Genomic DNA, 57671 nt, shown 5'->3' with positions numbered 1-57671 from the left:
ATCGTGAGCGGCACCGAACCGGCCGCCTTCACGGCGCCCTCGACGATGTCGCGGAACAGGTCTTGCTTCCACGGGAGCGCCGCGCCGCCGCCCTTGCGGGTGACCTTGGGCACAGGGCATCCGAAGTTGAGGTCGATGTGGTCGGCGCGGTCTTCGGCGACCAGGATCGTGACGGCCTCGGAGACGGTCTTCGGGTCGACGCCGTAGAGCTGGATGCTGCGGGGCGTCTCGGACTCGTGGTGCTGGATGAGGCGCATGGTCTCGGGTGTGCGCTCGACGAGCGCGCGCGACGTGATCATCTCGCTGACGTAGAGACCCGCGCCAAATTCGCGGCACAGACGGCGGAAGGCCGTGTTGGTGATGCCAGCCATGGGCGCCAGCACGACCGGCGCCTCGAGCGAGAGGTTGCCGATGGTGAGGGCCGGGGCGGCGCTCTGGGGGTGGCTTATCGTGGATACGGCAGACATAACTTCTCAATTCTCCCAGATCGGGGCGCAGGGCATGGACGACGGGTCGAACTTCGGCGATATCGAGGGAACGGATCGCGTGCGGGCGCACGCCGCGCAGCTGGGGCTGGACGTGGAGATCGTCGAACGGCCCGAGGCGTCGAGCCTCGACGAGGCCGCGTCACTGCTCGGCATCGCACCCGGCGAGCTCGTGAAGACGCTCGTCGTGAAGCGCCACGACGGTTCGTTCCTCTTCGCCCTGGTGCCCGGCGGCCGCAAGATCTCGTGGGCGAAGCTGCGCGCCGTGGTGGGCGTGAACAAGCTGTCGCTGCCCGACAAGGAGCTGGCGCTCGAGGCAACGGGATACGAACGCGGCACCATCACGCCGCTCGGCAGCCGCACGGCGCTTCCCGTATATGCCGACAGCATGATCGGCCCGGGGCGCATCGCGCTCGGCGCCGGCGCACACGGCCACAGCCTCTTCGTCGACTCCGCAGCGTTCCTCGCGGCACTCGGCGCCCAGGTGGGCGACATCACCGATCCCGAATAGCCGACGGTCACGAGCCGGCGCGCGATGCGCAAACCGGTAAGCGGCTAGCGGCGAACGGCGAACGGCGAACGGCGAACGGCGAACGACTAGTTATCCGCCGATCCGCTGGCCGCGCCGGGGATGACACACGAATCACCCTCGCAATAGCCGACATCCGTGGCACCCAGCACCGTCAGGGGCGCCCGGGTCCCCCCGACGACAGTCGGCGTTCCAGGTGTGAGCGATACCCGTGCGGCGGTCACGACGGGCTGATCGACGGTCGATGGCTGCGACGCCGCGCCCGCTGCATCCATGGTCATGCTCCGGCCTTGTCGTCGGTTGCGGCACCCTCGGCACCTTCGGCACCCTCAGCATTCTCCGCCGCGAGTTCGGCGGCTGCAGCCATCCGCACCTGCAGCACCTGCTCGAGCACATCGGCGAACGTGTCGGCCTCCTGCGCCCCGGAGATGCCGTAGGCGCCGTCGAGCACGAAGAAGGGCACGCCCTGGATGCCGTACTGGCCGGCGATGGTCTGGTCTTCGCGCACGCGCGGAGTCATCTCGCCCGAACGCAGCGTGGCCTCGGTCGCGACGGGATCGAGCCCCACCTCGGCGCCGTAGGCCACGAGATCCTCGATGCGTCCGACGTGCCCGCCCTCGACGAAGTAGGCCTTGAAGAGGCGCTCCATGAGTTCGAGCTGCACGCCGTGGTCCTTCGCGATGTGCAGCAGCTCGTGCGCCTTGACCGTGTTGGTGTGGTGCAGCTTGCCGAAGTCGTAGTCGAGCCCGACGGATGCCGCGATCTCGGTCACGCGAGCAAGCATCTCCTGCACCTGCTCGCGCGGCATGCCCTTGTGGCGGGACAGGAAGTCCAGCTCGTCGCCCTCGAAGTCGACCGGCGTGTCGGGCGCCAGCTCGAAGGAGTGGTACTCGATGGCCACGGCGCGATCGTCACCGGCGGCCAGGTACTTTTGCATGCCGGCCTCGAACTTGCGCTTGCCGATGTAGCACCAGGGGCACGCGATGTCGGACCAGATGTCCACCGAGATCGTGCCGACGGCTTGCGCCACCGAGTGGACGGCGTCGGTCGTGGTGGTCTCGGGCTGCGATGTCGTTTCAGTCACGACAGGTGTCAACGGCCGGGGGCTCGCTCGCATTCCCGAGAACTGCGTCACGCCTGTGGGGTGTCGACCGCTCCCCCGAAGCGACGGTCGCGCCCGATGTAGAGGCCGATCGCCTCCCAGAGGTCGGTGCGGCTGAAGTCGGGCCACAGCCGGTCGAGGAAAACCATCTCGGCGTATGCGCTCTGCCACAGCAGGAAGTTGCTCGTGCGCTGCTCGCCCGACGACCGTACGAACAGGTCGACATCGGGCATCTCGGGCGTATAGAGCGCCTTTTGGATGGTCTTCTCGCTGATGCCCGAGGGTTTCAGCCGCCCGGCTTGCACGTCGGCGGCGATCTTGGCCACGGCATCCGCGATCTCGGTGCGGCCGCCGTAGTTGACGCACATGGTGAGCGTGAGCACATCGTTGCCCGCCGTGAGCTGCTCGGCGTATTGCAGCTCATTGATGACGGATGCCCAGAGCTTCGGTTTGCGGCCCGCCCAACGCACGCGCACGCCCCACTCGTTGAGCTGGTCTCGGCGCCGGTGCAGCACGTCGCGGTTGAAGCCCATGAGGAAGCGCACCTCGTCGGGCGACCGCCGCCAGTTCTCGGTGGAGAAGGCGTAGACCGACAGGTGCTTCACGCCGGCCTGGATGGCGCCCGCGACGACGTCGAGCAGCGCGGCCTCGCCGGCCTTGTGCCCCTCGACGCGCGAGAGGCCGCGCTTGTTGGCCCAGCGCCCGTTGCCGTCCATGACGATGGCCACGTGCTCGGGCACGCCCTTCTTCGGCAACTCGGGCGGGTAGACGCCGGTCCAGTCGAGTGCGCGGTATTCGACGGCGTCTCTATGTGTGTAGGGCTTCGGGCTCAACGCTGGCCCTCCTCTCGGGATACGTGCGAGAGCGACTTGAGGCCGCGCTCGAGGTGCCACTGCGTGTAGGCGGCCACGACGCCGCTCGCGCGGGAGGTGGCGGACGGGGAACTGGCCTCGACGACATCCCAGCTGCCCGTCAGGAGGGCCGCGAGGTGGTCGATGGTTTCGGCGTCGAGACGCGGGGCTCCGGGCGGGGCACAGTTGTCGCACACGACACCGCCCAGCTGCACGACCGCGTGGGTGTGGGGACCCTCGGCCTGGCAGCGCGCGCAGTCATAGAAGCTCGGGGCCCACCCGGCCAGCGACAGCGCGCGCAGAAGATAGGAGTCGAGGGTCTGGTTGGGCACGTGTTCGCGGCGCGACAACGAGCGCAGCGCGCCGACGAGCAGCAGGTATTGCTGCAGCGACGCCTCGGATTCGGTCAGCCGGTCGGCGGTCTCGACCATGGCGTTGGCCGATGTGTAGGCGTCGTAATCGCCCACGATCTGGGCGCCATAGGAGCCGAGCGATTCGGCCTGCGTGACGATGTCGAGGCTGCGCCCCTCATAGAACTGGATGTCGGCCACCATGAACGGCTCGAGCCGGGCCCCGAACTTGGATGCCGTGCGCCTGACGCCCTTGGCCACCGCCCGCACCTTGCCGTGCTGGCGCGTGAGCAGCGTGAGGATGCGGTCGGCTTCGCCCAGTTTGTGGGTGCGAAGCACCACGGCTTCGTCACGGTACAGGGGCATGTCCTCATTATCTCTCCTCCCCCTGACAGTGGCCGGTTACGCGCGCCGCCTCGGGCCGTGGTAGATGTAGGTGGTGACCCCCCTCTTCGTGATTCCGCTCTGGGCCGACCTGCTCGCCGTGGGCGTCGGTGCCGTGCAGGGGGCCATGTTCGCGTCGCGTTTTCGCGAGAGCCGGCTCGACATCCTGGGCGTGGCCATCATGGGCATCGTCACGGGTCTCGGCGGCGGTATCGTGCGCGACCTGCTGCTCAATCAGGTGCCCGCGGCCCTGCGCAGCGATTGGTACCTGCTGACCGCCGTCGGCGCGGCCCTGCTCGGCATGCTCTTGCTCGCGATCTTCACGCGCCTGAACCGCCTCATCATCGGCCTGGATGCTCTCACCATCGGTCTCTTCGGCGCGATCGGCACGACCAAGGCGCTGGCCGTCGGCATCCCGCCCGTTCCCGCCGTCTTCGTCGGCATGTTGTCGGCCGTGGGCGGGTCGGTGCTGCGCGACGTGATGCTCAACATCCCGATCGCCCTGATGCACGTGGGGTCGCTCTATGCCGTCGCGGCGCTGGCGGGATGCGCGGCCCTCGGTGTGCTTTTCGTCCTCGACGTGCCCATCGAGGTCGGCGCCATCGTGTGCGTGATCGTGACGACCCTGCTGCGCATTCTCGCGGTGCGCTTCGGCTGGAGCCTGCCCGAGCAACGGGCGCTCAGCAGTTGGCCACGCTGGCGGCGCGGGCGCGGCTGACCCCCCTCGCCCTGGCCGTCCTGCCGAGCGCGCGGCCGACCCCGTGGCGGAGTTCGGCTATCCATGAGCCGCTCGCGGCACACGAAAGCGGGGCCGGCCCTCTCGGACCGACCCCGCCTCTCGTTCGTCTGGACTAGGCGCTCTGCAGCTCGGGCTCGCGCACCTCGGCGCGGATGGCGCGGTTGGCGGCCGAGACCACGGCCTTGAGCGATGCCGTCGAGATGTCGCCGTCGATGCCGATGCCCCACAGGCGCGTGCCGTTCACGTCGAGCTCGACGTAGGCCGCGGCCTTGGCGTCGCCCGAGGCGCTCATGGTGTGCTCGACATAGTCGTAGAGCGAGATCTCGATGCCGCGGCCGCGCATGATCTCGATGAACGCGGCGATCGGGCCGTTGCCGGATGCCTGAGCGCGCGACACCTCGTCGCCGTCACGCAGATCGACCACGAGTTCGACCTCGCCCTGGAAATCGCTCGCCGTGCGCGTGGAGGTGAGCTCGAAGCGACCCCACTTGGCGTCGTCGTCGGCCGCGGGTAGGTACTCGTCCTGGAAGATGTTCCAGATCGCGTCGCTCGTGACCTCGCCGCCCTCGGCGTCGGTCTTGCGCTGCACGACGCCCGAGAATTCGATCTGCAGCTTGCGCGGCAGGTCGAGCGCGTGGTCGGTCTTCAGCAGGTAGGCGACGCCGCCCTTGCCCGATTGCGAGTTGACGCGGATGACCGCCTCATAGCTGCGGCCCAGGTCTTTCGGGTCGACCGGCAGATAGGGCACGGCCCACTCCAGCTCGTCGATCGTTTTACCCGTGCGTTCGGCCTCGGCGGCCATGGCCTCGAAGCCCTTCTTGATCGCATCCTGGTGCGAACCCGAGAAGGCCGTGAAGACGAGGTCTCCGGCCCAGGGGCTGCGCTCGGGGACGGGCAGCTGGTTGCAGTACTCGGCCGTGCGCTTGACGCCGTCGACGTCGCTGAAGTCGATCTGCGGGTCGATGCCCTGCGTGAACAGGTTGATGCCGAGCGCCACCAGGTCGACGTTGCCCGTGCGCTCACCGTTGCCGAAGAGGCATCCCTCGATGCGGTCGGCGCCGGCCAGGTAGCCCAGCTCGGCGGCGGCGATGGCCGTGCCGCGGTCGTTGTGCGGGTGCAGGGAGATGATGACGTTCTCGCGGTTGTCGAGGTGGCGACCCATCCACTCGATCGAGTCGGCGTAGACGTTGGGCGAGGCCATCTCGACCGTGGACGGCAGGTTGATGATGACCTTGCGCTCGGGCGTGGGCTCGAACACCGCCAGCACCTGGTTGCAGATGTCCGCGGCGAACTCGAGCTCGGTGCCCGTGTAGCTCTCGGGCGAGTACTCGTAGAAGACGGCCGTCTCGGGGATGGTCTTCTCCATCTCGCGACACTTGCGCGCACCGTGCAGGGCAATGTCGATGACACCCTGCTTGTCGGTGCGGAAGACGACCTCGCGCTGCAGGATGCTGGTCGAGTTGTAGAGGTGCACGATGGCCTGCTTGGCGCCCTTGATCGACTCGTACGTGCGCTCGATCAGGTGGTCGCGCGCCTGCGTCAACACCTGGATGGTGACATCTTCGGGGATGGCGTCCTCTTCGATCAGGCTGCGCACGAAGTCGAAGTCGGTCTGGCTCGCGCTCGGAAAGCCGACCTCGATCTCTTTGTAGCCCATGCCGACTAACAGGTCGAACATGATGCGCTTGCGCTCGGGGCTCATCGGGTCGATGAGCGCCTGGTTTCCGTCGCGCAGGTCGACGGCGCACCAGCGGGGCGCCTCGGTGATGCGCTTCGACGGCCACGTGCGATCGGGCAGGTCCACCCGGATCTGCTCGTGGAACGGGCGGTATTTGTGCACCGGCATGGCCGACGGCTTCTGAGTGTTCTTCATGGTCTTACAGCTCCTCGCGAATCGAATTCAGCCGATGACGAACTCCGCGACGAGGGAGGCCTGGAATTAGGACTCGTCGCGGCAGCTAAGGAGGAGCGCACCGAACAACACCCGCTCAGGCTACACCACCGCGCGCGGCTCGCGCATGTCTCGGACGAAGCGCGCGGCATCCGCGACCGAGAGGCCCGGGATATACGAGCGCACGAGGGCGACGCCGATGGCCGGCAGGTTCACGGCGTCGGGGTAGACCAGCCACAGTGGCACGAACGTGGGCTGGAACTTGCGCTTGAAGTTGAGGAGCGAGCGGAAACCGTAGACGGGCTCGAGCGAGGTGCCGATGTAGTCGAGCAGGCGCGCAATGGTGGATGCCTCGGCATCCGTGTGCCCGCCACCCCCCGATTTGGCGAGCGGCGCGCCCGACAGGCTCATGAACTGGATGCCCTCGGCCTGCATGGTGGTCGCCGACTTCGCGATCAGGAACTCCATGGTGCCGTTCATGCCATCGGCACGGCGGCGCATGAAGTCGAGCGTGTAGCCGATGACGCCGTCGGGGCCGTAGGACGGCAACCAGCTCGTGGCCGCCTCGATCTGGCCCTCGCCATCCACCGCGAGCATGATGCGCACGGCGGGGTCGGCCAGCTCGTCGAACCCGCCGAGCGTGAACTCCATCTCGGGCAGCTCCTTGTCGGCCACCCAGGCCTCGGACATGGCCTGCACCTGAGACCGCTTCGACAACGACATCTCGGGCCACGAGGTCCACTCGGCGACGATGCCCGCCCGCTCCGCGCGGTTGATCGACGTGCGGATGTCCTGCCACTTCTTGCCCGTGGTCGACCACTGCTGCGGCAGCACGATGGCCTCTTCGGCGATCTCGAGGCGATGCCATCCGAGATCGTCGAACGCCGACACCGAACGGTCGTCGATGCCGTAGAACGCGGGGGTCCAGCCGTTGTCCCCGCAGAAACGGATGAAGCGGCGCACGACGGCCGGGTCGTCGCAATCGGGGCCGAAGGGGCCGCCCGTGGTGACGGCGACCGCACCGCGCACACGGTAGGCGACGGCTGCCCGGGACTCGGCGTCGAACCAGAAGCTGTTGCCCGGCCACGTCGACATGAACGCCAGCGTGTCGCCGCCGCCCTGTTCGAGCAGGGCCCGCGCACGCAGGCGATCGTCCGAGCCGGGAACGGCGGAGGGAGAGAGCACGAGCCGGGCCACGGCCGCCACGAGCACGACGCCGAAGATGACCGACGGGCCGTACCAGAACAGGTCGGCCCACGGTGTGGTGGGGATGAAGCCGAGGCTGTCGGACACGACGAACGACGGCGGGGCGAGGCGGAGCGGTAATTCTCTGAGGATGTCGACAGCAGAGATCGCGGGCCGGAACTGCTCGCGCAGCATCCAGGTGCCGACGAAGGAGACGGCGGCCGCGGTGAGCGCCCCCGCCGCGATCGTCACGACGAATCGTTGCAGAACCGAGCGCGTCGACCGCACCGCGACGTGGCGTCGCATCACGATGAGGAAGACCGCCACCGCCAGTGGCAGCAGGGCACACACGATGAACGACACCAGGGCGCGACGGTCGACGGCCGTGTCGAGCTCGTTCATGGTCGGGAAGAGCTGCGGAAGCGAAGCGGGTGTGAGCCCGAAGTAGATCGAGATGGCGGTGCTGAGCAGCACGTTCGCGATCACGGCCAGCCACAACGCCACGCGGCGACCGAGGAAGACTCCCCAGGCGATGAACAACAGGGCAACCATCGGGAAGACCGAGATGAGCGCAACCGCCGAATGCGCGTCGAGCAGCGAATCCGCCGTCGATGAGCAGGGCGCGCTCGTCGAACCGAGTGCGCACAACACACCGTCGGCGCTCGACACGGGATCGAAGGACAGGGCACCGTAGAGCGACAGCAAACCGTCGCCCGTGCCGATCTGTCCCGCGAGGATCGGGCCGACGCCGCCGAGCGCGACGATGGATGCGAGCAGCACACGCGTCTCGTGATGCGAGCTGCGCACGAGCCGGAACCGGGAACGGCTGCCGCCGACGAGGAACCCGACGCCGAGACCGATGGGAACGGCGAGGAGCGCGAACAGGTCGCCCGCTCCCCCGGCATAGAGGAACAGGGTGACGGCGAACAGGGTGGCGAAGAGTCGGATGCGCCGACGCCACAGCGCGCCCGTGAACGCGCTCGCCGCCATCGCGGCGCACACGACGCCCGTCGCGGGGGAAAGCGTGTCGACCGAGGCGGCGCTCAACGGGACGTACTCGAGCACGGTGCGCTCGGCGTAGCTGATGGCGAAGCCGACGAGCGCGGCCGTGGCGCTTCCGCCGAGATAGGCGACGAGGACCCGCCAGGTGCCCATCAAACGTTCCGACTCGCCCACGACGACGAGCAGCAGGGGCACGACGGCGATCAGCGACGGCCAGCCGTCGGCCGCGAGGAACGCCGTGAAGATCCCCCACCAATGGTGTTCGACGAAGACGTCGTCCTGGCCCGTGGCGAGGATGTCCCATCCCCAGCCGTACGTCGACGAGGCGAAACCGGTCACGCTGAGCGCGGCAATCACGAGGGTGAGCGCGATGGTGGCCGGTCGTCGGCGGGCCCAGCGGCCGATAGCACTCGCGGTGCGGTCGAAGCGCGAGGCCGACTTCTTCTCGGCGGGCGCGGCCGGACGCGTCGCGGCGGGGTCGACCGAAGCGCCCGGAGCGCCCGGAGCGACTCGAGGTGACTCGGGAGACGAGGCCGATCGTGCGGTGTCGTCGCTCATTCTGTGTCCAATCCCAGTCGCTCAGCCAGCAGGGGGATGCCCTTGCCGAAGATGTACGTGACCGTGTTCCAGTCGTGTGCCGTGCCGGGCGACACGATCTCCGTCGTCGAGACGCCCGCGGCCTTCATAGCCGCCTCGACCGTCTGCGTCTCGGGTCCCAGCCGGGTGTCGAGCGATCCGTAGCCGACGATCGCCGCGACATCCTGATAGGGGGCGTTCCGGGCCAGGATGGCGGCCGGCTTCGCCGCGTCGTATGCCGCCTGTGAGCCGCCGAAACCATCCCGCACCGTGTTGTCGCCGATCGTCGGAGCCTGTTCGCCCGCGATATCGAACCACGTGCGATAGAGATCCGGATGCGCGGGGCCGAACTGTGTGGTGCACGTGGCGCCCTGCGAGAACCCGCCGATGCCCCAGTACCGGTGGTCGGTCGTGACCGGCAGGTTGGCCTGGATCCAGGCCGTCACGTCGTGGGTGATGTAGGTGGCCGAATTGCCGAGCGGCGAGTCGACGCACATCGGGTTCTTCTCCGGCGCACCCAGCTGGTCGGGCACGACGACGATGGGCGCGAGACCCTTGTGCGCCGCCGCGTAGGCGTCGAGCGTGTGGGCGAGGCCGCCCTTGACGAAGAGGTCGTCGGGTGCCCCCGGCTGGCCCGAGAGCATCACCATGACCGGTAACTTCGGGGGGTGTGCGGTGCGTGCGGCCGGGGGAAGGTAGACGACGGCGTTGCGGGCATCGAAATGCGACACGGTCGCGGGGATTTTGATCTCGCCCACCGAGCCGGTCGCGGGCATCTCGCCGGGAGGCGTCCAGGCGGCCGCGAAACCCGGGGTGGCGACATCCGCCGCATCGACCGGGGCCGGCCGAGGAAGGGAGAGGGCCGGCACCTCACGCGGCGTGAAGATGTCGCCGACGGTGCGGTACTCACCGAAGTCGGCGTTGATGAACAGGGCCGAGGTCACGGCTATCGACAGGATGGCCGCTGCTGCCACCAGCTTGCGCCAGAGCCTCGTATGACGAAAGCTCATGGCCGCGAAAGCACCCCCGGCCAGCAGGAGTGCGACCCACAGGCGGAACGTGGCCGTGAAGGTGTAGTCGAAGACATCCCACACATCGCCGACCAGCCAGACGATGAGGATGCCTGAGCCCGCCGCCACGACGGTCGACACGAGTGTGGGCACGATCCACCGACGCACGTGTCCGCGCACGGCCAGCACCACGAACAGGACGACCGTGACGCCGAGTGCCACGAAGAGCACCTTCGCGTGATCGATGCGAACCGCCTGTAACCACTCGATCATGGTCGTCCTTTCCGAAACCAGATCGAGTATGGCAGCACGCGGGCGCACCAGACTGGAGGCGGAATGGGAGCCGGATGGGAAGATGCCGGGGTGCTTGTGAGCTCACTCCGCGCGTTCCATCGCGAGCATGTAGCTCGAGATCTGCTCGGCGCTCGCGCCCGCCATCTCGTCGACGATCCGGCCGTCGGCGAGGAAGACGATGCGGTCGGCATAGCTCGCCGCGACCGGGTCGTGTGTGACCATGGCGATCGACTGCCCGTATTCGGCGCACGCGCGGGACAGGAGTTCGAGCACCTCGCGGCTCGTGCGGGTGTCGAGTGCCCCGGTGGGTTCGTCGGCGAAGATCAAGTCGGGGCGTGAGGCCAGCGCGCGGGCGATGGCGACGCGCTGTTGCTGGCCACCGCTCATCTCGTGCGGGCGATGCGTGAGGCGGCCCGTCAGGCCGAGCGAATCGGTCAGCGCGTCGATCCAGGCACGCTCGTCGGACGTGGGGGTGTGCTTGTCGAGGTCGAAGGGCAGCATGATGTTGGCACGGGCATCCAGGGTGGGCACCAGGTTGAACGATTGGAAGACGAAGCCGATGCGGCGGCGGCGCAGCACCGTGAGTTCGGAATCGCCGAGGCGCCCGATCTCGGTATCGCCGAGCCAGACGTCACCCGAGGTGGGCTGGTCGAGGCCGGCCATGATGTGCATGAGTGTCGACTTGCCGCTTCCCGACGGGCCCATGATGGCGGTGAACTGGCCCCGCCGCACACCGATCGAGACGTCGTCGAGCGCGAGCACCGCGCCGTCCCCCTGGCCGTATCGTTTCGAAACGTTGGTCACGCGGGCGGCGAGGCCCATGTCGAGAGTGCTGAAGGTCATGCTTCAACGCTAGGGAGAGCGGACGTTCGCCGCGTCGTCCGGGCGGTCCATCGGCTGTCCGCCCTCAGGACCATTCCCGCGCGCCGCTCTAGGCGATGAGGCCGTGCTCGTAGGCGAAGATGACGAGCTGCACACGGTCGCGCAGGCCGAGCTTGGCGAGCACGCGGGAGATGTGCGTTTTCACGGTCGATTCGCTGAGGAACTCGGTCGAGGCGATCTCGGCATTCGACAGGCCGCGGGCGGCGAGCAGGAAGATGTCGCGTTCACGGGCGGTGAGCTGGCCGAACTCCGCCGGCGGCTGTGGTTTCGGGGCGTCGCCCATGAGGTGCTTCATGAGCGCCTGGGTCTCGCCCGGCGCGATGACCGCGTTGCCCGCGTGCACCGTGCGGATGGCGGCGAGGAGGAACGGCGGCTGCGTGTCTTTCAGCAGGAAACCGCTCGCGCCCGAGCGCAGGGCGTGGGCTGCGCCCTCGTCGAGGTCGAAGGTCGTGAGCACGACGATCTTGGGCGCCTTCGAGCCGCTGCGGGCAGCGTCTTCGAGGGCTCGTACCGTGGCTTCGATGCCATCCATGACCGGCATACGCACGTCCATGAGAACCACGTCGGGGCGGGTCTCCGCGATGAGCGCCAAACCGGCTCGACCGTCGCCCGCCTCGCCGGCGAAGGCGAGGTCCGGCTGCGACTCGATGAGCATGCGGATGCCCGCACGGAACAGTGCCTGGTCGTCGACGAGGGCGACGCTGATGCGGCCGTCTCCGCGATCGGCGGCAGCGTCTCGAGCAGGGTCGTGGCGGTCGGGCGTATCGCCGAAGGGCGAGGCGGGTGGGGTGAGACTCATCGGGTTCCGTTCGGAGGGGTGTGGGCGGCGGCCGGGATGAACGCCGTGACTTGGTAGACGCCGGGGGCGACCTCACGGGCGTCGAGGCGCCCGCCCGCGAGTGTGGCGCGTTCGCGCATGCCGGGCACGCCGTGGCCCACCGAGGGCATCGAGCGCGGCGCGGTGGGCGACGTGGGCGGCGCGATGTGACCCGTGACCGTTGCCACGCTGCCGGTGCGGATGTCGTCGCGACCGGTGGGCGCTGACGGCACGGTCACAGCGTTTTGGATGTTGAGTAGGACGCCGTTCGACCGCCAATCGAAGCGGACCGAGACCGGGGTGCCGGGAGCTCCGTGGCGGAGCGCGTTGGTGAGCCCCTCCTGCGCGATGCGGTAGACGGCAATCTGGTGCCCGGTGACGACGCCGACGGGCGTTCCCACCGACTCGAGGCGCACGTCGAGGCCGGCGCTGCGCATCTGTTCGACGAGGTGCGGGATGTCGGCGATCATCGGTTGCGGCCCGTCGGTCTGCCGGTGCCGCAACTCGGCGAGGAGCACGCGCACGTCGCCGAGGGCCTCGCGGGCGGTGCTCGAGATCGTCTCGAGGGAGCGGTCGACGACGGTCGGGTCGGTCGCGCGGGCGTATCGTGCGCCATCCGCTTGGGCGATGACGACGGCGAGCGAGTGGGCGACGACGTCGTGCATGTCGCGCGCGATGCGGTTACGCTCCTGTTCGACGATGACCTCTTGCTGCGTCTGCACGTTGAGTTGCTGGGCGACGTAGCGCTCGTAGCCGGCGGCGCGCGCTTCGCGGCCCGTGCGCGCGAGGAGGCCGAGCACCCACGACAGGGTGAGCACGAAGATGCCGGCGGCCGAGCCGACCGCGGTGGTGAAGGTGTACTGGGCCTGCTGGTCGGGGTCGAAGAGCACGCTGACGAGACCGCCGGCGCCTGGCGTGGTCGTTGTGCCGATGATCAGCAGCGAGGTGTACGCGGCCGCGATGATGCCGCCGCCGAGAGCCGAGACGAGCCCCATCCATCGCACGCGGGGGCTGCCGAGTGACGCGGTCGAGTAGAGCACCACCAGAATGGCGATATTGCTGACTTGCGGGCTGACCATGCCGATCATCTGCACGGCGGCCGTGAGCCAGGCCAGGGCGAGGGCGAGGCCCGGGGATGCCCGGTGCAACGCCAGTGACACGGCCATGCCGAGCAGCACGACGTAGGCCAGCACGGGCTGGCCGATCAGGGCCGTGAACCCGAGCCCGAGAAGGAGGCAGAACAGCGCGATGATGCCGTCGACCCACTTCTGGGTGGTGGTCATGGGGCGAAACATGCCTCCCACGTTACGGGGTGCCGACGCCGGGCGGGGTGCCGGCGACCGAACATGGTCCTCGCGATGGATGGATGACATGCCCTGGTGCCGTGGCGCCGCGGTGCCCGGTGCCCGGTTCGCCCCGTGCCTCGCCTGGCCTAGAAGCCGAGTCGGCCGAGCAGTTTCGGGTCGCGCTGCCACTCCTTCGCCACCTTCACGCGCAGCGAGAGGAACACGCGCGTGCCCACGAGAGGCTCGATCTGGGCGCGGGCGCGCTCGCCCACATCGCGCAGTCGTGAGCCGCGGTCGCCGATGATGATGCCCTTCTGGCTGTCGCGCTCGACGAAGATGTTGGCGTAGATGTCGGTGAGGTCGGTGCCTTCGCGCGGAACGATGTCGTCGATCGTCACGGCGAGCGAGTGGGGCAGCTCGTCGCGCACACCCTCGAGTGCGGCTTCGCGGATGAACTCGGCGACCCGGTCTTCGGTCGACTCGTCGGTGACGGCTTCCTCGGGGTAGAGCGCCTCGGATACGGGCATGAGCGAGACGAGCTCTGCGGCGAGCACGTCGAGCTGAGTGCCTTCAACCGATGAGATGGGGATGATGCTGTCCCACTCGCGCAGCTCTTGCACCGCCAGCAGCTGGGCCGCCACGTTCTTCTTCGAGGACGCGTCGACCTTCGTGATGATGGCGACCTTCCTGGCCCGCGGGAATCCGTCGAGCTGCTCGTTGATGAAGCGGTCGCCGGGTCCGAGCTTCTCGGTGGCGGGGATGCAGAAGCCGATGACGTCCACGTCGCCCAGGGTCGACTGCACGAGGTCGTTGAGGCGCTGCCCGAGCAACGTGCGCGGGCGGTGGATGCCGGGGGTGTCGACCACGATCAGCTGGCCGTCTTCGCGGTGCACGATGCCTCGGATGGCGCGGCGCGTGGTCTGGGGCTTCGACGACGTGATGGCGACCTTCTGCCCGACGAGCGCGTTCGTGAGCGTCGACTTGCCGACGTTCGGTCGGCCGACGAACGACACGAAGCCGGCGCGGTAGTCGCCCTCGACCTCGTCGCGCTGTGGCTCGCTGGTGACGCCGCCGCGCGGCCTGCGAATTTTCCTGCCGTGGGGCTCGTCGGATGCCGCCTCGGGCTCCGTGCCGACTGCCTCGTCGGCGTCGGCCTCGACGTCGGCGGCGGCGTCGGCGTTTGCGGCGTGACCGGACGACGTGCTGGATGCCACGTCGTCGCGAACGACGTCGGTGGTGTTTTCGGCGGTATTTTCTGCTGCGCTGTCTGCGGTGCCGTTATCCACGGTCACTCCTTTGATTGGTCGAACGACGCTTGCACGTCGGCGAGGGCGTCGGTGCGTTCGACAATGACGGTTTTGAGGCGACCGCGTCGCCCCTCGGTGCGGTCTGCGGTGATGACGAGTCCCCCGACGGTGGCTTGCGAGCCCTGCACCGGGAGTCGGTCGAGTGTCTTGGTGAGCAACCCGCCGATGGAGTCGACGTCGTCGTCGTCGAGTTCGATGTCGAAGAGTTCGCCGACCTCGTCGGCGGCGAGACGAGCGTCGACCCGGTAGCGGCCGTCGCCGAGGTCGGTGACCTCGTCGGTGTTGGCATCGTATTCGTCGGAGATGTCACCCACGAGTTCTTCGATGAGGTCTTCGAGCGTGACGAGCCCTGCGACTCCGCCGTATTCGTCGATGACCATCGCGAGGTGGTTCGATTCGGCCTGCATCTGCTGCAGCATCGCGTCGGCCTTCTTGGACTCGGGGACGAAGAGCGGCGGGCGGGCGAGTTCGCTCGCGACGCGCTCCCCCGATGTCGGTCCGCCCTCGTGCAGGGCCCGGGCCAGGTCACGCAGGTAGAGGATTCCGGTGACGTCGTCAATCTCGTCGGCTCGAACGGGGGCCCGTGAGACACCCGTGCGCAGCAGAACGCCCATGGCTTGGTCGACGGTGAGATCGTCTTCGATCGTGATCATGTCGGTGCGCGGCACCATGACTTCGCGCACGACGGTCGAGTTGAACTCGAAGATCGAGTGGATGAGTTCGCGGTCGTCTTCTTCGAGCACGTCCTGTTCGGCCGCCTCGTCGACCATGCTGAGCAGCTGCTGCTCGCTGGAGAACGACCGGTTGCGCGACACACCCGGCGTGACGCGGTTGCCGAAGGCGACGAGGGCGTTGGGCAGCGGGCCGAGCACGACGCGCACGAAACGCACCACCGGGGCTGCGACGGTGAGGATGGCACCCGCGTGCGTGCGGCCGAAACCACGGGGGCTGGCGCCGACGAGGATGAACGACACGACCGTCATGACGAGGGCCGACACGACGAGCGCGATCCACAGCTCGTCGATGGTGAACGAGAACACCAGGGTGACGAGCACGGCGGCCGTCGTCTCGGCCGTGATGCGCACGAAGTTGACGGCGTTGAGGTGGGGGCCGGGGTCGTCGGCGATGGCGGTGAGCGACCTCTTCGCGCGCGAATGCAACGCCAGGTCGGCGATGTCGGCGCGCGATTGCACCGTGATGGCGGCGTCGACGGCGGCCATGAGGCCGGCGAACGCGACCAGGAGGAAAGCCGCCGTGATGAAGAGGGCTACGGGCATCTCAGCCGCGCCGCTCTTGCATGGCGAATCCGATGAGGATGTCGCGCTGGATGCCGAACATCTCGCGCTCTTCGTCGGGCTCGGCGTGATCGAAGCCCAACAAGTGCAGAATGCCGTGCGTGGTCAGCAGCACGAGCTCTTGCGTGGTGGAGTGACCCGCGTCGTCGGCCTGGGACTCCGCGACCTGCGGGCACAGAACGATGTCGCCGAGAAGACCGGCGGGCGTCGGGTTGTCTTCGGTGCCGGGGCGGAGCTCGTCCATGGGGAAGCTGAGCACATCGGTGGGGCCGGGCTCGTCCATCCACTGCACGTGCAGTTGTTCCATAGCCCCCGTGTCGACGAGGACGATGTTGAGATCGGCCTCGGCGTTGACGTGCATGGCCTGGAAGGCGTAGGTGGCGAGCCGGAGCAGCGCAGCCTCGTCGACGGGCATCTGTGACTCGTTATTGATCTCGATGCTCACGGACGGGGCCTTTCAGGAGTAAGGGGGTGTGATGGGCGGACGCCTCTCAAGAGGCGCTGCCGCGGCGGGGCTGCCGATCACGAGGTGCTCCCCGACGCTCGGCCCGGTTGGCGAACTCGGCCGCCTGCTCGCGCTCGAAACGCTGCGCCTGCTTCGTCTGATCATATTCGCTGTAGGCATCGACGATGCGGCCGACGAGCGTGTGCCGCACGACGTCGTCGCTCGTGAGCTCGGCGAAGTGGATGTCGTCGATCTCGCGCAGCACGCGCGTGACGAGTCGCAGGCCCGACGAACCGGTGGGCAGGTCGACCTGCGTGACGTCACCCGTGATGACCATCTTCGACCCGAAGCCGAGACGCGTCAGGAACATCTTCATCTGCTCGGGCGTGGTGTTCTGGGCTTCGTCGAGCACGATGAACGAATCATTGAGCGTGCGACCGCGCATGTAGGCCAGGGGCGCGACCTCGATCGTGCCGGCGGCCAGGAGCTTGGGAACGAGTTCGGGGTCCATCATCTCGTTGACCGCGTCGTAGAGCGGTCGGAGGTAGGGATCGATCTTGTCGGTCAGCGTGCCGGGCAGGAAGCCGAGGCGCTCACCGGCCTCGACCGCGGGGCGCGTGAGGATGATGCGCGTCACTTCTTTGCGCTGCAACGCCTGTACGGCCTTGGCCATGGCGAGGTAGGTCTTACCCGTTCCGGCCGGGCCGATGCCGAATGTGATGGTGTTCTCGTCGATGGCCTCGACATAGTCGCGCTGGCCGGATGTCTTCGGACGGATCGTCTTGCCGCGTGACGACAGGATGGCCTGGCTCATCACGCCCGAGGGGCTCTGGCCCTCGTCGAGCATCTTCGCGGACGTTCGCACACCCTCGGGATCGAGGTCGAGGCCGTTCTTCACGAGGGCGATGAGCTCGTCGACGAGCGCGGCCGCCTGATTCACCTCGGCGCGTTCACCGCTCAGCGTGACTTCGTTGCCACGGACGTGCACGGTGACACCGGGGAACTGCTTCTCGATCGTGGAGAGCAGGCGATCCTGTGGGCCGAGCAGGCGCACCATCGCGACGCCGTCGATCGTGAGATGGCGGTCGACGTGGGCTGCGGCAGCGTCGCCGGCCCCCGGGGCCGACACGAGCGATGGATCGACCGACGTGCCGGACGTGCCGGACGTGTTCGGCGCGGCCTGGGCCTCGGCCGAACGGGACGTATCGTCAGAATGTGGCAAGTGAGCCCTCCGAAAGGTCTCCCGCGAGGACGTGGGCGTGCACGTGGAAGACGGTTTGACCGGCGCTTTCGCCGGTGTTGAAGATGAGTCGATAGTCGCCGCCCGCTCGCTCGGCGGCAATGCGTGAGCCGACCGCGACGACTTCGGCCAGGAGGTCGGGCTCGGCCGCCGCCAGCTCGGTGACGTTGCGATATGCCTCGGTTTTGGGAACCACGAGGACGTGCACGGGCGCTTTAGGCGCGATGTCTTCGAACGCGATCACACGATCGGTTTCGGCCACGATCGTGGCCGGGATCTCGCGTGAAACGATGCGGGCGAAGATGGAGCGTTCGGAATCGGACATGGGTCCATTCTAAAGAAACACCGCCGCGCCGAGGCGGTTATCCACAGATCGGTTCGCTCTCAGCGTGGTGCGGCCGCAGGCCGAAGCGACGCCGACCGTCACCAGCGGCCGAGCCGCACATTCAAGACGGCGAGGGCGGCGGGACCGGCCGTCGACGTGCGCAGAACGGTCGACCCGAGACGCACGATGCGAGCACCCGCCGACGCCATCCGGTCGAGTTCCGCCGGCGATACCCCGCCTTCGGGGCCCACGACGATGACGATCTCGCCCTCGGACGGCAGCTCGGTCTCGGCGAGAGTCGTCTCGCCGCGGGGGTCGAGCACGAGCACGAGGGCCCGCGAGGCGCGTTCCGCCAGCTGGGCCGTCGACTGCAGCGCCTCGACCTCGGGCAGCCACGGGCGGATCGACTGCTTGGTCGCCTCGCGCGCGATGGTCTGCCAGCGCTGTCGCCCCTTCTCGGCCTTCTGCGCGTCCCAGCGGGAGATGCTGCGTTCGGCCGACCATGGGACGATCGCGTCGACACCCAGTTCGGTCGCGGCCTGGACGGCTCGCTCGTCGCGGTCGCCCTTGGCCAGGGCCTGCACGAGCACGAGTGCGGGGCTCGCGGCATCCGATCGCTCGGAGTGCTCGACGCGGATGACAACGCTCGACGCACTCGACGACTCGACCGTGCCCGTGGCCAGCAGACCCGCGCCGTTGCCGACGCTGACCGACTCGCTCACGCGGACGCGGTTCACGGTCGCCGCGTGTTTGGCCTCGGCCCCCGTCAATTCGACGGTGTCGCCGACGGGTGCCTCGGTCAGGTCCTCCCGCAGGAACAGGCTGCTCATGTCGCTGCCCGCTAGGCGTTCATGAAGCGGTCGCGCAGCTTCTGGAACAGCCCCTGCTGGAACTGTCCGAGCTTCGGGCCCGACTGCTTGCGGTGCGATGCGAACGACTTGATGAGCTCGCGCTCTTTGTGGTCGAGCTTGGTGGGCGTGACCACGTGGATGCCGACGCGCAGGTCGCCACGCCCCGTGCCGCGCAGCTTGGTGATGCCGCGACCCTTGATGGTGAGCACCTCCGACGACTGCACGCCCGGACGCACCTCGAGGGGCACGTCGCCGTCGAGCGCGGGCACGGTCGTCTCGGTGCCCAGGATGGCGTCGGTCATGGGCACTTCGAGCGTGCACAGCAGGTCGTCGCCGTCGCGGCTGAAGATGTCGTGGTGACGCACCTTCATCTCGAGGTAGAGGTCTCCGTTGGGGCCTCCGGCCTGGCCGATCTCGCCAGAGCCGGGCATCTGCAGGCGCAGGCCCGTGTCGACGCCGGCGGGGATGTCGACGGGAACCGTGCGGCGCGCGCGGACGCGTCCCTGGCCTTGGCAGGTGGCGCAGGGCGCGGGGATGACGGTGCCGTAACCGCGGCAGGTGCCGCAGGGCGCCGACGTGACGACGTTGCCGAGCAGCGACCGCACCTGGCGCTGGATCTGGCCGGAGCCGTGGCAGATGTCGCAGGTGACGGGAGAGGTGCCGGGCTGGCAGCACGAGCCCTGGCAGGTCTCGCAGAGCACGGCTGTGTCGACCTCGAGGTCGCGATGCGTGCCGAAGATGACCTCGCCGAGGTCGAGCTCCACGCGCAGCAGGGCGTCCTGGCCGCGCTCCTGGCGCGACTTCGGGCCGCGCTGTTGGCCGCCACCGCCGAAGAACGTGTCGAAGATGTCGCCGAATCCGCCGAAGCCGCCCGCGCCACCGAAACCTGAGCCGCCCTGGTCGCCGAGGTCGTAGCGCTCGCGCTGCTGCGGGTCGCTCAGCACTTCGTAGGCGTGCGTGACATCTTTGAACCGCTCGGAGGCCTCGGCCGCCGGGTTCACATCGGGGTGCAGCTCACGGGCGAGCCGGCGGTATGCCTTCTTGATCTCGTCGGGGGAAGCGTCGCGCGACACGCCTAGTACGTCGTAGTGGTCAGCCACCGAAGGCCTTTCGTCGATCCCGGTCGGAGGATGACTCCGGGCCGGGAAATGTTCAGAGGGTAATGAGGTCGAGACATGGTGCAGAAGGTGTGGAGCGGAAAGATGAGGGGTCAGCCGTCGCCGAGTTGCCGGGACAGATAACGGGCCACCGCGCGAACGGCGGCGATGTTGTTGGAGTAGTCCATTCTCGTCGGTCCGAGAACGCCGAGGCGCGAGAGTTCGCCCGCAGAGGAACGGTAGTTGCTCGTGACGATAGAAGTCTGTGACAGACCGAACGACGCATTCTCCTGGCCGATGCGCGCGATGACACTCGATGACGCCAAGCCGGAAGGGTCGGCCTGCAGCTCGCCGAAGAGGCGCAACAGGATGACCTGCTGCTCGAGCGCCTCGAGCACGGGATAGATGCTCCCCGAAAAGTCTTCCTCGGTGCGGGCCAGGTTGGCGGCTCCCGCCATGACGAGCCGGTCCTGGCGATAGGCCGAGAGCTGGTCGATGAGGGCGGCGACGATGGATGCGATGAGTGGGGCCTCGTCGGGTCGGGCATCGTTGGCGAGGCGCTCGAGTGCTGCACCGGCATCCGCCACACCGATGCCCACGGCTGCCTGGTTGAAGCGGTGTTTGAGCGACTCGACATCGGTCTCGAGTGTGACCAGCGGGGACTCGACGACCCGCTGCTCGACCCGACCGTTGTCGGTGATGAGCACGACGAGCAGGCGGTGGTCCGCGAGGAAGACGAGCTCGATGTGTCGCACCTGGGCCCGGGCGAACGACGGGTATTGCACGATGGCGACCTGGTTGGTGAGCTGAGCGAGCAGACGCACGGTGCGCGACAACACGTCATCGAGCCCGACCGATTGCCCGAGGAACGCCTCGATGGCCTCACGCTGGGCGGCCGAGAGCGGGCGACGATCGGCGAGCTGGTCGACGAAGAGGCGGTAGCCCTTGTCGGTCGGCACCCGGCCAGAAGAGGTGTGCGGCGCGACGATCAATTCTTCGTCTTCGAGCTGCGCCATATCGTTGCGGATGGTGGCCGCCGAGACGCCGAACGAGTGGCGCTCGACGATGGCTTTGGAGCCCACCGGCTCGCGGCTGGCGACATAATCTTGCACGATGGCACGGAGGACTTCGAGACCGCGATCGGATGGCATCGGCTACTCCCCTCGGTGTCGGCAGTGTCGCTCGGCCGCATCAGGCGGCCGGTCGGTTGGCACTCGTTTACTCGGAGTGCCAATTCTACCTCCGTAACCTCGGCTCGGCCAATTGCCGCACGGCACCGCGAGGCGCTACTTTGAGGGCATGACTGATGCACACGGGCAAGACCCGGCCGAGAAGAAACCCGACGACGCGTCGAACGGCGCGCCGGTGCCACCGATCGACGGCAGCGCAGCGGGCCACCAGCCGGCGCAGCCCGAGGCCGCCTCACCGTATGGCCAGCCGCAGCAGCCCTCGCAGCCGCAGGCGCCCGAGCAGCCCCACGCACCCGAGCAGCCGCAGGCACCGGGTTCGCCCTACGGCCAGCAGCCCGGACAGCCGCCCTTCGGCGCACCCGCTGGGCAGTCGCAGCCCGGCCAGTTCGGTCAGCCCCCGCAGGGCGCTCCTCACAGCCAGCAGCCTCCGCAGCAGCCGTTCGGTGCGCCGAACGGTCAGCCTCAGGGACAGCCGGGGCACTACGGCCAGCCCCAGGGTCAGCCCGGTCAGAACGGTCAGTACGGCCAGTACGGCCAGCCTCAGGGACAGCCGGGACAGTACGGTCAGCCTCAGGGCCAGCCCGGGCAGTACGGCCAGCAGGGCCAGCCGCCTTACGGCCAGCAGCCCGGTCAGCCCTACGGCCAGCCCGGCCAGCATGGTGGCCCCGGCGGCCCCGTTCCTCCGCAGTTCGGCGGACAGCCCGGGTATGGCCCCCAGCCCCTCTCCCCCGCGGACGACAAGCTATGGGCCAGCCTCTCGCACTTCCTCGGCGTGCTGTGGCTACTGCCGTCGCTCATCATCTTCCTGGTCTTCAAAGACCGCGGCCCCCGCGTGCGCGAAGAGTCCAAGGAAGCGCTGAACTGGCAGATCACGTTCCTGATCGGCTACATCGCCCTGTCGATCGTGATCGGCATCATCCAGGCCATCCTCTACTCGACGGGTGCCTACGGCATTGCGGGCATCTTCGGCCTGCTGCAGGGCGCGCTCTACGTCGTCAACCTGGTCTTCTCGATCATCGGCGGCGTGCGCGTGACTCAGGGCGGCAGCTACCGTTACCCGTTCTCGCTGCGTCTCATCAAGTAGCGCGACACTCGCATCACGACAGAAGGGCCGTCCCACTCGGGGCGGCCCTTCTGTCGTGGGCGCACACTCGGTCATGGGCGCACACTCGGTCGTATGCGCGCACTCGCTCGTCGTCGCGCACTCGGGCGCCACACGGCGCTCGCGCGGGAGCCAAGCTTCGCTCAGTAGTCGGTCAAACGCCTGACGACCGCATCGGCCATGAGGCGGCCGGGACGCGTGAGCACGAGGTGTCCGCGCAGGGCGGCCGCGGCATCCACGAAACCGTCGGCGATGAGCCCGGCAACGGCCACACGGCCCTCGGGCGCGAGCGAGCGGATGTCGAGCCCGTCGGCGATGCGCACGCCCAACATGATGCGTTCCATCTCTTGCACGTCGCTGTCGAGGGTCTCGCGCCCGGCGGCAGGTGAGGCACCCTCGGCCATGCGCCCCGCATAGGCGGCAGGATGCTTCACGTTCCACCAGCGCACGCCACCCACGTGCGAGTGCGCCCCGGGCCCGATGCCCCACCAATCGGCACCCGTCCAGTAGGAGAGGTTGTGGCGCGAGCGGGTGTCGTGGCCCGTGGACCAGTTGCTCACCTCATACCAGCCGTAGCCGGCATCCTGGAAGCGCTTGTCGGCGAGATCGTACATATCGGCCTGCAGGTCTTCGTCGGGCTCGGCGACCTGGCCCGACCGGATCTGGCGTGCCAGTTTGGTGCCCGGCTCGACGATGAGCGAGTAGGCCGAGATGTGGTCGGGTCGGGTAGCGAGGGCCTGGTCGATCGATCGTTCCCAATCGGCGAGCGTCTCGCCGGGGGTGCCATAGATGAGGTCGACCGACACCTGCAGGCCCACCTCGCGGGCCCAGGCCACGACGAGGGGAACGCGCTCGGGGTCGTGCGTGCGCTCGAGGGTGGCGAGCACGTGGGGCACGGCCGATTGCATGCCGAAGGACACGCGCGTGAAGCCCGCCTCCTTCAGGGTGGCCAAGTAGTCGCGGTCGACCGAATCGGGGTTGGCCTCGGTGGTGACCTCGGCGCCGGGCGCAAAGCCGTGCTCGTCGCGCACGGCGGCGAGCATCATGGCCAGGTCAACCGCCGGCAGGAGGGTCGGGGTTCCGCCGCCGAAGAAAACCGTCGAGACGGGTCGAGGGGCGACGCCCGATTCGCGCAACACGTGAGCCGACAAGCGCACCTCGTCGGCTGCCTGGCCCGCGTAGTCGGTGCGTTTCGCCCCGCGCAGCTCGTCGGACGTGTAGGTGTTGAAGTCGCAATAGCCGCAGCGCACACGGCAGAACGGCACGTGCAGGTACATACCGAAGGGCCGGTCGCCCGAGCCGGCCGCGGCCGAGACCGGCAGCAGTCCGTCGGCGGGAGCCGGGTCGCCGAGAGGCAACGCTCCGGCCACTAGGAACCCTGGGCGGACGCGGGCGGCGCCGAGGGGAACGCCGGCGAAAGTGCGCGCAGGTAGGCCTGCGTCAGGCGCTTGCGGCGGCGGCGGTCGAGCACGGGCAGCAGGCGGTAGGTCAGCGTGAGCGGGCGCGTGAAGGCGCGCACCGTGAACCAGACCGAGTCGTCGTCGCGGTGCTCGAGCTGGAACGACTCCTCACCCGAGATGGGGTGCGCGTCGACGGTTCCGTAGGCGAAAGCGACGCGCGTCGGCTCCTCGACCACATAGACGACACGGATGCGGGCGTCGACGTGTGCGCCGTCGACACTGCCGCGCAGATGCGCCGTCGTGCCCGCGGCGATGTAGGGCGAACCATCCGACCCGAAACGTTTCTCGCTGGCCGCGTGGATGGGCTCGAGCGCCGAACCGTCTTCGGCGAAACGGATGCCGCCGTACTGCGCACCCTCGTCGACGTGGATGTCGCTGACCGTGATGCCCGAGGCGTGCTGCACGCCCCACGTGAGTAGCTGAGCCGCGGCCGTGTGGAAACGCTGCTCGCCGCTGCCGAGCCGGATGGACGACTCGCTCGGCACGAAACCTTCGGGCGGGTACTGCATCAGATCGGGAGCTTGAGTGGCGCCGACGGCCGCGTAATTCACGGGCAGGTCGACGAAGTTGCTGCGACGCACGCTACTTCTTCTCCTTGCCTTCGGTGTCACCCGACAGGGCGGCGATGAACGCCTCCTGCGGAACCTCCACCTTGCCCACCATCTTCATGCGCTTCTTGCCCTCTTTCTGCTTCTCGAGCAGCTTGCGCTTGCGGGTGATGTCACCGCCGTAGCACTTGGCGAGGACATCCTTGCGCATGGCACGGATGGACTCGCGGGCGATGATGCGGGCACCGATGGCGGCCTGGATGGGCACCTCGAACTGCTGGCGCGGGATGAGCTTCTTGAGACGCTCGGTCATGAGCACGCCATAGGCGTAGGCCTTCTCACGGTGCACGATGGCGCTGAACGCGTCGACCTGCTCACCCTGCAACAGGATGTCGACCTTCACCAGGTCGGCCTCTTGCTCGCCCATGGGCTCGTAGTCGAGCGAGGCATAGCCCTGCGTACGGCTCTTCAGGTGGTCGAAGAAGTCGAACACGATCTCGCCGAGCGGCATGCTGTAACGCAGCTCGACGCGGTCTTCGCCGAGGTACTCCATGCCGAGCAGGGTGCCACGGCGCGACTGGCAGAGTTCCATGATCGTGCCGACGTAGTCCTTGGGCGCCAGAATGGCGGCGCGCACGACGGGCTCGGACACGGCCTGGATCTTGCCGGTCGGGAACTCGGACGGGTTCGTGACCGTGACGGTCTTCTTGTCTTCGGTGCGCACCTCATAGATGACGGAGGGCGCCGTGGTGATGAGGTCGAGGCCGAATTCGCGCTCGAGGCGCTCGGTGATGATCTCGAGGTGCAGCAGGCCGAGGAACCCGCAGCGGAAACCGAAGCCCAGGGCCACGGATGTCTCGGGCTCGTAGTTGAGCGAGGCATCCGACAGCTTGAGCTTGTCGAGCGCTTCGCGCAGGTCGGGGTAGTCGCCGCCGTCGATCGGGTAGAGACCGGAGAAGACCATGGGCTTTGGGTCGGTGTAGCCCGGAAGCGCATCGGTTGCGGGGCTCTTGAGCGTGGTGACCGTGTCGCCCACCTTGGAGAGACGCACGTCTTTTACGCCCGTGATCAGGTAGCCGACCTCGCCGACGCCCAGGCCCTTGGACGGGATGGGCTCGGGGCTCGAGACGCCGATCTCGAGCAGCTCGTGCGTGGAGCGCGTGGACATCATCTGGATGCGCTCGCGCGGCGACAGGCTGCCGTCGATCATGCGCACGTAGGTGACGACGCCACGGTAGCTGTCGTAGACCGAGTCGAAGATCATGGCGCGCGTGGGCGCGTTGGCGTCGCCCTTCGGGGCCGGGATGCGCTCGACGACGCGGTCGAGCAGGTCTTCGACGCCCATGCCGGTCTTGCCCGAGACGCGCAGCACGTCGGCCGGGTCTCCGCCGATGAGGCTCGCCAGCTCGGCGGCATACTTGTCGGGGTCGGCGGCCGGCAGGTCGATCTTGTTGAGCACCGGGATGATCTCGAGGTCGTTCTCGAGGGCCAGGTAGAGGTTGGCGAGGGTCTGCGCCTCGATGCCCTGTGCGGCGTCGACCAAGAGGATGGCGCCCTCACACGCCGCCAGCGACCGCGAGACCTCGTAGCTGAAGTCGACGTGACCGGGGGTGTCGATCATGTTCAACGCGAACGTGTCGGCGCCCTGCGACCAGGGCATGCGCACGGCCTGGCTCTTGATCGTGATGCCGCGCTCGCGCTCGATGTCCATGCGGTCGAGGTATTGGGCGCGCATGTCGCGGTCGGACACGACGCCCGTCATCTGCAGCATGCGGTCGGCCAGGGTGGACTTGCCGTGGTCGATGTGGGCGATGATGCAGAAGTTCCGGATGAAAGCCGGATCAGTGGCAGAGGGCTCCTGCGCGCGGAGGGCTTTGGGACTCACGACATCCTCACGGGAAGTAGAACAGATGGACGAACCCCCATTGTCCCACGAGTGGGCGTGGGATGCCGTCGCCCGGTGACGTGGGCGGCGTCGACGGTCAGTCGGTGCCGACGATGTCGAGCACGGCGGCGTCGAGATCGGGCTGTTCGAACACGTAGCCGGCCTCGGTCAAACGCTCGGGCAACACCCACCGGCTCTTCAACAGCAGCTCGGATTCGGTGCGGATGGCCGAGGCGCCGAGCTCGGTCATCCAGCGGAAGAGCGGCAGCCCGAGCGGCATTTTGACGGCGCGGCGGATGATGCGCATGAGCGTGCGGTTATCGACGGGATGCGGCGACACCACGTTGACGGGCCCGTCGAGCTCGTCGTGCTCGATGAGGAAACGGATGCTGCGCTCGACGTCGCGCACGTGCACCCACGAGAACATCTGGCGGCCGTGCGTGGCGCGGCGCTCGTGGTAGACCCCGGAGGCGCGGCGGCCGGGCGTGCCGAACCAGCGACCGTCGTACTGCGGCCCACCGAAACCCGCGCGGGCGAGCGCGATGAGCGGGACGAGCGCCGAGCCGTGCCCCAGGACGATGGCCATGCGCAGCGCGACGCGACGGGTGCCCGGCAGATCGCCCTCGAAGAAGGCACCCTCCCAGGCGCGGGCGACGTCGACCGAGAAGCCCTCGCCCAATTCGCCCGTCGACTCGGTCTGCGGGTGGTCGAAGGCGTGGCGGTAGATGGTGGCGGTGCTGGCGTTCAGCCAGACGCGCGGCGGCTTCTCGGCACGCTCGATGGCGGCGTGCAGCTGGCGCGTGGTGTTCAGGCGCGAGTGCAGGATCTCGGCGCGGCGGGCGGCGCCGTAGCGCGCGTTGACCGAGCGGCCGGCGAGGTTGAGCACGACATCCGCGCCGTCGACGAGGGAGGCGATGGCGGCGGCATCGCCCCAGGTGGCGTCGGCATCCGTTCGCCCGATGGTCGTCACCTGGAAGCCGTCGGTGCGGAACGAATCGACCAGGTAGCGGCCGATGAAACCGGATGCCCCGGCGACCACGATGCGAAGAGGAGTTGCCATGGTGCGAGCCTAGCTGGCGGGGGCGGGGAGCTTCTCGAGGCCCTGGAGGAGACGGTCGCGCCCGGTGGCGACGCAGATGCGGATCCAGCCCTCGCCCGAGCGGCCGAAGGCGCTGCCGGGCGCGACGGCCACGCGCTCCTGCAGGAGGAATCGCTCGGCCCAGGCAGCGACGTCGCCGCGGGTGGCGTGCGAGACATCCGCCCAGAGGTAGAAGGCGCCGCGCGGTTCGAGGTAGCGGATCCCGCGCCGGTCGAGCAGGTCGGTGGCGGCTCGGAGGTTGTCGCGATAGTGCCGCTTGGCATCGTCGACGGCGTCCTGGGGGCCCGTGATGGCGGCGATCGCGGCGCGCTGGGCCGGGGTCGACACACAGCTGATCATGGCCTCCTGCAGCGTGCGCATGACGGCGGCGAGCCCGGGAGGTGTGACGAGATAGCCGACCCGGATGCCCGTGAGCGCGTAGGTCTTCGACAGCGAGAAGACGCTCAGCACGCGGTCGTCGGTGTCGCGGCTCGCGAGGGAGATGTGAGGCTCGTCGTAGACGAAACGTTCATAGACCTCGTCGCTGATCACCCAGAGCCCGTGCCGCTGCGCCAGGGCCAGGATGTCGTCGACGACGTCCGCGGGCAACACCGTGCCGAGCGGGTTGGAGGGCGAGTTGACGATGATCGCCTTCGTCTCGGGCGTGATGAGCGTCTCGAGGGCGGCGAGGTCGGGCTGGAAGTCGCGTTCGGCGCTGAGGGGGTAGGCCACCGGAACGGCGCCCAGCATGCGCGCATTCATGGAGAAGGTCGTGTAGCCGGGGTCGGGCACGAGGATCTCGTCGCCCGGATCGAGGATCAGGCCCATCGCTTGGAACAGCGCCTGCGTCGCGCCGATGGTCACCCAGACCTGCTCGCGCTCGACGTGCACGTCGTTGTCCCGCGCCAGTTTGGCGACGATCGCGTCGCGGAGTTCGGGCAGACCGCCATTGGCCGTGTAGTTGGTCTCGTCCCTCCCCCACGCCTGTTGAGCAGCCTCGATGATGTGCGGCGCGACGGGCACATCGGGCTCACCGACGGCCAGCAGGTTGACGTCGTCGAGCGTGAGCGCGATTTCGAACAGGCCGCGGATGCCCGAGGGCGGAACGAGGGCGATGTGGGAGGCTAATTCCGGCATGAGCCAATGGTATCGACGGGATGTTGCGAGCGTGTGTCGCGGCGGCCTGCACGAATTGCCGCGAACCCCTTTCGCTGGTATCGTTACCTGTTGGCTTGCGTGTGGATTCTTCCACATGATTTTCGCCGGAAAGCGCCCCTCTCGCGTCGACCGGCACGCCCCCGGGTTCATCCCGTGGAGCACGTCTCGGGTTTTTCTCGGGGCTCGTCCAAACGTCGTCGAACGAAAGCGTAATAACGTGGCAAATATCAAGTCGCAGATCAAGCGAATTGGCACCAACAAGAAGGCTCAGGAGCGCAACAAGGCGGTCAAGAGCGAACTCCGCACGGTTGTGCGCCACGCGCGTGACGCCGTCACCGCTGGTGACAAGACCAAGGCTGAGGCCGCCCTCAAGCTGGCCGGCAAGAAGCTCGACAAGGCCGTGAGCAAGGGTGTCATCCACCAGAACCAGGCCGCGAACCGCAAGTCGGCTCTCGCCAAGAAGGTCTCCGCTCTCTAAAGAGGCGCCGCTCTCTAAGCAGTCTCTCTTGCGGGCGGCCCCTTCCGAGGAGCCAGCCCGCACAAGTTATCGAGATAGCCCCGCTTCGGCGGGGCTTTTTCGGGTCCGTGGGATGGGGCGAGGCCGGTCAGCGCAAGGAGCGGCCGCGCGAGGCGATGCCGGTGACCATGCGTTCGAGCGCGAAGACGGGGTCGCGTCCCTGGCCCTTGACCGCCGCATCCGTTTCGGCGACGAGTTGGATGGTGCGGCCAAGGCCTTCGTCGGTCCAGCCGCGGAGGTCGCGCCGGGCTCGCTCGACCTGCCACGGCGCGAGGCCGAAGCGGCGAGCCAGGTCTCCCGTGGACCCGCCCGCGCCGGAGACCTTAGCCATGGTGCGGATCTTGCTGGCGAACGCCGCGACGATGGGCACCGGATCGGCCCCCGAGTCGAGTGCATGCCGCAGACCCACGAGGGCTTCCCCGTAGCGACCGGCGATGGCGGCGTCGGCCACCGAGAATGCGTTGGTCTCGACCCGGCCGCCGTAATACTTCGCGACTGTCGCTTCGGTGATCTCGTCGGCGGTGTCGGCGATGAGCTGCTGACAGGCGCTCGCGAGTTCGGCGAGGTCGTCGCTGAAGGCGGCGACGATGGCGCGCAAGGCCGCGGCACGGATGCTTTTGCCGGCGAGCTGGAACTCGGCCTGAGCGAACTCGTACTTCTCGGCGTCTTTCTTGAGGTCGGCGCAGACCACTTCGAGAGCGACCCCCTTGGCCGCCCGGATGGCGTCGAGGAGCTTCTTGCCCCGCACGCCTCCCCCGTGTCGCAGGATGACGGTGGCGCCCTCGGGCGGACTCTCGAGATAGCGCAGGGCGTCTTCGAGGAAATCGTCGGAGCATTTCTCGACGGCGGACACGCGCACGAGCCGCGGCTCACCGAACAGAGACGGACTCGCCAGGCTGGCTAATTCGCCGCGCGTATAACCGTCGGCGGCCACATCGCTCACCTCGAGTGCGGGGTCTTCGGCACGCAGGAATTCTCGCAACGATTTCATCGCACGGTCGGCAAGAAAACCCTGTGGACCCGAGACGAGGACGACCGGGGCCGGGCGGATCTGATTCCACGACACCTGCGGGATCGCCACTTTGCCGGCGGGTTTCGCGCCCCCGCGGGCGTTCGTCGTGCGTGCTGCCGCCACGATGCTCCTTCTCGTCTCTCTCCAGATTAGCCGCCACCACCGACGCTCGGGGCCGCGCCCGACGTCCACACTTCGAGGAGCGCCCGTCCCGTGCTGGCCGCCGACGGACTGAGCGCCGGTCGCCCCACCGCGATGATGCCGTCCCGGTCGGTGCGGCGCACGCGGGCGCCGATGCGCTCGAGCGTTTTAAGGATGGACGGCGACGGATGCCCGTAGTCGTTCTTGCCGACCGAGACGAGGCCCAGGGTGGGCCGCAATCGTTCGTAGACCAGGCTGCTCTGGTCTTTCGAACCGTGGTGGGCGACTTTGACCACGTCGACATCGGCCGGGACGAGACGAGTTCGGCGCAGGCGGTTCTGCGCGTCGGCGCCGAGGTCGCCGAGAAACACCGCGGAGAGGGCGGCAGATGCCACGCCATCACCGGTGGCCCCGAACGAGCGGCGGGTTTCGAGCACCACACTCGCATCGTTGCCCGGTTCGATCTCACCGCGAACGGGTGGCCAGAGAACGTTCCACTCCGTGGTCTCACCCAGCCTGCCGTTCTCGCCCGCGCGGACCTGCCGCACGATCGCTCCGCCGCCAGACAACGCGTCGACGATGCGTTCATCGGCGGGCCCGTCCGTGGGGCCCACGAGCACCTCGCTGACTCGGCCCACGACCGCCGGATACGCTCCCACGTGATCGCTGTCGAAATGCGTCAGCACGAGCAGGTCGAGCCGTGTGACACCCAGGCGGGTGAGGCAGCGGGTGAGGCGCTGCTCGTCGTCCCCGACATCGATGAGACCGAAATGGGGTCCGTCTCGGAGAACCGTCGCGTCCCCCTGCCCGACGTCGCACGAAGCAACGGCCCACTCCCCCGGTGGCGCCGACGCGTCGCGGACGGCGACCGGCGCGATCGTGCCGGCCGCGATACCGAGCACCGCCACAGATCCGGTGGCCAGCACCCTGCTGAGAAGCGGCCGCTGCGCTCTCATCGCCAGTGCCAACCCGCCGCCGAGAACGAGCACGAGGGTCGTGAGAAGAACCCCCGCGAGTCCGGGCGGGAGCGGAAGCCTCGCGGCCGGTGCGTTCTCGAACCACGCTGCAACCTGGGCGATCCAGGCAGCCGGAATCCACGCGACCGCTGCGATCGGTAGCGCCAGGAGGGGGTTCACGGCGCTCAGAAGACACGCGACGAGGCCCAGGATGGTGGCCGCCGGCGCCGCGGGACCGGCCAGCAGGTTCGCCACCACGCCATAGACCGCCAGGGTGGGGTCGAGCAACACCAGGACCGGCTGGCACGCGAGTTGCGCCGCCAGAGGAAGGGCGAAAGCCGCGGCTATGGGACGCGGCGCAACGCGGGCGAGAAGATCGGTGAGCGGTCTTGTCAGAACGAGCAGACCCGCCGTGGCAAGCACCGAGAGTGCAAATCCGTAGTCGCGCGAGAGCCACGGGTCCGCGATGAGGAGCGCTACGACGACGGTGCACAGCACGGCGAGTCCGGCCGCCGGTCGTCCGCTGGCGAGAGCGACCAACACGGCACAGGCCATCACCGATGCACGGATGACGCTCGACTCGGGGGTGACGAGCACGACGAAGGCGACGAGCAGGAGAACGGCCAGACCGATCCGCATGCTGCGCCGCAGACCCATCGCGGCCCCGATGGCGAAACCGATCGCGACGACGATGGCGCAGTTCGCGCCCGATACCGCCGTGAGGTGGCTGAGGGAACTCGCCGTCATGGCAGCATCGAGGTCGACGCCGACGGCGCTCGTGTCCCCGATGGAGAGGCCCGGCAATAACTGACCGCCCCAACCAGGGAGCACACTCGCGACCCCCACGAACGATCGGCGGAGCCCGTGCGCCCAGCCCAGGGCATCCGGAGCGGGACTGATCGAGGCCGGGCGCTCATCGCTGAAGACGAGGGCCGACACCCGGTCACCCACCTCGGCGAGCTGCCACCGCCCGGTCACGCGCACAACGCTGCCGAGCGGCGGGCCGCCCGTCTCGGCGACGTCGGGGGCGAAGACGAGCACGGGGAATTCCGCGGATCGCTGGTCGCGCCCCAACTGCAGCCGGGACACCTGGGCGCGGAAGCGCACGGACGGTACCGCGGATGAGTCGCTCCATTCGGCTTCGGCCGGTCGATCGACCGGCGAGCTCAGCGACGTGACCGTGACGTCCGCCGTCAGCGGGCGCGAACCCGATGCCCAGTGCTGAAGGACCTCGGGGTGTCGCCCTTCGGCCCGGACGGCTATGACGCCCGCCACCGCACAGGAGGCCGCCAGCGCGATCACCATCGCCAGCGACACATCCCGTCGCGAGACGACGCGGGCGTGGCCGACGAGCGAGGCCAGCCGCGCCGGTCGCCCCTGCCTGCCGACACGCTCCGCGCAGGCGTCGACGAGGACGATCGCGGCCACGATCACCGCACCCACCGCGACCAGTCCGGGGGCGGCCCCCGGCATTCCTACGACGGTGCCCGCCGTGGCCCAGGCGACCATCGCCGCCGCGACGAGACCGTACCGACGGCTCATAGCGTGACGAGGTCTTTGAGCGACTCGAAGGTCTTGTCGCCGACGCCGTCGACGTCGTTGAGGTCCTCGATCGCCGAGAAGGGCCCGTTCTCGGCCCGCCAGGCCAAAATCTTGGCGCTCAGCGAGGGACCAACCCGCGGCAGCGTCTCGAGCTCAGCTGCCATCGCCGTATTGAGATTGACCTTCCCCGCCGCCCCCGAGGGGCCCGTGGCCCCGACGCCTGAGGAGCCGGGGCCCCCGTCCGCCGCGGAAGCGGCCGCGCCTGCCGACGATGTGACCGGAGTGGGATCATCTCGCCGCGGAACGAGGATCTGCTCGCCGTCGACGACGTAACGGGCCAGGTTGACCCCGCCCTCGCGCGCCTCGGCGGTGACGCCACCCGCCTGCGCAACCGCGTCGAAGACCCGTGCACCGTCGGCGACCTCGACCAGACCGGGTTTCGCCACCGCACCCGTGACGTGCACGAAGAGCGAACGCGTCGACCCCGATGCCCCGCCGGCAGCCCCCGAGTCGTCCCGGCCCGCGCCTGTCGCTCCGCCCTGTGCCGCCGGGGTGCTCGGCGCCCCGGAAGATTCCGGCGCGGCCGTCGGCCTGGTCGTCGCGGCAGCCATCCCGACCGTTGTCAACGACCCCGCCGAGCCCGCGGCGACAGGCGATAGCCACCACGCCACGAGGAATGCCGCCACCGCGGTGGCGAGGATGACGATCACGGTGCGCCGCTGTGCGCGCGCAGCATCTCTCGCCCACGACACCTGTCGCACCACGCGGCGACCGAGCGCTGCTGCACCCGATCGGCGTGTTCGACGCAGGGCGATATCGGGGGGCGAGGCGGGATCGGTGACAGGCATGCACACACGCTACGAGGGGCGGCAGGCGGCCGAACGGGATGGGCGGGTTCGGTGGAGAGAAGCGCGTCATTGACCTTGTGCAGAACGCACGGTCGGCGGCATCGGCCTCCACCGACCCAGCGATCAACACCAGCGAAAAGCGGAAGGGCCCGCGACCAGTGCGGTCGCGAGCCCTTCCCGAGAACCGTCGGACTAACCCTTCACGGCGATGTTCACCACGCGCGGCGCGCGCACGATCACGTTGGCGATCTCGCGGTCGCCCACGGCCTTCACGATGGAGGGCAGCGCGCGCGCCAGCTTCTCGAGCTCGGCGCCGTCGATGCGCGGCGAGACCTCGAGGCGGTCGCGCACCTTGCCGTTGACCTGCACGACGCACGTCACCTTCTCCTCGACGAGCAGCGTCGGGTCGGCCTTGCGCCACTGCGTGGCAGCGACGGTGGCCTCGTAGCCGAGCATGTTCCACATGTCCTCGGCCGTGTAGGGCGCGAAGAGGTTGAGGGCCATGGCAATGACCTCGGCGGCCTCGCGCACGGCGGGGTCGCCCGCGCCGGCACCCGTGTCGATCGTCTTGCGGGTCACGTTGACGAGCTCCATGAGGCGGGCCACGACGACGTTGAACTTGTAGGACTCGACAAGGCCCGGCGCATCCGCCAGGAAGCGGTGCGTCTGGCGGCGCAGGGCCTGGTCACCGTTCTTCCACACGACATCGGGCGACGACGTGACGTCCTGGGCGATGCGCCACGCGCGGGCCAGGAATTTGGAGGAACCGGCGGGTGAGACATCCGCCCAGTCGATGTCGTCTTCGGGCGGGCTCGCGAAGGCCAGCGTGACGCGCAGGGCATCAGCGCCGTACTTCTTCAGCTCGTCGGCGAATTCGACCAGGTTGCCCTTCGACTTCGACATCTTCGCGCCATCCATGAGCACCATGCCCTGGTTGAGCAGCGATGTGAACGGCTCGGTGAAGCTCAGGTAGTCGAGGTCGAACAGCACCTTGGTGATGAAGCGCGAGTAGAGCAAGTGCAGGATGGCGTGTTCGACGCCGCCCACGTACTGGTCGATCGGCGCCCACTTCTCGGCCAGCTTCTTATCGAAGGGCTGCGTCGCATCCTTGGCCGACAGGAAGCGCAGGTAGTACCACGAGCTGTCGACGAACGTGTCCATGGTGTCGGAGTCGCGCTTGGCGGGGCCTCCGCACGACGGGCAGGCCACGTTGATCCAGTCCTCCGCGGCGCCGAGCGGGCTCGTGCCCTTCGGCTGCAGGTCGAGGCCGTCGGCGGCGGGCAGCGCGACGGGCAGCTGGTCGAGCGGCACGGGCACCTCGCCACACGCCTCGCAGTGGATGATCGGGATGGGTGCACCCCAGTAGCGCTGGCGGGAGACGAGCCAGTCGCGCAGGCGGTAGTTCTTGGCGCTCTTGCCGAGACCGGAGCCCGCCAACGCCTCGGTGATCTTCTTGATCGCGTTGTTCTTCGACAGGCCGTCGAAGGGGCCCGAGTTGATCAGGCGGCCGGTGCCCGTGAGCGCCTCGCCCGTCTGCTTGGGGTCGACAGGCGGCAGGTCGTCGGGCAGCTCGCCGTCGACGAGCACGGGGATGGCGCCCGTGACGGGCTGGTTGACGTCAACGACCACGCGCACGGGCAGGTCGAAGGCACGCGCGAAGTCGAGGTCGCGCTGGTCGTGCGCGGGCACGGCCATGACGGCACCTGTGCCGTAGTCGGACAGCACGTAGTCGGCGGCCCAGATCGGGATGCGCTCACCCGTCAGCGGGTTCTTCGCGTAGCGGTCGAGGAACACGCCGGTCTTCTCGCGCTCCGTGCTAAGACGGTCGATCTCGCTCGTGCCCTGGACCTTCTCGAGGTAGTCCTGGAACGCCATGCGCACCTCGGGCGTCGAACCGGACGCCAGCTCGGCGGCCAGATCGGAGTCGGGCGCGACCACCATGAAGGTCACGCCGTAGAGCGTGTCGGGGCGCGTCGTGTAGACCGAGATCGGCTCGGAGCGACCCTCGATCGTGAACTGCACGTCGGCGCCCGTCGAACGGCCGATCCAGTTCTTCTGCATGCTCAGAACCTTGGTGGGCCACTTGCCCTCGAGCTGGTTCAGGTCGTCGATCAGGCGGTCGGCGTAGTCGGTGATGCGGAAGTACCACTGCGTCAGCTTCTTTTTCGTGACGAGGTGGCCGCACCGCTCGCAGCGACCGTCGACGACCTGCTCGTTGGCCAGCACCGTCTGGTCGTTGGGGCACCAGTTGACCTGGCTGGCCTTGCGATAGGCGAGACCCTTTTCATAGAGCTTCAGGAAGATCCACTGCGTCCAGCGGTAGTACTCCTCGTCGCTCGTGTGCAGCTCGCGATCCCAGTCGAACGAGGGCGCGTAGGTGCGGAACGAGCGCTTCTGCTGGTCGATGTTGTCGTACGTCCACCCACGGGGGTCGATGCCGCGCTTGATGGCCGCGTTCTCGGCGGGCAGGCCGAACGAGTCCCAGCCGATGGGGTGCAGCACGTTGAAGCCCTGCTGGCGCCAGTAGCGTGCCACGACGTCGCCCAGACCGAAGGCCTCGGCGTGACCCATGTGCAGGTCGCCCGAGGGGTAGGGGAACATGTCGAGCACGTACTTGCGCGGGCGCGTGTCGGACTCGTCATCGGTGCGGAACGGCTTCATCTCGTCCCAGATGGGAAGCCATTTGTCCTGGATCGCCTGGAAGTCGTAGCGGTCGGGGGCAACTGCACCAGCACCGGCGTCGGTGCTCGCTACAGACGGGGTGCTCTCGGACACGGCACTCTCGGGCGTTTCACGCTCAGACACAGCACTCTCAATTCGTTCGGGAAAATGAGGCCGGGGGATGTCGCGGCATCCGCACTCTGACGGCCCAAATCTCAATGCTACTAAACCTTGGGCGGGGGCCCGGCATTCCGTGACGGCGCTCAGTCGGGCGGATGCTCGGAGGCCCCGAGTGCCGAGAGAGGCGCCCGCGCCTTGAGCACCATCTCGTCGACTTCGGCTGCGGCATCCGACGACCACGTGATGCCGCCACCCGCGCCCACGCTCGCTCCGTGCGCGTCGATGACGATGCTGCGGATGACCATCGAGAGGTCGAGTGTTCCGTCGGCTCCGACCAGGCCGAACGCTCCCGCATACACGCCGCGGGGTGCGCCCTCGAGCCCGCCGAGGATGTCGATCGCGCTCTGCTTGGGCGCCCCCGTCATCGACCCGGCCGGGAATGTCGAGGCGAGCACGTCGACCGCGTCGCAGCCGTCGGCCAGCTGACCCGACACCGTTGAAACGAGTTGGTGCACCTGCGCATAGCTCTCGACGTCGAAGAGTGTGTCGACGCTCACGCTGCCGAGCGCCGAAACGCGCCCCACGTCGTTGCGCATGAGGTCGACGATCATGAGGTTCTCGGCGCGCTCCTTGGGGCTGTCGCGCAACTCGTCGACGAGTTCGCGGTCGCGCACAGCATCGGATGCTCGGGGCCGCGTGCCTTTGATCGGTCGCACCTCGATGCGCCCCGAGCGGTCGAGGCCGAGGAACGTCTCGGGGCTGGCCGAGACGAGCGCCAGGTCGCCGAACCGAAGGAGGCCGCCGCGGTGCGTGGGGCTCGTGCGGCGCAGGGTGCGGAACACCTCGACGGCGTCGAAGGAGCCCGGCACGTCGATGCGGTTCGTGAGGCAGAGCTGGTAGGCGTCGCCCCGACCGATGCTCGCCCGGCAGCGGTCGATGAGCGCCCGGTAGGCGGCCCGGCCGTGGCGCCAGACCGGTTCGGGATGCGCGAGGCCCGGCGTCCCGGCCCGCTCCCCCGCCTCGACAGCGAGGTCGGTATGGCTGCCATCATCGGTGTCCGTGATGTCTGCGCCAGCGTGTGCGTGTGCATGTGCGTGTGCGTCTGCGCCGTGCGCCCGTTCGATCGAAGCCAGGACGACATCGGCCCAGTCTTCGCCAGCCTCGTCATCGATCCAGACGACCGATGCTCTGCGCGTCGCATGATCGACGACCACCAACCGCGTCACGCGCAGGAAGGCGGCCTCAGGGGTTACGCGGTCGACGGAGCGCCGCGCTGCATTGATGCGCGGTTCAGTGTCCGTGCCGGCAACGATGCTCCCGACAGCGACAGCGTCCTGGGCGGCGCGATTCTCTCGATCGACAGTGTCACTCGAGGTGGGACGCGCTCTCGTCGTCGATGATCGCTCGGCCCGCCACTCATAGCCAAGGAAGCCGACCCAGCCCGGCGCGAATTCGCCGAGTGAAGGTCGCTGGCCCCCTGCCTCAGACCTCCCGTCGAAACGCTGCCGAAAGTGCTCCCCGATGTCCGCGACAACGGTGACCACAGTGACGTGGCCGTCGTCCGTGGCGGAATCGCGGTTCGCACGAATACCCGATGCATCTCCCTGCACGACGAGCTCGTCGCCCGTGCCGAGGTAGCTCAGGCCGTCCGTGGCGTCGGCACCTGCATCCAGCCAGAAGCTGAAGGGATGCGCCGCGAACAGGTCGTCGTAGAGACACTCGGTGCTCACGCCATCCGCGAGGTCGACCACCCGCTCGCCGAACGCCACGCCGTGCCAGCGCTCGGGCTCGGGCTCGGGCTCGCGCTCGGGGCCAGAAGAGGGGGCGGATGTCACCCCCACAGCTTACGGTCGCTGCGCCTCGCTGAGCCGGGCATCGCCGTCGGGTCGCAACGTGAGGCGGCGGCTGAACAATCCGGCCGGAACATCGGTGTGCGAGATCAGGATGACGGTGCGCTGGTTTCCCGCCGCCGCCACCAGGTCGCGCACCAGCGCGTCGGCCAGGTCGGCCTCGACGTTGGCGGTCGGCTCGTCGAGCACCAGCACCGGGAAGTCGTGCAGCAGCGCGCGGGCGAGTGCGATGCGCTGGGCCTGGCCGCCCGACACGAGCGACCCGCGCTCACCGACGCGCGCATCGAGACCATCCCGACCCGCGACCCAGGAGTCGAGGCCCACGCGGCGCAGCACGTCGAGCAGCTGCGCGTCGTCGGCGTCGTCCTTGGCGAAGAGCAGGTTCTGTCGGATCGTCTCGTCGAACAGGTACGGCGTCTGCTCGGAGAGCCCCACGATGCGGCGCACCTCGTCTTGCGGCATCCGCTCGGCGGGCACGCCGTCGATGAGATAACCGCCGTCGATGTCGACGAATCGCACGAGCGCCTGCGCGAGGCTCGTCTTGCCGGCCCCGCTCTCGCCCTCGACGAGCAACCGGTCCCCCGGCTCGAGCGTCACGGTGACGCCCCGCACGGCCGTCTCGACACGCCCCGGCCACCGCACGCTGAGGTCGGAGAGCTCGATGCGCGGCATTCCGGTCGACGCGCGCTGTCCGTTCACGACGGCCGGGTCATCCACGGGGATGCCGGCGGGCACCGTCGCGGGCACCACCTCGGCGATCCGCGCGGCGCTCGACCGCACCTGACGGAAGACCCCGACCGCGACGGGCACCATCGCCACGATCTCGAACACCGCGAGCGGCACGAGGGCGATGACGGCCAGTTCGGGCGCGCTCAGGGTTCCGGCACCGAAGGCCGGGATGCCCGCGATGACGGCGACGACGACCGCGAGGCCCGAGAACAGGCTCAGGGTGGCGGCCGCGATGCCGGCACCGCCGGCGCGGCGCACGACGGCCTGCGTGAGGTCGGCATCCGCTCGCTCGATGCGGGCGCGCGCGGCGGCGTCGGCACCGTAGGCGGTCAGCACGTCGAGGTTGTTGAGGTAGTCGAGCAGGGCGTCGAGCACGGCGGCGCGGCGGGGCGCGATCGAGCGTTCGGCGCGCGCGGCATAGCGCGTGACCCAGAAGGCGCTCACCGCGAAGGCGAGTACGAGGCAGACGGCGAGGCCCACGGCCGCGACGGGCGACAGTAACGCGACGCCCACGACCGCCACGACGGCGACGCCGAGCGACGTGACGATGGGCTGCACGACGCGGAGAGGCAAATTCTGCAGGTCGTCGACATCCGAGACGAGGGCCGACAGCAGCGAACCGCGTTTGGCGCGGCCGAGACCCCCGGGAGCGAGCGGAATCAGGCGGCGCAGCACCTCGACGCGCACGATCTCGAGCTGGCGGAAGGCCGCGTCGTGACTGAACAGGCGCTCGAGGTAGCGGAAGAAGGCCCGGCCCAGGGCGAACGCGCGCACCCCGACCACGGCGATCGACAGGAAGAGGATGGGCGGCTGCTCGGCAGCCTTCGTGATCAACCACGCGCTTGTCGCGAGCAACGCCACCGTGCAGAACGCAGCCAGGATTCCGACGAGGATGCCGGGCAGCGCGACCCTCAGCCGCGGCTGAGCAAGCCTCAGGATGCCGCGAGCCTCGGCGCGCGTATCACCCACAGTGTTACGGCTCATCGTTCCACCCCTCTCGGCGCACCCGTTGTTGCACGGGTCCGCGCTCGTGCGGTCGCCCCTGCCGCCGAGACAGGCGCGATGGTGACCACGGCGTCGGCCGCGCTCAGGAACGCCTGACGATGGCTGACGACGATCACGGCCACTCCCGCCCGTGCGACCTCGCGCAAGCGAGCGATCAAACGCGCCTCGGTTGCATGGTCGAGAGCCGAGCTGGGCTCATCGAGCACGAGCACGCGGCATCCGCGACTCTCGAGGCGATAGAGCGCACGGGCGATGGCCACGCGCTGCGCCTGACCGCCCGACACACCCGAACCCCCGACGCCCAACTCCTGTCGCGGGTCGAGATCGGCAATCGCGGCACGCTCGAGCGATCGACGCGCGAGCTGTTCGTCGGGTTGCGCATCGCCCAGCGCCACGTTCTCGGCAACCGAGCCGAAGATGAGCCCCGGCTTCTGACCGGCCCACGCCAACCAGGCGCGATCGTCCGCCGATCGATCGGATGCGACATCCCGGCCGTCGACGGCGATGCGGCCCACGGCCGGCACGAACCCGTTCAGCGCCGCCACGATCGTCGACTTGCCCGAGCCACTCGGCCCCGACAGCACCGTGAGCGAACCGGCCTCGAAACGAGCGGAGAAGTCCTGCACCACGACGTCGTCCCCGTAGGAGACGGACAGACCGCTGACCGCCAAACCGGCTGCGACGGGCGCGGTCGGAGCAGACGGATCGGCCTCAGCGCCACGGAGCGATGATGCGACGGGCACGCCCGAAGACGCGACGGGGGCCGGCTTCGCACCCTGCCCCGCCCGACGCGCCCGCGCCTCATCCAGGATCGCGAATGCCTCATCGGCCGCCGTCACGCCCTCGGCCGCCGCGTGGAAGTTCGCCCCCACCTGCCGGATCGGCAGAAACGCCTCGGGCGCCAACAGCAAGACGAACAACCCGGCGGGTAGCAGCATCGATCCATCCACGAGTCGCAGACCGACCGACACCGCGACGATCGCCACCGACAGGCTCGCGGCCAGCTCGAGCGCGAAGCTCGACAGGAACGACACGCGCAGCACCTTCATGGTCTCGACGCGGTACTCACGCGTGATGCGCGACATCCGCTCGACCTGTCGGTTCTGTCGGCCGAAAATCTTGAGGGTCGCCAGCCCGCCGAGCGTGTCGACGAACCCGCGCGACAGCCGCCCGAGCGCCTGCCACTGCCTCTGCTGCACGGCCTGCGTGGCCCAGCCGATCAAGATCATGAAGACGGGGATGAGCGGCAGCGTAACGATCACGATGACGGCCGACAGCCAGTCGGTCACGAACATCGAGAGCACGATGACGGGTGTGGCGATGGCGGTCAGCAGCAGCTGCGGAATGTACTTCGAGAAGTAGTCGTCGAGGGCGTCGACGCCGCGCCCCGCGAGCGTCGCGATATCGCTCGACGAGCGGCCTGACATCCAGGCCGGCCCCAGGGTGGTGGTCGCGTCGACGATCTGCGTGCGCAGCTCGCTCTTCACGCGCGCCGCCGCCCGGGCCGAGAGGGCGTCGTTGGCCCAGACGAGAATCGCCCGAATCAGGATGACCGCCACCAACCAACCGACGAACGGCCACAGTGTGTCGAGCGGCGCGCCGTCGATGGCCCGCGTGATGAGCGTCGTGAGCAGGAACGCGAAGGCGACGATGCACCCGGTGGTGGCGAGGCCGACAGCCCCACCGGCCACCAGGAACAGTCGCGCGCTTTTCGCGTAGCGCAGCAGACGCGGATCGAGGGGTTTCACCGTGTCAGGCTAGTGCGCGGCGGTTTCGATGTGCGAACGGGAGACCCGCTTGCGGAACACCCAGTAGGTCCAGCCCTGGTAGAGCAGGATGAGCGGCAGCGCGATCACGGCGACCCAGCTCATGACCTCGAGCGTGTACTGCGTCGACGACGCGTTCGCGATGGTGAGGCTGTTGGCGGGATCGTTCGAGGCGGGCATGACGGCCGGGAACAGCGCCACGAAGAGCGTCAGCACGGCCGCCGCGATGGTCGCCGCCATGAGGGCGAACGCGCGCCCCTCCTTGCCGAGGGCATTGGCCACGTAGGCGAGGATCAGCAGCACGGCCGCCGCCGCGGCACCGATCACGACGCCCGACTTCTCGGGGTGCGCCAGCACCGTCCAGGCGAGGAACGTCGCGGCCACCAGGATCGTGGCGATGCCCGAACGCGCCGCCAGCTTGCGGGCCCGCTCGCGCAGCTCCCCGTCGGTCTTCAGCGACACGAAGATGACGCCGTGCGTGAAGAACAGCAGCAGGGTGGTGAGCCCGCCGAGCAGCGCATACGGGTTAAGCAGGGCGAAGAAGCCGCCGATGTAGTTGTGATCGGCGTCGAGCGGCACACCCTGCACGATGTTCGCGAAGGCCACACCCCAGAGCAGGGCCGGGATGGCGCTGCCCACGATGATCATGGTGTCGAAACGCTTCTTCCACGACGCCTCGGGCCGCTGGTGCCGATACTCGAACGACACACCGCGGATGATGAGGGCCAGCAAGATGAGCAGGAGCGGCAGGTAGAACCCGCTGAACAGCGTGGCGTACCACTCGGGGAACGCGGCGAACAGCGCTGCGCCCGCCACGATCACCCAGGTCTCGTTGAGGTCCCAGACGGGCCCGATGGTGTTGATGATGACGCGCCGATCGGTGTCGTCCTTGCCGAGGAACGGCAGCGACATGCCCACACCGAAGTCGAAGCCGTCGAGGACGAAGTAGCCCACGAAGAAGAAGGCGACGATCCAGAACCAGAGGATTCCGAGGTCCATGATTATTCTTCCTGTCTCGCTAGTAGACGGTGGTGACCGGTTGGTGGATGCCGGACTCTTCGTCGACGGCGGGGGCATCGTCGGGCCCCTTCTGGGCGGCCTTCTTGATGAGCTTGAACTCGACCACCGCGAGGGTGCCGTACACGGCCGTGAACGCGATCAGCGAGATCAGCACGTCGAGGCCCGTGATGTTCGGGGACACTCCGTCGGCAGTTTTCAGCAAGCCGAACACGAGCCACGGTTGGCGACCCATCTCGGTGAAGACCCAGCCGACGATCATGGCGGCGAGTGACGCGGGGAACGACCAGATCGCGATCTTCCAGACCCACTTCTGCTCGGGCATGCGCCCCTTGCGGGTCAGCCAGAGACCCGTGAGGGCCACGAGGATGTGGAAGATGCCGAGGCCGATCATCCAGCGGAACGACCAGTAGGTGACCCAGATGATAGGCGTGTAGTCGCCGGGGCCGTAGAGCTGCACATACTGCGCCTGCAGGTCGTTGATGCCCTCGACGGTTCCATTGAAGGTGTGCGTCGACAGGAACGAGAGCAGATAAGGGATGCGGATCGAGAACAGTTCGTGCACGCCGTCGGGTGTGCCGAGCGTGAAGATCGAGAAGGATGCATCCGCCCCCGTCGACGTGTGATACATCGCCTCGGCCGCCGCCATCTTCATGGGCTGCGTCTCCACCATCGCGAGGCTGAGCTGGTCGCCCGCCAGGGTGGTGAGGGCGCCCGCGATCAGCATGGTCCACAGACCGAACTTCAGGGCCGGCTTCATGGTGTCGAGGTGCTGGTTGCGGGACAGGTGGTAGGCCGCAACCGTGATGACGAGGCCGGCCGAGACCATGAAGCACGCAAAGATCGTGTGCGGGAATGCCGCGAGGGCGACCTTGTTGGTGAGCACGTCGACGATCGAGGTGAGCTCAGCCCGGCCGCGCTCCTCGTTGATCTGGAAGCCGACGGGGTTCTGCATAAACGCGTTGGCCGCAATGATGAAGTACGCCGACAGGATGCTGCCGATGGCCGCGGCCCAGATGGTCAGCAGGTGGATCTTGGGCGAGAGCTTATCCCAGCCGAAGATCCAGAGACCGATGAAGGTGGCCTCGAAGAAGAAGGCGAGCAGACCCTCGAGCGCGAGCGGGGCGCCGAAGACATCGCCGACGAAGCGGGAGTAGTCGGACCAGTTCATACCGAACTGGAACTCCTGCACGATGCCCGTCACGACACCCATGGCGAAGTTGATGAGGAAGATCTTGCCGAAGAACTGCGTCATCTGCAGGTAGTGCACCTTGCCGGTGCGCACCCAGGCGGTCTGGAAAATGGCGACCGTGGTGGCCATTCCGATCGTCAGGGGGACGAACAGGAAGTGGTAGATGGTCGTCAGACCGAACTGCCATCTCGAGAGAAGCAGCGGGTCGAGTAGTTCGTTCACTGGAAGCTCCGTTTTCGAAGGTCCGCTAGCGGCTGATCCCCCGGGCAGCGTGTCGCCGGATCGGCGGAATCGAGCGGGTTTGGTGTCCCGCTGCCTCCATCGTAGCGCGATTTCGGCCTGTGGTCTGACCACACACTCACCTTTTCGGAAAGGCACAAAAACGAGCCCCGTTCACCGTGTGAATATCGGGTCTTCTCCAGCCTCGATCACTAGGCTTCGGCTCGTGAACGACATCCTCATGTGGCTGCTCGACCTCGTCCAGAGCGTCGACCCCGTCCTGCGCACAGTGCTGGCCGGGCTGGGCATCTTCCTCGAGACATCCGTTCTCGTCGGCCTCGTCGTTCCGGGCGACACCATGGTGCTCGTGGCCTCGACGGCCGTCGACGGGCCCGTGCAATACCTCTCGATGGTGCTCGTCGTCATCGCGGGCGCCCTCGGCGGCGAATCGGTCGGGTTCGCGCTCGGCCGCTACTTCGGCCCCAAGATCCGGGCGTCGCGCCTCGGCCGAAAGATCGGCGAGAACAACTGGGTGCGCGCCGAGAACTACCTGCAGCGCCGCGGCGGCATCGCGGTCTTCGTGTCGCGCTTCCTGCCGGTGCTGCACTCGCTCATCCCGCTGACCGTCGGCATGAGCACCATGACCTACCGCAAGTTCATGGCCTGGACCATCCCGGCCTGCGTCATCTGGTCGGCCGCCTATGTCACGGTCGGCTCGGTCGCTGCGGGCACGTTTCGCGAGCTCTCCGAGAAGCTGCACTTCGCGGGCTACCTCTTCGTCGGGGTCATCGTCGTCTTCCTCGTGGCCGTCCTCATCGTCAAGAAGGTGCTGCACCGCAGCGAAGAACGACACATGACGGCGGATGTCGGGGCCGTCGCGGCTGGCGACGCGGTTAGCGACGCAGCCGGCGAACCCGCCGCCCCTGACAACTCCGCCGACCCCTCGGCCCCCTCGTCGCACGCAACCCCCGAGGCAGGGGCCGCAGACATGACAGACTTGACGGGTGCCCCACGACAGCGACCGCTCCCCCGACGCACCCCTCGTCGCCCACGCTAGACGAACGCTTCACCGCGCCGCCCGCATCGACGACGCCGTGCAAGATTGGCGCCACCGTCGCGCCCGCAAACGCGGTGACATCGCCACGGTCGTGCCCTTCACGGGCTACGGTTCCACCACCTGGGTGCGCGTCCTCGCGCGCGTCGTGCTCACGCCGCCGAAGGTCGCCGCTCCCAAGAAAGACCTCGACAAGCCCGATGAGCGCATTCGCGGGTGGCGCAGCTTCACGAGCATCCCCGTCGTCGAGGCGGATGTCTGGGTGCAGGTCGGCGACACGAAGCACCGCGTGCAGGCCGACCGCGGGGGCGTCGTCGACGTCGTCGTCACGGCCGACCTCGCGCCCGGCTGGCAGAGCATCACGCTCGGCACCGAAGACACCGAGCCCGTCGAGGCCCGCGTCTACATCGTCGACCCCAGCACGCGTCTCGGCGTCATCTCCGACGTCGACGACACCGTCATGGTCACGGCGCTCCCCCGTCCATTCGTGGCGGCGTGGAACACGTTCGTGCTCGACGAGCACGCGCGCACACCCGTCCCCGGCATGGCCGTCATGCTCGAGCGGCTGACCCGCAGCCATCCGACCGTGCCCGTCATCTATCTGTCGACCGGCGCCTGGAACGTGGCGCCCACGCTGACGCGCTTCCTGTCGCGCAACCTTTACCCGTCCGGCCCCCTGCTGCTGACCGACTGGGGCCCAACGCACGACCGCTGGTTCCGCAGCGGCCGGCTGCACAAGGAGACGAACCTGCGCCGGCTCGCGGACGAGTTCCCCGACATCCGGTGGCTGCTCGTGGGCGACGACGGCCAGCACGACGAAGAGATCTACGGCGCGTTCTCCGAGGAGCGCCCCGAACATGTCGCGGGTGTCGCCATCCGCCAGCTGTCCCCGGGTGAGGCCGTCCTCGCCGGTGGGCGCTCCAAGCCCGACGAGCACGCCCCCTCGCAGGCACGCTGGATCTACGCGCCCGACGGCGCCGGGCTGCTCGACCGCCTGTCGGAGTTCGATCTGTCCTAGGAAGCGTCCTCGGGTCGCGCAACGGCCCGACAATCGATGCCATTCGGGTCGCACACCAGCCCGAGAACCGATGCGAAGGGAGAACGGGATGGCTCGCAAAAACCGGTTGCGGTCGCTGACCCTTGCGACACCCATCCGCACCCCCAAGCGCCTGCCGTTCATCCAGGCGGTCAAGACGTCGGTCGCCACCATCGCGGCCTGGTTCGTGGCCATCACCGTTCTGCCCGGCCAGCTGCCGATCTTCGCGGCCATCGCGGCCCTGCTCGTCGTGCAACCGAGCGTCAACCAGTCGCTGGGCAAGGCCGTCGAGCGCAGCGTCGGTGTCATCGCGGGCGTGCTCATCGCGTCGGGTATCGGCATCGTCTTCGGCCAGCAGGGCTGGATCGTGCTCGCCGCGATCGTCGTGTCGATCCTCATCGGCTGGGCGCTGCGTCTCACCCCCGGCTCGTCGAATCAGATCCCGATCAGCGCCATGCTCGTGCTGTCGATCGGGGCGACCACCCCGAGCTATGCCGTCGACCGCATCATCGAGACCCTCATCGGTGCGGCCATCGGCGTCATCGTGAACGCCCTGATCGTGCCGCCCGTCATGATCGGCCCGGCCCGAGCGGATGCCGCAGCCCTCGTCGCCGAACTGGCCGCGAGCCTCGACCGCCTCGCCGACATCCTCGCCACGCCGCACAGCCACAGCGCCGTCGAGGGTGCCATGATCGAAGCCCGGCTGCTGCGCCCCATGCGCGACAAGGCCGTCGAGTCCCTGTCGAAGGGCGAAGAGTCACTCACGTTAAACCCGCGTCGGTCGACCCACCGCGACGAGCTGCGCCAGATTCGCGAGCTGCTCGACCGCCTCTCCCCCGTGGTCACCCGCACGATCGGCATGACCCGGGCCGTGCGGGACCACTACGACGCCACCCTCTCCGAGGAATCGACCGTGCAGCAGATCGCGCGCGAGCTACACCGGGCCGCGCACGACCTGCGGCTGCTCGATCGCCCGGCCGGCGACGACCGCGACGAGGATGCCGAACCGGTGACGGCCGAGATCCCCGCGCTGACCGCGCCGCTCGTCATCCAGAGGCCGCATCCCGACCACTGGATCCTGATCGGCTCGCTGCTCGAAGACCTGCGGCGCGTGCGCGAAGAGATCGTGGGCGCGAACTCCTGAGCGGCGCCGGGCACAGAAAAGCGGCGGAGAGTCCCGAGGGATTCTCCGCCGCTTCTGTGTGGCCCCAGGGGGCGACAGGCTGACGATTCGTCAGGGGATGACGGGCACCTGTGGCGCCGACATCCGTGTCGCCTCTGTGGGCCGACGAGGTGAGACTACGCCTGGAGCGCGGCCTGCAGCTCGATGGTGATGGTGACCTTCTCGCCGAGCAGCACGCCGCCCGTCTCGAGGGCAGCGTTGTAGTTCAGGCCGAAGTCTTCACGGTTGATGACGGTGGTAGCGGTCGCGCCGGCCTTGTAGTTGCCGTACGGGTCCTGGCTGAAGCCACCGAAGTCGAAGTCGAACGTGACGGGCTTGGTGACACCCTTGATGGTGAGGTTTCCGTCAACCTTGAAGTCGCCCTTTTCCTGGCGAACGGCGGTCGAGACGAAGTCGATGGTCGGGTACTTCTCGGCCTCGAAGAAGTCACCGGTGCGCAGGTGGCCGTCGCGGTTGGGCTCGTTGGTGTTGATCGACTCGACCTTGGCGTGCGCGGTAACGCTCGAGTCGAGGGGGTTCTCGCCCGTGACGAGGGTGCCCTCGAAGAGGTCGAACGTGCCGCGGACCTTCGAGATCATGAGGTGGCGGATGCTGAAGCTGACTTCGGAGTGGGTGGGGTCGATGACCCAGGTGCCGGCCTTGTAACCGGGAATGTCGATGGTGTCCGTCATGAGGTGCTCCTTGTTCGTTCTGTGATCCGGATATCGGACCGTGGCGGGCTCATCGCCACCGAACTATGCAAACACATGTAAATGGATCTCTATTCCGGTTTCGGGAAACTTCTTCTGAACGATGATGGATGCCGGAGCACCGAGCTCCCGCCCGCACCGCAACACCCCTGATAAGATCGGGTTTCATCGGTTGCGGTCGCGCGAACCCTCGGCTCGCTGGCAGATGAACGCATGTTGCACCACCCGGCGTGTCGCATGCTCGACCGCCCGCACAAAAAGGGGTTTTCATGACGCAGCCCGTCGCCCACGCACCGATCGAGCCGATTGAGCCGCTCGGCGAGCCAACCGGCGCGACACTCGAGGGTTCGCTCGACGCGCGCCCCCTGCCCGTGCGCGATCGCATCCTCAACGCCGCGACAGCACTGTTCTACGCGGAGGGCATCCGAGCCGTCTCCGCCGACAAGATCATTCAGGCCGCCGGCATCACGAAGGTCACTTTCTACCGGTATTTCCCCTCGAAGGACGACCTCGTGGTCGCCTACCTCGAAAATCGCGCCGCGTGGGAGCGCGCCGGCATCAGTCACGTGCTGGCGCGGGCGGCAAACCATCCCTCGATCGCACTCGGCCTGGTGGCTCGCGCGCTCGGCGACGAGGCGTGCACACCGGGTTTCCGTGGGTGCGCCTTCCTGAACGCCGGTGCTGAATACCCAGACCCCGAACATCCCGTGCGCGTCGTCGTCGACGAACACCGCCGCTGGGGCATTCGCACCGCACGCGAGGCACTCGAGAAGATCGGGGTTCCCGATGCGGAGTCGGTGGCCGAAGAGCTCATGATGCTGCGCGACGGCGCCATGATCTCGGGGTATGTCAGCGACCCGGCGACCGTCGGTCAGAACCTGTTCAAGGCGGGGCGAGCGGTCATCCAGTATCGCGGCTGAGCCGCGCGCAGACGTGGCTCCCGAAAGATTTCACAACGGGATGTCTCGTCGTTGTCGTGTCGCCATATTCGACGCGTTCTGAGCAAAAAAATATGGTCTCGCAGAAGATTCTGCGAGACCATATTTCATGTTTTGGTGGATCTGAGGGGACTCGAACCCCTGACCCCCTGCATGCCATGCAGGTGCGCTACCAGCTGCGCCACAGACCCAGATTTTGTCTCCGATCGCTCGAAGCAACCTGTTTAGATTACTACACGAATCGGCCGAAGACGAAATCGAGACGGCACTTATCGCAGATCTTCTGCCGACGACTGCGTGACCTTCTCGGGCAGGGGCAAAACGGGGCAATCCTTCCACAGGCGTTCGAGCGAGTAGAACATGCGCTCTTCCTCGTGGAACACGTGCACGACGAGGTCGCCGAAGTCGATGAGCACCCAGCGGCCGGCGCCGTGGCCCTCGCGGCGCAAGGTTTTGTGCCCGGCCAGGTTGAGCTGGTCTTCGACTTCGCCGGCGATGGCCTGGACGTTGCGTTCGCTGCGGCCGGTGGCCAACAGGAAGACGTCGACGAACGGGAGGGGCTCGGACACGTCGAGCGCGACGAGGTCGTCGGCACCCTTCGAGTCGGCGGCTTCGGCGGCGATGGCCAGAAGCTCGAGCGAGGTGTCGCGTGCGGTCACGGTGTGGATCCTTTCACGGTGGGATGACCCCCCTGCGCCGCCACGGGCGGTGCGTTGATACGAGGGAGGGCTAGAAGGCACCCACGACGAAGCCGACGATCACCACGGCGAGCACGGCCGTGAGCAGGGCTCCGGCGGTGATGGCCAGGATGATGAGCAGGCGGTGGTCGCGGCTGGGTGCCGGAGGGTTGATCACGTCGCCGGTCTGCGTGTGCGTGCTGACGGCGCGGGCAGCCGAGACGGGGGTGCCGGCCGTTGCGGGCGCGGCATCTTCGTCGGCCTCGAACATGGTGTCGAGTTCGGCCTTGTCGAAGTAGTTGGGGTGCTGCCCGGTGGAGGACAGGCTCGCGGGCAGGTCGATCGAACCCGTGACGATCACGTTGCCGTTCGAGGAGATCGGACCGGTGAGCGAATCGTTGGACGGCATGGTGGGCAGGATGAGCGCATTCGAGGCGGCCTGCGCCTCGGCCGCTTCCACACCACGAGCGATGATGCGGTCGAAGGGCTGATCGTGGGGCACGGCCGTGCTGGCCGCGCTGCCCGAATCGAGCACCTGCTCGCCGAAACCTTCGGCCAGCTTGGGCGCTTCAGCGTCGGCGTCGGCGTCGGCGTCGGCAGCAGCCTCCGCGTCAGCGGTTTCGGCGGCCGACGAATCGTCGTTCTTCGTCGATTCGTCCGTATCCGAGCTGTCGACGACCTCGGGGACGACGATCGTCTCGGGGCGGTTCGCTGACGCGCCCGACGCCTGAGACGGGGACTCCGCTTCGGCGTCGACGATCTCGGCGTCGGTCGTCTCGCTGGTAGACGTCGCTGCACTGTCGTCGGCGCCGACGGGCGTGTAGCTCGAACGACGGGGTCCGGGGCGGCCGGATGCCTGCTCGCCGGCATCCGCAGTGGAGTCGAGGCTCTCGATGAGAGGGGCGGCGGCGGCCGGCTTGCCGATGAAGGCGGGACGAATGGGGGCGACCGGAGCGGCCGCCGATGCATCTTCTGCAGCCACGTCGGGCACAGCCTGGGCGGCTGCAGCCTCGCGCGCTGCGTCTTCCGCACGCTTGGCCTCTTGCGCGGCCTTCTTCTCGGCGCGCTTCGAACGCTTCGAGGACTTCGTGGGCGTCGGCTCTTCGGCCACGTCGACTTCGGCGTTGCTCGTGTCGTCCGCGGTCGCGTCGGCCGCGTTCTTGCCAGCACCGGTCTGGGTCGCGGCGTTCTGCGCTACCTGGCTCTCGGCAGCGTCGCTCGTGGCAGCGTCGTTCTCGGCAGCGTCGCTCGTGGCAGCATCGCCCGCGTCGGCGTTGCTCGTGCTTTCGTCGCGCTGGTCTGCGTCGCTCGTGTCGGCACCGTTCGTCGCCGGCGTCTCCCCCGCGGTGGCCGCGGCCGTCGCAGCACGGTGAGCCGCAGCATCCGCCGCACTGATCACGGGAACCGAAGCGGTCTTGGCCTTCTCGAGGTCGCGAGCCTGGCGCCGGGTCAACGGGATGCCGGCCTGCGCGCGCTTCTCGAGCTCGGCAATCTCTTCGACGGACAGAGTGGGTGCGGTCTGCCGGGCAGCTTCGGCCTTCTCGGCGTCGGTGGATGCATCGGCAGCGGCTCGCTCGGCCGCCTGAACGTCGGGAATCTGACCACCGGCGACGGCAGCCGACGTGGAAACGCGACGCGAACGGGTGGCGGGTGCGGCGGCCGGAACCGTCTTCGCGGCATCGCCCGAGTCTGCGGAACCCTCGGCAGCGCCGACGATGGGCACGCCTTGCGTGTCGACCCCGCGCCGCTCGCGCATCTGGCGGCGGGTGAGTTGTGGCTCGTCGGTGTTCGAACTCATGGGCTACTCCGGTAAAGGTGGTGTTTGGTGATGTACTGCACGACACCGTCGGGAACTAAATACCAGACCGGGAAACCCCGGTTAACCCGGCTTCGACAGTCGGTAGACGATATCGCCAGCGCAGGAACCTCCAGCAAGCTTACGTCTTGCTGTGGCAGCCCCGAAATGTTGAGCGGATGTCCCGGACGACTCACAGCGACGAAATGCGCCAGCGACCAGAGCTCGTCGTGGTCTTTCCAGCCGAGGATCTGGGCCACAGCATCGGCACCCGAGATGAAGAAGAACTCGGCGTCGGGCCGCTGTTTGCGCAGATCCCGGAGAGTGTCGATCGTGTATGTGGGCCCGCCCCGGTCGATGTCGACGCGGCTGACGGTGAACTGCGGGTTGGATGCCGTGGCGATGACGGTCATCAGATAACGGTGCTCGCTGCTCGTCACCGTCTGCTTGTGCCACGGGCTGCCCGTGGGAACGAAGATGACCTCGTCGAGGCCGAACGATTGCGCGACCTCGCTGGCCGCCACCAGGTGACCGTGGTGGATGGGGTCGAACGTTCCACCCATCACGCCGATGCGTGGCCGGGTGGTGCTCGCGGCGGAAGTCACAGGTCGTCGACTGCTATCTAGCGCCCGACTTAGTGGCCGTGGCCCGAGACGTCGTGGTCGTGAACCCGGCCCGCGCGGGCGTTGGCCTTGGCGGCGTGGCGGTTGGCGACATCGCGGTAGGAGAACGTGGCCAGGCCCAGGAGGATGAAGATGATGGCGGCGATCAGCGCATACATGAAGGTCGGCATGGGCAGCTCGACGTGCGCTTCGGCCGCGGCCAGCACGATGGTCGCAAAGGACATCAGTTCTCCGTTCGAAAGTTTTTCCCGGCCCCGTGCGCGTGATCACGCCAAAAGAGCCTCGTAGTAGTGTACCGGCTCGGCACCCGCTAGGCGCGAACCTGGCCGGACCCGCGCACGATCCACTTGGTGCTCGTCAATTCGGGCAGCCCCATGGGGCCGCGGGCGTGGAGCTTTTGGGTGCTGATGCCGACCTCGGCGCCGAACCCGAACTCCCCGCCATCCGTGAATCGCGTGGAGGCGTTGACCATGACGACGGCCGAATCGATCTCGGCGAGGAAGCGCTCGGCCGACGCGACGTCGTCGGTGATGATCGACTCGGTGTGGCCCGTGGAGTAGCGGCGGATGTGCTCGAGGGCCTCGTCGAGGTCGTCCACGATGCGCACCGCGATATCGAGCGTCATGTACTCGGTCTGCCAGTCGGCCTCGGTGGCGGGGGCGACGTCGGGGGCGAGGGCGGCCGTGCGGGCGTCGCCGTGCACGGTGACACCCGAGGAACGCAGGCGCTCGAGCACCTGGGGCAACACGCGCGCCGCGGCATCCCGGTGCACGAGGAGGGTTTCGACGGCGTTGCACACGCTCGGGCGCTGCACCTTGGCATTCTCGACGATGTCGACCGCCCAGTCTTCGCGCGCCGACGCGTCGAGGAAGATGTGCACGACCCCCGCACCCGTCTCGATCACGGGCACCTGCGAATCGCGCACGACAGTCTGGATAAGTGCAGCACTCCCCCGCGGAATGAGCACGTCGACGAGGCCCCGGGCCCGCATCAGCTCGGCGGCACCGGGACGGCCGAAATCGTCGATCGTGTCGACGGCCTCAGCGGGCAGCCCGGTGCTCGTGAGCGCCTCGCGGATGAGGGCGACGAGCACCCGGTTGCTGTTCTCGGCGGCCGTGCCACCGCGCAGAATGACGGCATTGCCGCTCTTCAGCGCGAGGGCGGCGATGTCGATGGTCACGTTGGGCCGCGCCTCATAGATCGCGCCGACCACGCCGAACGGCACGCGCACCTGATCGATCTTGATCCCGTTGGGCAGCGTGCTGCCGCGCACGGTCTGGCCGAGAGGGTCGGTGAGACTCGAGATCTGTCGCACGGCCGCGGCGAGTCCGTGCAGGCGCGACTCGTCGAGACGCAGTCGGTCGACGAGCCCCGGCGCGAGACCGTTCTTCTGGCCCGCCTGCAGGTCGAGCGCGTTGGCTTCGACGATGCGCTCGACGTTCGCTTCGATGCCCGCCGCGATGGCGTGCAGGGCGGCGACGCGCTGGTTTCCGGTCGAACCGGCCAGGATGCGGGATGCCGCACGCGCCGCGATCAGCCGCTCGTGCACACCCGACACCACGTCGTCGACGGGCCCGCCCGCCGCGGCCGCCGCGGGGCTGTCGTCACCGGAAACGTGCTGCGAAACATCGGCTGCCAGAGTCATGACCCGAGTTTAGCGATCGGGGCGCCGGGGCGACACCGTGTGACGGCCCGGCGATGAGTAGGTGGGACTGTGGAGCCAGACGACGAGCGGGGGCGACTGCGACGATGGGATGACGCGCGGGTTCCGTTACGGCGCCCAACGACGAGCGGGTGCGATCGTGTCGCTCGACGCCTAGCGCGGTTGAGGCTCGAACCAGGTGCCGATGGGCGCGCCCTCGAGCGCCTGCTCGACCAGGGCGGTGGCCGTGACGAGGACGGCGGTGCCGGCATCCGCTGCCAGTCGCGCGGCGGAGACTTTGGTGGCCGCTCCCCCGGTGCCGACGCCCGACCCCGAATCGCCGAACGAGACACCCTCGAGCTGCTCGCCCACGGCGACGTTGTCGATGCGCACGGCTCCCGGCTCGGACGGCGGCTTGGTGTAGAGCGCGTCGACGTCGCTCAACAGCACGAGCACGTCGGCGCGCACGAGCTGCGAGACGAGGGCCGCGAGCCGGTCGTTGTCGCCGAAGCGGATCTCGTGCGTGGCGACCGTGTCGTTCTCATTGACGATCGGCAGAATACGGAGCGACAAAAGCCGTTCCATCGCACGCTCGGCGTTGCTGCGGTGCGTCGGGTTCTCGAGGTCGCCCGCGGTGAGCAGCACCTGACCGGCGACGATGTCGTAGCGCCGCAGGCTGTCTTGATAGCGGTAGATGAGCACGTTCTGCCCGACGGCGGCCGCCGCCTGTTGCGTGGCGAGGTCGGTCGGGCGCGAGTCGAGGCGCAGGTGCGGCATGCCGGTCGCGATGGCACCAGAAGACACCAGGATGACTTCGACCCCCCGCCCGAAAGCCCGCGCGAGCGCGTCGACCAGGGGCTCGATCTGCCCGGCGTTCTCACCGGAGATCGACGACGACCCGACCTTCACGACGACGCGCCGGGCGGCGGCGATATCGCCGCGCCCGCGCACCTGCACAGCCTGCGCCATGGGTTACTCGGCTTTCTCCTCGGAGGAACCCTCGTGCTCGGCGCCGTCGGGGCCGGATGTCGGTGCCGAATCGGCCTCGGCATCGTTCTCCTCGTCGACGTTCCACAGCCCGGCTTCGCGCTCGCGCGCCAACTCGGCTCGCGCCTCGGCCTTGGCATCCATGCGCTCGAAGTAGTTCTCGCGGCGCTGGTTGCGCGTGGGACGGAAGTTATCGTCGAGTCGGGCGTCGGCACCACGCGGCGTGGTGATGAGCTCGGCCGTCGAGGTGAGCGTGGGCTCCCAGTCGAAGACGACGCCCTGGCCGGGTCCGATGACGACGGTGGAACCGGCGACGGCACCCGCCTTGAAGAGCTGGTCTTCGACGCCGAGCTTGGCCAGGCGGTCGGCGAGGAAGCCGACGGCCTCGTCGTTGGTGAAGTCGGTCTGAGCCACCCAGCGCTGCGGCTTCTCGCCGAGGATGCGGTAGACGTTGCCGTAGGTTCCACCCTCGACGACGACCTTGAAGCCGCTGTCGTTGACGGCCTGCGGACGGATGACGATGCGGGGACGCGCGGCGGCTTCGGCCTCGCGGGCGCGGCGTTCGGTCTCGACGAGCTCGCCGAGCGCGTAGGACAGCTGACGCAGGCCCTCGTGGCTCACGGTCGAGATCTCGAATACCCGGTAGCCGCGCGCCTCGAGGTCGGGCGTGACGAAGTCGGCGAGTTCGCGGCCTTCGGGCACGTCGATCTTGTTGAGCGCGATGAGCTGCGGGCGCTCGAGCAGCGGGGTCTGACCTTCGGGCACCGGGTATTTGCCGAGCTCGTTGAGGATGATGTCGAGATCGCTCAGCGGGTCACGGCCGGGTTCGAGCGTGGCGCAGTCGAGCACGTGCAGCAGGGCGGAGCACCGCTCCACGTGACGCAGGAACTCGAGCCCCAGGCCCTTGCCTTCGCTGGCACCCTCGATGAGACCGGGCACGTCGGCCACGGTGTAGCGCGCCTCGCCGGCCTGAACGACGCCGAGGTTGGGGTGCAGCGTGGTGAAGGGGTAGTCGGCGATCTTGGGCTTGGCGGCCGAGATGGCGGCGACCAGGCTGGACTTACCCGCGGACGGGTAACCGACGAGCGCAATATCCGCGACGATCTTGAGCTCGAGGAAGACATCGCCTTCCCAGCCCGGGGTTCCGAGCAGGGCGAAGCCGGGCGCCTTGCGCTTGGTGCTGGAGAGAGCCGCGTTGCCGAGGCCGCCCTGGCCGCCGGGGGCGACAACGAAGCGCATACCGGGCTCGACGAAGTCGACGAGCTCGTTGCCGTCGGCGTCTTTCACGACGGTGCCGACGGGAACGGCGAGTTCCATCTCTTCGCCCATGAAGCCGGCGCGGTGGTCGCCCATGCCGGCGCCGCCGTTCTGAGAGTGACGGTGGGGTGCGCGGTGGTAGGCCAACAGAGTGGTGGTCTGCGTGTCGGAGACGAGGACGATGTCGCCGCCGTGCCCGCCGTTGCCGCCGTCGGGGCCGGCGAGGGGCTTGAACTTCTCGCGTTTCACCGAAACGCAACCGTTTCCGCCGTTACCCGCACGCAAGTGCAGTGTTACTCGATCGACGAATGTCGCCACGAGCCCACCTCCTTCACCCTCATTTGTTCGCCGGATGTCGTCCGACGGTGTTGTAGCCAAAAAAACAGTGGGCGAGCCGAGGCTCGCCCACTGTCAGAAATCACTGCGGCGTCGTTATCGCGCCGCCGGCGAATCGATGCTTATTCGGCAGCCGATGCGACGATGTTGACGACCTTGCGGCCGCCCTTGTTGCCGAACTCGACCGCGCCGGCCGAGAGGGCGAACAGCGTGTCGTCGCCGCCACGCCCGACGTTCACGCCGGGGTGGAAGTGCGTGCCGCGCTGGCGGACGATGATCTCGCCCGCGAGGACGACCTGACCGCCGAAGCGCTTGACACCGAGACGCTGTGCGTTGGAGTCACGACCGTTGCGAGTGGAACTCGCACCCTTCTTGTGTGCCATCTGTTCTTCTCCTCGATGCCTTACTTGATGCCGGTGATCTTGACGCGCGTGAGCTCCTGACGGTGCCCCTGACGCTTCTTGTAACCGGTCTTGTTCTTGAACTTCTGGATGACGATCTTCGGACCGCGGAGGTTGCCGAGAACCTCTGCCGTGACGGTCACCTTGGCGAGCGAACCCGCGTCAGAGGTGATCTTGTCGCCATCGACGAGCAGGACAGCAGCGAGCTCGACGTTGCCTTCTGCATTGGCCTTGATCCGGTCCATCGTGACGATGGTGCCGACCTCTACCTTTTCTTGCCGACCGCCGGCGCGCACAACTGCGTAAACCACTACTCGTACCTATCTTTGGGGAGCTCTACACTCCGGTGAACATATTTCGGACAGTCACTGCCCGATGTTTCAGACAACTCCTGTACAGATTGAACGAGTCCGGATGATTATCCACACCGCTCGAGACCTGCACCGGTTGATCTGTACCGTTCGGCACCCCGCGAACGGGATGACCTGTCGGTGTCAGAAAACCTGTGTGATGCGCGGATTGAACAACGCACACCAACGGTCAACTCTACTCGATTACTTCTTCAGCCACAAATGCGACCGGAGCTCTCTCGACACGTTCCTAAGATTGTCTCATGACCATCCTGATCGACCCGGCCGACTGGCCGGCACACGACACGTTCTGGTCACATTTAGTGAGCGATTCTTCGATCGAGGAGCTGCACGCCTTCGCGAAACGCAATGACGTTCCGCCGCGCAGTTTCGACCTCGACCATTATGACGTGCCTGCCCGCGCCTATGAGCGATTGATCGCCGCCGGGGCGGCCCCCGTGCCGTCGAACGAACTGGTGCGCCGGCTGATCGCCTCGGGCCTCCGGGTAAAGGCGAAGGACCGAGCCCGTAAGCCCGGTCCTTCGTCACGCTGAGCTGCCCAGAAGGTGCGTTCCCGCATCCCCTGGGCAGCGTCGCGGGGTTTAGTTGTCTTGAGCGTCTTCCGCGCGCTTCACGGGCGTGGGCTCGTGACGCACCGGCGTGCCCTGCAGGGCGGCCGTGGTGACGCGACGGCTCTTCGAGCGGCCCTGGCCGGGCTGCTTGGGCTCAGGCAGAGCGTCGAGCACAGAGCCGAGCAGGTCGTC

At 68.1% G+C, this 57671-nt stretch carries 52 protein-coding genes, 1 tRNA gene and 1 pseudogene (2 of these 54 only partly in view); 9 read left to right on the top strand and 45 right to left on the bottom strand.

The genetic code is table 11. From position 1 onward, the window contains the following. Positions 1–467 carry the beginning of a tRNA dihydrouridine synthase DusB gene (dusB, locus tag ACUWEX_RS07185; RefSeq protein WP_445997560.1) on the bottom strand. 706 nt of this gene lie to the left of the window's left edge, so the window shows 467 of its 1173 coding nt (coding positions 1–467); its start codon is at positions 465–467; its stop codon lies beyond the left edge, outside the window. A 34-nt stretch (positions 468–501) separates the two neighbouring features. On the opposite strand from dusB, the gene ACUWEX_RS07180 reads away from it, so the two are divergent. Beyond that, positions 502–996, top strand: a complete 495-nt coding sequence (locus ACUWEX_RS07180; protein ID WP_445997620.1) for an aminoacyl-tRNA deacylase — start codon at positions 502–504, stop codon at positions 994–996. An 86-nt stretch (positions 997–1082) separates the two neighbouring features. On the opposite strand, the gene ACUWEX_RS07175 is transcribed toward ACUWEX_RS07180, so the two are convergent. The 4 genes from ACUWEX_RS07175 to recO form a co-directional block, all read right to left on the bottom strand. Next, positions 1083–1295 carry a hypothetical protein gene (locus ACUWEX_RS07175; RefSeq protein WP_445997559.1) on the bottom strand — a complete coding sequence of 71 codons (213 nt, stop codon included), beginning with the start codon at positions 1293–1295 and terminating at the stop codon, positions 1083–1085. Continuing rightward, a complete protein-coding gene (locus ACUWEX_RS07170; protein ID WP_445997619.1) occupies positions 1292–2044 on the bottom strand; it encodes a DsbA family oxidoreductase in 753 nt (250 codons plus the stop codon). Before ACUWEX_RS07170 ends, ACUWEX_RS07175 begins: the two co-directional genes overlap by 4 nt. A 101-nt stretch (positions 2045–2145) precedes the next feature. Continuing rightward, positions 2146–2949 carry an isoprenyl transferase gene (locus ACUWEX_RS07165; RefSeq protein ID WP_445997558.1) on the bottom strand — a complete coding sequence of 268 codons (804 nt, stop codon included), beginning with the start codon at positions 2947–2949 and terminating at the stop codon, positions 2146–2148. Beyond that, a complete protein-coding gene (recO, locus tag ACUWEX_RS07160) occupies positions 2946–3683 on the bottom strand; it encodes a DNA repair protein RecO (RefSeq protein ID WP_445997557.1) in 738 nt (245 codons plus the stop codon). The genes ACUWEX_RS07165 and recO overlap by 4 nt, the downstream gene beginning before the upstream one ends. 70 nt (positions 3684–3753) lie before the next feature. Here recO and ACUWEX_RS07155 point away from each other — a divergent pair, with 70 nt between their 5' ends. Further along, positions 3754–4419: a trimeric intracellular cation channel family protein gene (locus tag ACUWEX_RS07155; RefSeq protein ID WP_143785345.1), complete on the top strand. Its 666-nt coding sequence runs from the start codon at positions 3754–3756 to the stop codon at positions 4417–4419. A 133-nt stretch (positions 4420–4552) separates the two neighbouring features. Here the strand turns inward: ACUWEX_RS07155 and leuA are convergent, their stop codons facing one another. The 14 genes from leuA to hrcA form a co-directional block, all read right to left on the bottom strand. After that, a complete protein-coding gene (leuA, locus tag ACUWEX_RS07150; protein ID WP_445997556.1) occupies positions 4553–6313 on the bottom strand; it encodes a 2-isopropylmalate synthase in 1761 nt (586 codons plus the stop codon). 120 nt (positions 6314–6433) lie between these two features. Continuing rightward, positions 6434–9076 (bottom strand): bifunctional lysylphosphatidylglycerol flippase/synthetase MprF, encoded by a 2643-nt coding sequence (locus ACUWEX_RS07145; RefSeq protein WP_445997555.1) that lies wholly within the window; start codon positions 9074–9076, stop codon positions 6434–6436. After that, positions 9073–10377, bottom strand: coding sequence for an alpha/beta hydrolase (locus ACUWEX_RS07140; RefSeq protein WP_445997554.1), 1305 nt, complete (start codon positions 10375–10377; stop codon positions 9073–9075). The genes ACUWEX_RS07145 and ACUWEX_RS07140 overlap by 4 nt, the downstream gene beginning before the upstream one ends. Positions 10378–10479: 102 nt before the next feature. Further along, the gene (locus tag ACUWEX_RS07135; RefSeq protein WP_079727454.1) at positions 10480–11241 is read right to left on the bottom strand and encodes an ABC transporter ATP-binding protein; all 762 of its coding nucleotides are present in this window, start codon (positions 11239–11241) and stop codon (positions 10480–10482) included. 88 nt (positions 11242–11329) lie between these two features. Then, positions 11330–12079: a response regulator gene (locus ACUWEX_RS07130; RefSeq protein WP_445997553.1), complete on the bottom strand. Its 750-nt coding sequence runs from the start codon at positions 12077–12079 to the stop codon at positions 11330–11332. Continuing rightward, positions 12076–13380: a sensor histidine kinase gene (locus tag ACUWEX_RS07125; protein ID WP_445997552.1), complete on the bottom strand. Its 1305-nt coding sequence runs from the start codon at positions 13378–13380 to the stop codon at positions 12076–12078. Before ACUWEX_RS07125 ends, ACUWEX_RS07130 begins: the two co-directional genes overlap by 4 nt. A 149-nt stretch (positions 13381–13529) precedes the next feature. Continuing rightward, a complete protein-coding gene (gene era / locus ACUWEX_RS07120; protein WP_445997618.1) occupies positions 13530–14471 on the bottom strand; it encodes a GTPase Era in 942 nt (313 codons plus the stop codon). 200 nt (positions 14472–14671) lie between these two features. Then, positions 14672–15967 carry a hemolysin family protein gene (locus ACUWEX_RS07115; RefSeq protein WP_143785344.1) on the bottom strand — a complete coding sequence of 432 codons (1296 nt, stop codon included), beginning with the start codon at positions 15965–15967 and terminating at the stop codon, positions 14672–14674. Position 15968: 1 nt separating this feature from the next. Then, positions 15969–16430 carry an rRNA maturation RNase YbeY gene (gene ybeY / locus ACUWEX_RS07110; protein ID WP_077053325.1) on the bottom strand — a complete coding sequence of 154 codons (462 nt, stop codon included), beginning with the start codon at positions 16428–16430 and terminating at the stop codon, positions 15969–15971. Between the two features lie 46 nt (positions 16431–16476). Further along, positions 16477–17487 (bottom strand): PhoH family protein, encoded by a 1011-nt coding sequence (locus ACUWEX_RS07105; protein WP_445997617.1) that lies wholly within the window; start codon positions 17485–17487, stop codon positions 16477–16479. Between the two features lie 151 nt (positions 17488–17638). Next, complete coding sequence (locus ACUWEX_RS07100; RefSeq protein ID WP_079727451.1) at positions 17639–17995, bottom strand: histidine triad nucleotide-binding protein; 357 nt, start codon at positions 17993–17995, stop codon at positions 17639–17641. A 98-nt stretch (positions 17996–18093) separates the two neighbouring features. After that, positions 18094–18825 (bottom strand): 16S rRNA (uracil(1498)-N(3))-methyltransferase, encoded by a 732-nt coding sequence (locus tag ACUWEX_RS07095; protein WP_445997551.1) that lies wholly within the window; start codon positions 18823–18825, stop codon positions 18094–18096. Positions 18826–18836: 11 nt separating this feature from the next. After that, positions 18837–19946: a molecular chaperone DnaJ gene (gene dnaJ / locus ACUWEX_RS07090; protein WP_445997550.1), complete on the bottom strand. Its 1110-nt coding sequence runs from the start codon at positions 19944–19946 to the stop codon at positions 18837–18839. 110 nt (positions 19947–20056) lie between these two features. Then, complete coding sequence (gene hrcA, locus ACUWEX_RS07085; RefSeq protein WP_445997549.1) at positions 20057–21094, bottom strand: heat-inducible transcriptional repressor HrcA; 1038 nt, start codon at positions 21092–21094, stop codon at positions 20057–20059. A 148-nt stretch (positions 21095–21242) separates the two neighbouring features. Here hrcA and ACUWEX_RS07080 point away from each other — a divergent pair, with 148 nt between their 5' ends. Continuing rightward, entirely contained in the window at positions 21243–22217 is a 975-nt protein-coding gene (locus tag ACUWEX_RS07080; protein WP_445997548.1) for a DUF4870 domain-containing protein, read from the top strand. A 161-nt stretch (positions 22218–22378) separates the two neighbouring features. Here the strand turns inward: ACUWEX_RS07080 and hemW are convergent, their stop codons facing one another. From hemW to ACUWEX_RS07055, 5 genes are all read right to left on the bottom strand, one after another. Next, positions 22379–23605 carry a radical SAM family heme chaperone HemW gene (hemW, locus tag ACUWEX_RS07075; protein ID WP_445997547.1) on the bottom strand — a complete coding sequence of 409 codons (1227 nt, stop codon included), beginning with the start codon at positions 23603–23605 and terminating at the stop codon, positions 22379–22381. After that, positions 23605–24276 carry a DUF1990 family protein gene (locus ACUWEX_RS07070; protein WP_079727445.1) on the bottom strand — a complete coding sequence of 224 codons (672 nt, stop codon included), beginning with the start codon at positions 24274–24276 and terminating at the stop codon, positions 23605–23607. Before ACUWEX_RS07070 ends, hemW begins: the two co-directional genes overlap by 1 nt. Position 24277: 1 nt before the next feature. Next, positions 24278–26128 carry a translation elongation factor 4 gene (lepA, locus tag ACUWEX_RS07065; protein ID WP_079727444.1) on the bottom strand — a complete coding sequence of 617 codons (1851 nt, stop codon included), beginning with the start codon at positions 26126–26128 and terminating at the stop codon, positions 24278–24280. 97 nt (positions 26129–26225) lie between these two features. Next, positions 26226–27188, bottom strand: coding sequence for an epimerase (locus ACUWEX_RS07060; RefSeq protein ID WP_445997546.1), 963 nt, complete (start codon positions 27186–27188; stop codon positions 26226–26228). Between the two features lie 9 nt (positions 27189–27197). Further along, complete coding sequence (locus ACUWEX_RS07055) at positions 27198–28343, bottom strand: pyridoxal phosphate-dependent aminotransferase (RefSeq protein ID WP_445997545.1); 1146 nt, start codon at positions 28341–28343, stop codon at positions 27198–27200. 238 nt (positions 28344–28581) lie between these two features. Between ACUWEX_RS07055 and rpsT the strand changes: the two genes are divergently transcribed. Next, entirely contained in the window at positions 28582–28842 is a 261-nt protein-coding gene (gene rpsT, locus ACUWEX_RS07050) for a 30S ribosomal protein S20 (RefSeq protein WP_079727441.1), read from the top strand. Between the two features lie 127 nt (positions 28843–28969). Here rpsT and holA read toward each other — a convergent pair whose 3' ends face one another. The 9 genes from holA to ACUWEX_RS07005 all read right to left on the bottom strand — a co-directional run bounded on the left by holA (position 28970) and on the right by ACUWEX_RS07005 (position 43942). Then, on the bottom strand, positions 28970–30019 hold the full coding sequence (holA, locus tag ACUWEX_RS07045; RefSeq protein WP_077053943.1) for a DNA polymerase III subunit delta: 1050 nt from the start codon (positions 30017–30019) through the stop codon (positions 28970–28972). A gap of 23 nt (positions 30020–30042) precedes the next feature. Then, positions 30043–32532 (bottom strand): ComEC/Rec2 family competence protein, encoded by a 2490-nt coding sequence (locus ACUWEX_RS07040; protein ID WP_445997544.1) that lies wholly within the window; start codon positions 32530–32532, stop codon positions 30043–30045. Beyond that, a complete protein-coding gene (locus ACUWEX_RS07035; protein ID WP_445997543.1) occupies positions 32529–33380 on the bottom strand; it encodes a helix-hairpin-helix domain-containing protein in 852 nt (283 codons plus the stop codon). Before ACUWEX_RS07035 ends, ACUWEX_RS07040 begins: the two co-directional genes overlap by 4 nt. A 192-nt stretch (positions 33381–33572) precedes the next feature. Next, positions 33573–36155 (bottom strand): leucine--tRNA ligase, encoded by a 2583-nt coding sequence (leuS, locus tag ACUWEX_RS07030; RefSeq protein ID WP_445997616.1) that lies wholly within the window; start codon positions 36153–36155, stop codon positions 33573–33575. Positions 36156–36304: 149 nt separating this feature from the next. After that, positions 36305–37996 (bottom strand): anthranilate synthase component I family protein, encoded by a 1692-nt coding sequence (locus ACUWEX_RS07025; protein WP_445997542.1) that lies wholly within the window; start codon positions 37994–37996, stop codon positions 36305–36307. 9 nt (positions 37997–38005) lie between these two features. Continuing rightward, complete coding sequence (cydC, locus tag ACUWEX_RS07020; RefSeq protein WP_445997541.1) at positions 38006–39724, bottom strand: thiol reductant ABC exporter subunit CydC; 1719 nt, start codon at positions 39722–39724, stop codon at positions 38006–38008. Then, the gene (gene cydD, locus ACUWEX_RS07015) at positions 39721–41493 is read right to left on the bottom strand and encodes a thiol reductant ABC exporter subunit CydD (RefSeq protein WP_445997540.1); all 1773 of its coding nucleotides are present in this window, start codon (positions 41491–41493) and stop codon (positions 39721–39723) included. Before cydD ends, cydC begins: the two co-directional genes overlap by 4 nt. A gap of 9 nt (positions 41494–41502) precedes the next feature. Then, entirely contained in the window at positions 41503–42510 is a 1008-nt protein-coding gene (gene cydB / locus ACUWEX_RS07010) for a cytochrome d ubiquinol oxidase subunit II (protein ID WP_079727437.1), read from the bottom strand. Positions 42511–42529: 19 nt separating this feature from the next. Then, positions 42530–43942, bottom strand: coding sequence for a cytochrome ubiquinol oxidase subunit I (locus tag ACUWEX_RS07005; protein ID WP_445997539.1), 1413 nt, complete (start codon positions 43940–43942; stop codon positions 42530–42532). Positions 43943–44165: 223 nt separating this feature from the next. Between ACUWEX_RS07005 and ACUWEX_RS07000 the strand changes: the two are divergent. From ACUWEX_RS07000 to ACUWEX_RS06990, 3 genes and pseudogenes are all read left to right on the top strand, one after another. Beyond that, positions 44166–44852, top strand: a pseudogene (locus tag ACUWEX_RS07000) (DedA family protein); the annotation flags it as partial. Between the two features lie 91 nt (positions 44853–44943). Then, positions 44944–46011: an App1 family protein gene (locus ACUWEX_RS06995; RefSeq protein WP_445997538.1), complete on the top strand. Its 1068-nt coding sequence runs from the start codon at positions 44944–44946 to the stop codon at positions 46009–46011. An 88-nt stretch (positions 46012–46099) separates the two neighbouring features. Continuing rightward, entirely contained in the window at positions 46100–47173 is a 1074-nt protein-coding gene (locus ACUWEX_RS06990; RefSeq protein ID WP_445997537.1) for an FUSC family protein, read from the top strand. Between the two features lie 155 nt (positions 47174–47328). Here the strand turns inward: ACUWEX_RS06990 and ACUWEX_RS06985 are convergent, their stop codons facing one another. Beyond that, positions 47329–47883, bottom strand: a complete 555-nt coding sequence (locus ACUWEX_RS06985; RefSeq protein ID WP_077053343.1) for a YceI family protein — start codon at positions 47881–47883, stop codon at positions 47329–47331. A gap of 287 nt (positions 47884–48170) precedes the next feature. On the opposite strand from ACUWEX_RS06985, the gene ACUWEX_RS06980 reads away from it, so the two are divergent. After that, positions 48171–48821 (top strand): TetR/AcrR family transcriptional regulator, encoded by a 651-nt coding sequence (locus ACUWEX_RS06980; RefSeq protein ID WP_445997536.1) that lies wholly within the window; start codon positions 48171–48173, stop codon positions 48819–48821. A gap of 133 nt (positions 48822–48954) precedes the next feature. On the opposite strand, the gene ACUWEX_RS06975 is transcribed toward ACUWEX_RS06980, so the two are convergent. The 10 genes from ACUWEX_RS06975 to rplU all read right to left on the bottom strand — a co-directional run bounded on the left by ACUWEX_RS06975 (position 48955) and on the right by rplU (position 56868). Then, positions 48955–49030 (bottom strand) — tRNA-Ala (locus tag ACUWEX_RS06975). Positions 49031–49108: 78 nt separating this feature from the next. Then, positions 49109–49498: a ribosome silencing factor gene (gene rsfS / locus ACUWEX_RS06970; RefSeq protein WP_079727432.1), complete on the bottom strand. Its 390-nt coding sequence runs from the start codon at positions 49496–49498 to the stop codon at positions 49109–49111. A gap of 70 nt (positions 49499–49568) precedes the next feature. Next, positions 49569–51314 carry a hypothetical protein gene (locus tag ACUWEX_RS06965; protein ID WP_445997535.1) on the bottom strand — a complete coding sequence of 582 codons (1746 nt, stop codon included), beginning with the start codon at positions 51312–51314 and terminating at the stop codon, positions 49569–49571. Then, a complete protein-coding gene (nadD, locus tag ACUWEX_RS06960; RefSeq protein ID WP_079727430.1) occupies positions 51311–51916 on the bottom strand; it encodes a nicotinate-nucleotide adenylyltransferase in 606 nt (201 codons plus the stop codon). Before nadD ends, ACUWEX_RS06965 begins: the two co-directional genes overlap by 4 nt. Positions 51917–51945: 29 nt before the next feature. Next, positions 51946–52158: a hypothetical protein gene (locus ACUWEX_RS06955; RefSeq protein ID WP_079727429.1), complete on the bottom strand. Its 213-nt coding sequence runs from the start codon at positions 52156–52158 to the stop codon at positions 51946–51948. A gap of 86 nt (positions 52159–52244) precedes the next feature. Beyond that, on the bottom strand, positions 52245–53579 hold the full coding sequence (locus ACUWEX_RS06950) for a glutamate-5-semialdehyde dehydrogenase (protein WP_445997534.1): 1335 nt from the start codon (positions 53577–53579) through the stop codon (positions 52245–52247). Between the two features lie 171 nt (positions 53580–53750). Next, positions 53751–54545, bottom strand: a complete 795-nt coding sequence (gene proB / locus ACUWEX_RS06945) for a glutamate 5-kinase (RefSeq protein ID WP_200811493.1) — start codon at positions 54543–54545, stop codon at positions 53751–53753. A 3-nt stretch (positions 54546–54548) separates the two neighbouring features. Beyond that, positions 54549–56138, bottom strand: a complete 1590-nt coding sequence (gene obgE, locus ACUWEX_RS06940; RefSeq protein WP_445997533.1) for a GTPase ObgE — start codon at positions 56136–56138, stop codon at positions 54549–54551. Between the two features lie 140 nt (positions 56139–56278). Then, on the bottom strand, positions 56279–56539 hold the full coding sequence (gene rpmA / locus ACUWEX_RS06935) for a 50S ribosomal protein L27 (RefSeq protein ID WP_077053348.1): 261 nt from the start codon (positions 56537–56539) through the stop codon (positions 56279–56281). A 20-nt stretch (positions 56540–56559) separates the two neighbouring features. Further along, positions 56560–56868 (bottom strand): 50S ribosomal protein L21, encoded by a 309-nt coding sequence (gene rplU / locus ACUWEX_RS06930; protein ID WP_077053349.1) that lies wholly within the window; start codon positions 56866–56868, stop codon positions 56560–56562. 302 nt (positions 56869–57170) lie between these two features. On the opposite strand from rplU, the gene ACUWEX_RS06925 reads away from it, so the two are divergent. Continuing rightward, positions 57171–57461 carry a DUF4031 domain-containing protein gene (locus ACUWEX_RS06925; RefSeq protein ID WP_445997532.1) on the top strand — a complete coding sequence of 97 codons (291 nt, stop codon included), beginning with the start codon at positions 57171–57173 and terminating at the stop codon, positions 57459–57461. Between the two features lie 48 nt (positions 57462–57509). Here ACUWEX_RS06925 and ACUWEX_RS06920 read toward each other — a convergent pair whose 3' ends face one another. Beyond that, positions 57510–57671, bottom strand: partial view of an Rne/Rng family ribonuclease gene (locus tag ACUWEX_RS06920; protein WP_445997531.1) — the 3' end only. 3195 nt of this gene lie beyond the right edge of the window; the window shows 162 of its 3357 coding nt (coding positions 3196–3357); its start codon lies off the right edge, out of view; the stop codon is at positions 57510–57512.

This window comes from Okibacterium fritillariae (genome assembly GCF_052783725.1).
Note: the sequence above shows the minus strand (reverse complement) of the source record. Positions and strands in the feature narration are given on the sequence as shown.

Coding starts and splice junctions, on each gene's coding strand:
- ACUWEX_RS07180 (WP_445997620.1), top strand. CDS start 502: ATGGACGACGGGTCGAACTTCGGCGATATCGAGGGAACGGATCGCGTG.
- ACUWEX_RS07175 (WP_445997559.1), bottom strand. CDS start 1,295: ATGACCATGGATGCAGCGGGCGCGGCGTCGCAGCCATCGACCGTCGAT.
- recO (WP_445997557.1), bottom strand. CDS start 3,683: ATGCCCCTGTACCGTGACGAAGCCGTGGTGCTTCGCACCCACAAACTG.
- leuA (WP_445997556.1), bottom strand. CDS start 6,313: ATGAAGAACACTCAGAAGCCGTCGGCCATGCCGGTGCACAAATACCGC.
- ACUWEX_RS07145 (WP_445997555.1), bottom strand. CDS start 9,076: ATGAGCGACGACACCGCACGATCGGCCTCGTCTCCCGAGTCACCTCGA.
- ACUWEX_RS07140 (WP_445997554.1), bottom strand. CDS start 10,377: ATGATCGAGTGGTTACAGGCGGTTCGCATCGATCACGCGAAGGTGCTC.
- ACUWEX_RS07135 (WP_079727454.1), bottom strand. CDS start 11,241: ATGACCTTCAGCACTCTCGACATGGGCCTCGCCGCCCGCGTGACCAAC.
- ACUWEX_RS07130 (WP_445997553.1), bottom strand. CDS start 12,079: ATGAGTCTCACCCCACCCGCCTCGCCCTTCGGCGATACGCCCGACCGC.
- ACUWEX_RS07125 (WP_445997552.1), bottom strand. CDS start 13,380: ATGACCACCACCCAGAAGTGGGTCGACGGCATCATCGCGCTGTTCTGC.
- ACUWEX_RS07115 (WP_143785344.1), bottom strand. CDS start 15,967: ATGCCCGTAGCCCTCTTCATCACGGCGGCTTTCCTCCTGGTCGCGTTC.
- ACUWEX_RS07105 (WP_445997617.1), bottom strand. CDS start 17,487: ATGGTGCGCCTGCTCGGCCCACAGGATCGCCTGCTCTCCACGATCGAG.
- ACUWEX_RS07100 (WP_079727451.1), bottom strand. CDS start 17,995: ATGTCCGATTCCGAACGCTCCATCTTCGCCCGCATCGTTTCACGCGAG.
- ACUWEX_RS07095 (WP_445997551.1), bottom strand. CDS start 18,825: ATGAGCAGCCTGTTCCTGCGGGAGGACCTGACCGAGGCACCCGTCGGC.
- hrcA (WP_445997549.1), bottom strand. CDS start 21,094: ATGCCATCCGATCGCGGTCTCGAAGTCCTCCGTGCCATCGTGCAAGAT.
- ACUWEX_RS07080 (WP_445997548.1), top strand. CDS start 21,243: ATGACTGATGCACACGGGCAAGACCCGGCCGAGAAGAAACCCGACGAC.
- ACUWEX_RS07060 (WP_445997546.1), bottom strand. CDS start 27,188: ATGGCAACTCCTCTTCGCATCGTGGTCGCCGGGGCATCCGGTTTCATC.
- ACUWEX_RS07055 (WP_445997545.1), bottom strand. CDS start 28,343: ATGCCGGAATTAGCCTCCCACATCGCCCTCGTTCCGCCCTCGGGCATC.
- ACUWEX_RS07040 (WP_445997544.1), bottom strand. CDS start 32,532: ATGAGCCGTCGGTACGGTCTCGTCGCGGCGGCGATGGTCGCCTGGGCC.
- ACUWEX_RS07035 (WP_445997543.1), bottom strand. CDS start 33,380: ATGCCTGTCACCGATCCCGCCTCGCCCCCCGATATCGCCCTGCGTCGA.
- cydC (WP_445997541.1), bottom strand. CDS start 39,724: ATGAGCCGTAACACTGTGGGTGATACGCGCGCCGAGGCTCGCGGCATC.
- cydB (WP_079727437.1), bottom strand. CDS start 42,510: ATGGACCTCGGAATCCTCTGGTTCTGGATCGTCGCCTTCTTCTTCGTG.
- ACUWEX_RS06990 (WP_445997537.1), top strand. CDS start 46,100: ATGGCTCGCAAAAACCGGTTGCGGTCGCTGACCCTTGCGACACCCATC.
- ACUWEX_RS06985 (WP_077053343.1), bottom strand. CDS start 47,883: ATGACGGACACCATCGACATTCCCGGTTACAAGGCCGGCACCTGGGTC.
- ACUWEX_RS06980 (WP_445997536.1), top strand. CDS start 48,171: ATGACGCAGCCCGTCGCCCACGCACCGATCGAGCCGATTGAGCCGCTC.
- ACUWEX_RS06965 (WP_445997535.1), bottom strand. CDS start 51,314: ATGAGTTCGAACACCGACGAGCCACAACTCACCCGCCGCCAGATGCGC.
- ACUWEX_RS06955 (WP_079727429.1), bottom strand. CDS start 52,158: ATGTCCTTTGCGACCATCGTGCTGGCCGCGGCCGAAGCGCACGTCGAG.
- ACUWEX_RS06950 (WP_445997534.1), bottom strand. CDS start 53,579: ATGACTCTGGCAGCCGATGTTTCGCAGCACGTTTCCGGTGACGACAGC.
- proB (WP_200811493.1), bottom strand. CDS start 54,545: ATGGCGCAGGCTGTGCAGGTGCGCGGGCGCGGCGATATCGCCGCCGCC.
- rpmA (WP_077053348.1), bottom strand. CDS start 56,539: ATGGCACACAAGAAGGGTGCGAGTTCCACTCGCAACGGTCGTGACTCC.
- ACUWEX_RS06925 (WP_445997532.1), top strand. CDS start 57,171: ATGACCATCCTGATCGACCCGGCCGACTGGCCGGCACACGACACGTTC.